At 71.9% G+C, this 57,671-nt stretch carries 51 protein-coding genes (2 of these 51 cut by a window edge); 30 read left to right on the top strand and 21 right to left on the bottom strand.

Annotated features, from left to right (window positions below; translation table 11 throughout):
* Both OG788_RS11125 and OG788_RS11120 read right to left on the bottom strand, forming a co-directional pair.
* A protein-coding gene (locus OG788_RS11125) for a siderophore-interacting protein (RefSeq protein ID WP_406370448.1) crosses the window boundary here: on the bottom strand, window positions 1-799 show its 5' portion. It extends 38 nt beyond the left edge of the window; 799 of the gene's 837 nt are visible here — the first part of the coding sequence; its start codon is at window positions 797-799; its stop codon lies off the left edge, out of view.
* A gap of 101 nt (window positions 800-900) precedes the next feature.
* A complete protein-coding gene (locus OG788_RS11120; RefSeq protein ID WP_351547153.1) occupies window positions 901-1,839 on the bottom strand; it encodes a 5'-3' exonuclease in 939 nt (312 codons plus the stop codon).
* Between the two features lie 171 nt (window positions 1,840-2,010).
* On the opposite strand from OG788_RS11120, the gene OG788_RS11115 reads away from it, so the two are divergent.
* From OG788_RS11115 to OG788_RS11100, 4 genes are all read left to right on the top strand, one after another.
* Complete coding sequence (locus tag OG788_RS11115; protein ID WP_351547014.1) at window positions 2,011-3,090, top strand: glycine betaine/L-proline ABC transporter ATP-binding protein; 1,080 nt, start codon at window positions 2,011-2,013, stop codon at window positions 3,088-3,090.
* Window positions 3,083-5,698, top strand: coding sequence for an ABC transporter permease/substrate binding protein (locus tag OG788_RS11110; RefSeq protein WP_406370446.1), 2,616 nt, complete (start codon window positions 3,083-3,085; stop codon window positions 5,696-5,698). Before OG788_RS11115 ends, OG788_RS11110 begins: the two co-directional genes overlap by 8 nt.
* 1,382 nt (window positions 5,699-7,080) lie before the next feature.
* Window positions 7,081-7,662 (top strand): helix-turn-helix domain-containing protein, encoded by a 582-nt coding sequence (locus OG788_RS11105; RefSeq protein WP_406370444.1) that lies wholly within the window; start codon window positions 7,081-7,083, stop codon window positions 7,660-7,662.
* Window positions 7,663-7,719: 57 nt separating this feature from the next.
* Window positions 7,720-8,439, top strand: coding sequence for a helical backbone metal receptor (locus tag OG788_RS11100; RefSeq protein WP_406370443.1), 720 nt, complete (start codon window positions 7,720-7,722; stop codon window positions 8,437-8,439).
* 140 nt (window positions 8,440-8,579) lie between these two features.
* Here OG788_RS11100 and OG788_RS11095 read toward each other — a convergent pair whose 3' ends face one another.
* The 4 genes from OG788_RS11095 to OG788_RS11080 form a co-directional block, all read right to left on the bottom strand.
* Window positions 8,580-10,385: a choline/carnitine O-acyltransferase gene (locus tag OG788_RS11095; protein WP_406370442.1), complete on the bottom strand. Its 1,806-nt coding sequence runs from the start codon at window positions 10,383-10,385 to the stop codon at window positions 8,580-8,582.
* 14 nt (window positions 10,386-10,399) lie between these two features.
* Window positions 10,400-11,245 carry a class I SAM-dependent methyltransferase gene (locus OG788_RS11090; protein ID WP_406370440.1) on the bottom strand — a complete coding sequence of 282 codons (846 nt, stop codon included), beginning with the start codon at window positions 11,243-11,245 and terminating at the stop codon, window positions 10,400-10,402.
* Between the two features lie 98 nt (window positions 11,246-11,343).
* Entirely contained in the window at window positions 11,344-12,213 is an 870-nt protein-coding gene (locus OG788_RS11085) for an arpA protein (RefSeq protein ID WP_406370438.1), read from the bottom strand.
* 394 nt (window positions 12,214-12,607) lie between these two features.
* Complete coding sequence (locus tag OG788_RS11080; protein WP_406370436.1) at window positions 12,608-13,765, bottom strand: TDT family transporter; 1,158 nt, start codon at window positions 13,763-13,765, stop codon at window positions 12,608-12,610.
* A 70-nt stretch (window positions 13,766-13,835) separates the two neighbouring features.
* On the opposite strand from OG788_RS11080, the gene OG788_RS11075 reads away from it, so the two are divergent.
* Window positions 13,836-14,765, top strand: coding sequence for a LysR family transcriptional regulator (locus tag OG788_RS11075; protein WP_351541715.1), 930 nt, complete (start codon window positions 13,836-13,838; stop codon window positions 14,763-14,765).
* A gap of 186 nt (window positions 14,766-14,951) precedes the next feature.
* Here OG788_RS11075 and OG788_RS11070 read toward each other — a convergent pair whose 3' ends face one another.
* Both OG788_RS11070 and OG788_RS11065 read right to left on the bottom strand, forming a co-directional pair.
* Entirely contained in the window at window positions 14,952-15,632 is a 681-nt protein-coding gene (locus OG788_RS11070; protein ID WP_351541714.1) for a gamma-glutamyl-gamma-aminobutyrate hydrolase family protein, read from the bottom strand.
* A gap of 114 nt (window positions 15,633-15,746) precedes the next feature.
* A complete protein-coding gene (locus tag OG788_RS11065) occupies window positions 15,747-16,484 on the bottom strand; it encodes a FadR/GntR family transcriptional regulator (RefSeq protein WP_406370434.1) in 738 nt (245 codons plus the stop codon).
* A 77-nt stretch (window positions 16,485-16,561) separates the two neighbouring features.
* On the opposite strand from OG788_RS11065, the gene OG788_RS11060 reads away from it, so the two are divergent.
* The 5 genes from OG788_RS11060 to OG788_RS11040 are packed head-to-tail and all read left to right on the top strand — an operon-like array spanning window position 16,562 to window position 22,383.
* Complete coding sequence (locus tag OG788_RS11060; protein ID WP_406370432.1) at window positions 16,562-17,932, top strand: glutamine synthetase family protein; 1,371 nt, start codon at window positions 16,562-16,564, stop codon at window positions 17,930-17,932.
* An 8-nt stretch (window positions 17,933-17,940) separates the two neighbouring features.
* On the top strand, window positions 17,941-19,341 hold the full coding sequence (locus OG788_RS11055; RefSeq protein WP_406370431.1) for an aldehyde dehydrogenase family protein: 1,401 nt from the start codon (window positions 17,941-17,943) through the stop codon (window positions 19,339-19,341).
* Window positions 19,338-20,129, top strand: coding sequence for a 3-oxoacyl-ACP reductase (locus tag OG788_RS11050; protein WP_351541710.1), 792 nt, complete (start codon window positions 19,338-19,340; stop codon window positions 20,127-20,129). Before OG788_RS11055 ends, OG788_RS11050 begins: the two co-directional genes overlap by 4 nt.
* 27 nt (window positions 20,130-20,156) lie before the next feature.
* Entirely contained in the window at window positions 20,157-21,434 is a 1,278-nt protein-coding gene (locus OG788_RS11045; protein WP_406370429.1) for a haloacid dehalogenase-like hydrolase, read from the top strand.
* 28 nt (window positions 21,435-21,462) lie between these two features.
* Complete coding sequence (locus OG788_RS11040) at window positions 21,463-22,383, top strand: DUF2510 domain-containing protein (RefSeq protein ID WP_406370428.1); 921 nt, start codon at window positions 21,463-21,465, stop codon at window positions 22,381-22,383.
* Between the two features lie 204 nt (window positions 22,384-22,587).
* Here the strand turns inward: OG788_RS11040 and OG788_RS11035 are convergent, their stop codons facing one another.
* Entirely contained in the window at window positions 22,588-23,790 is a 1,203-nt protein-coding gene (locus tag OG788_RS11035; RefSeq protein ID WP_356749047.1) for an amino acid deaminase/aldolase, read from the bottom strand.
* A 2,095-nt stretch (window positions 23,791-25,885) separates the two neighbouring features.
* Here OG788_RS11035 and OG788_RS11030 point away from each other — a divergent pair.
* Both OG788_RS11030 and mycP read left to right on the top strand, forming a co-directional pair.
* On the top strand, window positions 25,886-26,776 hold the full coding sequence (locus OG788_RS11030; protein WP_406370427.1) for a hypothetical protein: 891 nt from the start codon (window positions 25,886-25,888) through the stop codon (window positions 26,774-26,776).
* A gap of 95 nt (window positions 26,777-26,871) precedes the next feature.
* Window positions 26,872-28,092 (top strand): type VII secretion-associated serine protease mycosin, encoded by a 1,221-nt coding sequence (gene mycP / locus OG788_RS11025; RefSeq protein ID WP_406376725.1) that lies wholly within the window; start codon window positions 26,872-26,874, stop codon window positions 28,090-28,092.
* A 138-nt stretch (window positions 28,093-28,230) separates the two neighbouring features.
* Here the strand turns inward: mycP and OG788_RS11020 are convergent, their stop codons facing one another.
* Complete coding sequence (locus OG788_RS11020; protein WP_406370425.1) at window positions 28,231-29,199, bottom strand: serine hydrolase; 969 nt, start codon at window positions 29,197-29,199, stop codon at window positions 28,231-28,233.
* A gap of 149 nt (window positions 29,200-29,348) precedes the next feature.
* Between OG788_RS11020 and OG788_RS11015 the strand changes: the two genes are divergently transcribed.
* Complete coding sequence (locus tag OG788_RS11015) at window positions 29,349-30,080, top strand: SseB family protein (protein ID WP_406370424.1); 732 nt, start codon at window positions 29,349-29,351, stop codon at window positions 30,078-30,080.
* A gap of 30 nt (window positions 30,081-30,110) precedes the next feature.
* Here OG788_RS11015 and OG788_RS11010 read toward each other — a convergent pair whose 3' ends face one another.
* Entirely contained in the window at window positions 30,111-30,467 is a 357-nt protein-coding gene (locus OG788_RS11010; protein WP_356749057.1) for a DUF1844 domain-containing protein, read from the bottom strand.
* Window positions 30,468-30,857: 390 nt separating this feature from the next.
* Between OG788_RS11010 and infC the strand changes: the two genes are divergently transcribed.
* The 10 genes from infC (at window position 30,858) to OG788_RS10960 (ending at window position 42,536) form a co-directional block, all read left to right on the top strand.
* Window positions 30,858-31,574, top strand: a complete 717-nt coding sequence (gene infC, locus OG788_RS11005) for a translation initiation factor IF-3 (RefSeq protein WP_406376724.1) — start codon at window positions 30,858-30,860, stop codon at window positions 31,572-31,574.
* Between the two features lie 106 nt (window positions 31,575-31,680).
* On the top strand, window positions 31,681-31,875 hold the full coding sequence (gene rpmI, locus OG788_RS11000) for a 50S ribosomal protein L35 (RefSeq protein ID WP_006374321.1): 195 nt from the start codon (window positions 31,681-31,683) through the stop codon (window positions 31,873-31,875).
* Between the two features lie 95 nt (window positions 31,876-31,970).
* Entirely contained in the window at window positions 31,971-32,354 is a 384-nt protein-coding gene (gene rplT / locus OG788_RS10995; protein WP_003970214.1) for a 50S ribosomal protein L20, read from the top strand.
* Window positions 32,355-32,597: 243 nt separating this feature from the next.
* On the top strand, window positions 32,598-33,458 hold the full coding sequence (locus tag OG788_RS10990) for an RNA methyltransferase (protein WP_351541703.1): 861 nt from the start codon (window positions 32,598-32,600) through the stop codon (window positions 33,456-33,458).
* A gap of 53 nt (window positions 33,459-33,511) precedes the next feature.
* Window positions 33,512-34,693, top strand: a complete 1,182-nt coding sequence (locus tag OG788_RS10985; protein WP_356749061.1) for an ATP-binding protein — start codon at window positions 33,512-33,514, stop codon at window positions 34,691-34,693.
* Window positions 34,694-34,875: 182 nt separating this feature from the next.
* Window positions 34,876-36,003 (top strand): phenylalanine--tRNA ligase subunit alpha, encoded by a 1,128-nt coding sequence (gene pheS, locus OG788_RS10980; protein WP_406370423.1) that lies wholly within the window; start codon window positions 34,876-34,878, stop codon window positions 36,001-36,003.
* Complete coding sequence (pheT, locus tag OG788_RS10975; RefSeq protein ID WP_406370422.1) at window positions 36,003-38,507, top strand: phenylalanine--tRNA ligase subunit beta; 2,505 nt, start codon at window positions 36,003-36,005, stop codon at window positions 38,505-38,507. The genes pheS and pheT overlap by 1 nt, the downstream gene beginning before the upstream one ends.
* Window positions 38,508-39,068: 561 nt before the next feature.
* Window positions 39,069-40,022, top strand: a complete 954-nt coding sequence (locus OG788_RS10970; protein WP_406376723.1) for a PP2C family protein-serine/threonine phosphatase — start codon at window positions 39,069-39,071, stop codon at window positions 40,020-40,022.
* A 463-nt stretch (window positions 40,023-40,485) separates the two neighbouring features.
* Complete coding sequence (locus OG788_RS10965) at window positions 40,486-41,826, top strand: transcriptional regulator (RefSeq protein WP_351541699.1); 1,341 nt, start codon at window positions 40,486-40,488, stop codon at window positions 41,824-41,826.
* Between the two features lie 164 nt (window positions 41,827-41,990).
* Window positions 41,991-42,536 (top strand): NUDIX hydrolase, encoded by a 546-nt coding sequence (locus OG788_RS10960; RefSeq protein ID WP_351541698.1) that lies wholly within the window; start codon window positions 41,991-41,993, stop codon window positions 42,534-42,536.
* A 26-nt stretch (window positions 42,537-42,562) separates the two neighbouring features.
* On the opposite strand, the gene OG788_RS10955 is transcribed toward OG788_RS10960, so the two are convergent.
* Together OG788_RS10955 and OG788_RS10950 are read right to left on the bottom strand one after the other, a co-directional pair.
* Window positions 42,563-42,820 (bottom strand): hypothetical protein, encoded by a 258-nt coding sequence (locus tag OG788_RS10955; RefSeq protein WP_351541697.1) that lies wholly within the window; start codon window positions 42,818-42,820, stop codon window positions 42,563-42,565.
* A 203-nt stretch (window positions 42,821-43,023) separates the two neighbouring features.
* Entirely contained in the window at window positions 43,024-43,887 is an 864-nt protein-coding gene (locus tag OG788_RS10950) for a 3-hydroxybutyryl-CoA dehydrogenase (RefSeq protein ID WP_328556550.1), read from the bottom strand.
* A 168-nt stretch (window positions 43,888-44,055) separates the two neighbouring features.
* Between OG788_RS10950 and OG788_RS10945 the strand changes: the two genes are divergently transcribed.
* Window positions 44,056-45,303, top strand: coding sequence for a glycoside hydrolase family 10 protein (locus tag OG788_RS10945; protein WP_406370420.1), 1,248 nt, complete (start codon window positions 44,056-44,058; stop codon window positions 45,301-45,303).
* Window positions 45,304-45,339: 36 nt separating this feature from the next.
* Here OG788_RS10945 and OG788_RS10940 read toward each other — a convergent pair whose 3' ends face one another.
* Entirely contained in the window at window positions 45,340-45,534 is a 195-nt protein-coding gene (locus OG788_RS10940) for a DUF1918 domain-containing protein (RefSeq protein WP_266756699.1), read from the bottom strand.
* 92 nt (window positions 45,535-45,626) lie between these two features.
* On the bottom strand, window positions 45,627-46,682 hold the full coding sequence (locus OG788_RS10935) for a DMT family transporter (RefSeq protein WP_406370418.1): 1,056 nt from the start codon (window positions 46,680-46,682) through the stop codon (window positions 45,627-45,629).
* On the opposite strand from OG788_RS10935, the gene OG788_RS10930 reads away from it, so the two are divergent.
* Both OG788_RS10930 and OG788_RS10925 read left to right on the top strand, forming a co-directional pair.
* Complete coding sequence (locus OG788_RS10930) at window positions 46,681-48,117, top strand: PLP-dependent aminotransferase family protein (RefSeq protein ID WP_406370416.1); 1,437 nt, start codon at window positions 46,681-46,683, stop codon at window positions 48,115-48,117. The two genes, OG788_RS10935 and OG788_RS10930, sit on opposite strands and share 2 nt — an antisense overlap.
* A 232-nt stretch (window positions 48,118-48,349) precedes the next feature.
* Complete coding sequence (locus tag OG788_RS10925) at window positions 48,350-48,940, top strand: histidine phosphatase family protein (protein ID WP_351541693.1); 591 nt, start codon at window positions 48,350-48,352, stop codon at window positions 48,938-48,940.
* On the opposite strand, the gene OG788_RS10920 is transcribed toward OG788_RS10925, so the two are convergent.
* Window positions 48,922-49,365, bottom strand: coding sequence for a DUF6314 family protein (locus tag OG788_RS10920; protein ID WP_356749146.1), 444 nt, complete (start codon window positions 49,363-49,365; stop codon window positions 48,922-48,924). The two genes, OG788_RS10925 and OG788_RS10920, sit on opposite strands and share 19 nt — an antisense overlap.
* Window positions 49,366-49,505: 140 nt before the next feature.
* On the opposite strand from OG788_RS10920, the gene OG788_RS10915 reads away from it, so the two are divergent.
* Window positions 49,506-51,989: an alpha-L-arabinofuranosidase C-terminal domain-containing protein gene (locus OG788_RS10915; protein ID WP_406370414.1), complete on the top strand. Its 2,484-nt coding sequence runs from the start codon at window positions 49,506-49,508 to the stop codon at window positions 51,987-51,989.
* On the opposite strand, the gene OG788_RS10910 is transcribed toward OG788_RS10915, so the two are convergent.
* From OG788_RS10910 to OG788_RS10900, 3 genes are all read right to left on the bottom strand, one after another.
* On the bottom strand, window positions 51,976-52,428 hold the full coding sequence (locus OG788_RS10910) for a carboxymuconolactone decarboxylase family protein (RefSeq protein ID WP_406370413.1): 453 nt from the start codon (window positions 52,426-52,428) through the stop codon (window positions 51,976-51,978). The genes OG788_RS10915 and OG788_RS10910 overlap by 14 nt on opposite strands.
* Window positions 52,425-52,844, bottom strand: a complete 420-nt coding sequence (locus tag OG788_RS10905; RefSeq protein WP_406370411.1) for a MerR family transcriptional regulator — start codon at window positions 52,842-52,844, stop codon at window positions 52,425-52,427. Before OG788_RS10905 ends, OG788_RS10910 begins: the two co-directional genes overlap by 4 nt.
* A gap of 299 nt (window positions 52,845-53,143) precedes the next feature.
* On the bottom strand, window positions 53,144-53,947 hold the full coding sequence (locus OG788_RS10900; protein WP_406370410.1) for a LysR family transcriptional regulator substrate-binding protein: 804 nt from the start codon (window positions 53,945-53,947) through the stop codon (window positions 53,144-53,146).
* Window positions 53,948-54,028: 81 nt separating this feature from the next.
* Between OG788_RS10900 and OG788_RS10895 the strand changes: the two genes are divergently transcribed.
* The gene (locus tag OG788_RS10895) at window positions 54,029-54,421 is read left to right on the top strand and encodes a DUF5997 family protein (protein ID WP_266756684.1); all 393 of its coding nucleotides are present in this window, start codon (window positions 54,029-54,031) and stop codon (window positions 54,419-54,421) included.
* Between the two features lie 67 nt (window positions 54,422-54,488).
* Here the strand turns inward: OG788_RS10895 and OG788_RS10890 are convergent, their stop codons facing one another.
* Entirely contained in the window at window positions 54,489-54,815 is a 327-nt protein-coding gene (locus tag OG788_RS10890) for a hypothetical protein (RefSeq protein ID WP_406370408.1), read from the bottom strand.
* A gap of 76 nt (window positions 54,816-54,891) precedes the next feature.
* Window positions 54,892-55,953, bottom strand: a complete 1,062-nt coding sequence (locus OG788_RS10885) for a SecDF P1 head subdomain-containing protein (protein ID WP_406370406.1) — start codon at window positions 55,951-55,953, stop codon at window positions 54,892-54,894.
* 294 nt (window positions 55,954-56,247) lie between these two features.
* Here OG788_RS10885 and argC point away from each other — a divergent pair, with 294 nt between their 5' ends.
* Window positions 56,248-57,276, top strand: a complete 1,029-nt coding sequence (argC, locus tag OG788_RS10880) for an N-acetyl-gamma-glutamyl-phosphate reductase (protein WP_351541685.1) — start codon at window positions 56,248-56,250, stop codon at window positions 57,274-57,276.
* Window positions 57,273-57,671 carry the beginning of a bifunctional glutamate N-acetyltransferase/amino-acid acetyltransferase ArgJ gene (gene argJ / locus OG788_RS10875; protein WP_406370404.1) on the top strand. Its footprint extends 756 nt past the window's final position, so the window shows 399 of its 1,155 coding nt (coding positions 1-399); its start codon is at window positions 57,273-57,275; its stop codon lies off the right edge, out of view. The genes argC and argJ overlap by 4 nt, the downstream gene beginning before the upstream one ends.

Here is a 57,671-nt window from a genome sequence, read left to right as displayed (position 1 = left end):
TCCACGCGCGCTTCGACGCCTGCCAGCCGTCCTCGTTGTGGCCGAGGCGCCAGTACCCGGAGATGGACAGGTCCTCGCGGGCGATCTCCCGCTCGACCCTCAGCAGTTTGCGCAGCTCCTTCACGAAGGCCGCCTCGCCGTGCACGAACGCGTGCACCCGGCCCTCCGGGAACTCCAGTCCGCGTACGGCCTCCACCAGGGCCGCGCCCACGGGCCGGTCGCCGCGGTGCAGCCAGACGACCTCCGCGTCGGAGTCGATCTTCTGCTCCTCCTCGGGTCCGGAGACCTCGACGAAGGCGCGGACGACGGCGCCGCCGGGCAGCGACTCCAGGGAGGCGGCGATCGCGGGCAGCGCGCTCTCGTCACCGGCGAGCAGATGCCAGTCGGCGCTCGTGTCGGGCGCGTAGGCGCCACCGGGGCCCATGAACCGGACGACCTCGCCCGGCTGCACCCGCAGGGCCCACGGCCCGGCGAGACCCTCGTCGCCGTGCACCACGAAGTCCAGTGTCAGCTCGCGCACTTCGGGGTCCCAGGCGCGCACGGTGTACGTCCGTGTCACCGGCCACTGTTCGCGCGGGAACTCCTCGCGAATGCGCTCCATGTCGAAGGGCTCGGGATAGGTGACGCCCTCGGCGCCGAACAGCAGCTTCACATAGTGGTCGGTGCTGGTACCCGCGGCGAACTCCGCCAGGGTGTCGCCTCCCAGCACGACCCGTTGCATGTGGGGGGTCAGCCGCTCGGTCCGCACCACCTTCGCGGAGTGGGGTTTCCGGGGCTTGCGTTCCGGGCGCTCTGCCATGGCTGCCTCCTGATTCACATAGTTAGGCTTACCTAAGTTAGCACCTCTTCCTCTCTGGCACCTATGTGTGAACCGATACCAGTCATGTCAGAAGCGTTCAACTATGCCTGCAGAGTCGTGAGCAGGCGGTGCAGCGAACCGCCCAGACCCCAGCGCGCTGCCAGTTCGTCCAGCGCGGCCGGATCGCGCGGCGCGTGCGGCAGCGCCGTGTCCACCTCGGGCAGCGGCACGTCACCGGCGACCTTGACGACCGTCGGCGCCACGGCGACGTACGGCCGCGACTCGTCGAGACGCTTGCGCTGGGACGGGGTCAGCCTGGCCTTCGGGTCGTCGACCGCTGCCATGATCCCGGCCAGGTCACCGAACTCGGCGAGCAGTTTGGCCGCCGTCTTCTCCCCGATGCCGGGCACGCCGGGCAGACCGTCGCTCGGGTCGCCGCGCAGCAGCGCCAGATCCGCGTACCCCGGACCGTCCACGCCGTACTTCTCGCGGAGCCAGGCCTCGTCGGTGAGCTGGAGGGTGCCGACGCCCTTGAGGGGATACAGGACGCGCACGCCCCGCTTGTCGTCGACGAGTTGATACAGGTCGCGGTCGCCGGTGACGATGTCGACCGGGCCCGTGGCGCGTCCGGTGAACGTGCCGATCACGTCGTCCGCCTCGTACCCCTCCACCCCCACGCGCGCGATGCCCAGCGCGTCCAGGACGGCCTCGATCACGGGCACCTGCGGGGAGAGCGTGTCCGGCACCTCCTCCTCGTCCGGACCGACCTCGGTCTCCACCGCGACCCGGTGCGCCTTGTAGGAGGGGATCAGGTCGACCCGCCACTGAGGACGCCAGTCCGCGTCCATGCACGCCACCAGATCGTCGGGGCGGTGGTCCTTGACCAGGCGGTCGATGAATTCCAGCAGCCCGCGCACGGCGTTCACCGGTGTGCCGTCCGGGGCCCTCACGGATTCCGGCATGCCGAAATAGGCGCGGAAGTACAGCGAGGCGGTGTCGAGGAGCATGAGTCGTCGAGTCTGCTGAGTCACGTCCCGCATCATGCCGTACGCCACGGACGGTGACCTGGACCACTCCCGTGTTTGCTCCGCGTAAGCGGGGGCAGGCGCCGCCTCTGAGAGAACTCGGTTGTGCATTCAACCGTCACCAGTCGTCGGGAACACCGAAAGCGTTCGTTCAGCCCGTTCCCCACGTTCGAACGAGAGGCACACGTGTCATCCAGGCTTGAGGCCGACCATCTGTACAAGGTGTTCGGAAGACGATCGGAAGCGGCCGTGGAGCGGCTCCGTCAGGGGGCCGACCGTGAGGAACTGCGCGCCGACGGCACCACCGCCGCCGTGATCGACGCGTCCTTCACGGTGGAGCCCGGGCAGATCTTCGTCGTCATGGGCCTGTCCGGATCCGGCAAGTCCACGTTGCTGCGCATGCTCAACGGACTGCTGGAGCCCACCGCCGGGCACGTGCGCTTCGACGGCCAGGACCTCACCGCGCTCAGCGCGCGTGAGCTGCGCGAGGTCCGCTCCCGGAAGATCAGCATGGTCTTCCAGCACTTCGCGCTGTTCCCGCACCGCAGCGTGCTGGAGAACGCCGCCTACGGCCTGGAGGTCCAGGGCGTACCGGCCGCCGAGCGCAAGATACGCGCGACCACGGCCCTCGAACTGGCCGGACTCGCCGGCTGGGAGAAGTCCTGGCCCGACGAGCTGTCCGGCGGCATGCAGCAGCGCGTGGGGCTCGCCCGGGCCCTCGCCACGGACGCCGATCTGCTGCTCATGGACGAGTCGTTCAGCGCGCTCGACCCGCTGATCCGCCGGGACATGCAGGACCAGCTGATCGAGCTCCAGAAGAAGCTCAAGAAGACCATCGTCTTCATCACGCACGACCTCAACGAGGCGATGCGCCTCGGCGACCGGATCGCCGTCATGCGCGACGGTCGCATCGTCCAGATCGGCACCGCCGAGGACATCCTCGTCCGGCCCGCCGACGACTACGTCGCCTCCTTCACCCAGGACGTCGACCGCTCGCGGGTGCTGACCGCGGGCGCCGTCATGGACACCGGGATACGCGGCGACGAGGCCGACTGCTCGTGCGAGACCGCCACGCCGGACACCTCCTTCGTGGACCTCTGCGCGATCAGCGCCCGTCTCTCCCACCCGGTCGCGGTCGTCGACAAGGAGCACACCCTCGTCGGGGTCGTCCCCCGGCAGCGGCTCGTCGGCTTCCTCGGTGACGAGCAGGGCACGCCCGAGCGGTGTCCCAGCCCGCGGAACGAGGAGGTGAAGGCCGGTGCCTAGGATCCCCTTCGGCGACTGGGTCAACGACGCGGTCGACTGGCTGCTGAACCACATGGCGTGGCTCTTCGACTTCCTCAAGACCGTCTTCTCGGGCACCTACGACGGCATCAACGCCGTCCTCCAGGCGCCCCAGCCGCTGCTCCTCGCCGGCATCTTCGCCGTCATCGCCTTCTGGCTGCGCGGCACCTCCGCCGGTGTCCTCACCTTCGTGGGCTTCGCCTTCATCGACTCCCTCGAACTGTGGGAGGACGCGATGGTGACCCTGTCCCTGGTCCTCGTCGCGACCCTCATCGCGCTTGTCGTCTCCGTGCCGGTCGGCATCTGGGCGGCCCGCTCCGACCGGGTCAGCGGCATCGTCCGGCCGGTCCTCGACTTCATGCAGACGCTGCCCGCGATGATCTACCTCATCCCGGCGATCCTGTTCTTCGGCACCGGTGCCCCCGCCGGCATCGTCGCCACCCTGATCTTCGCGCTGGCCCCCGGTGTCCGCATGACCGAGCTGGGCATCCGCCAGGTCGACAAGGACCTGGTCGAGGCCGCCGACGCGTTCGGCACCACCCCGCGCGACACCCTGCTGCGCATCCAGCTGCCGCTGGCGCTGCCCACCGTCATGGCGGGCGTCAACCAGGTGATCATGCTGGGCCTGTCCATGGCCGCCATCGCGGGCATGGTCGGCACCGGAGGTCTCGGGGGCGACGTCAACGAGGCCATCGGTCAGCTGAACGTCGGCCTCGGTTCCGAGGCGGGCGTCGCCATCGTCATCCTCGCCATCTACCTCGACCGCATGACCGGCGCGCTGGGCACCCAGGTCTCCCCGCTCGGCCGCCGCGCCGCCGCCAAGGCGCGCGCCGCCCAGGGCCTGAAGATCTGGTCGTACCGCCCCCGTCCCGTCGTGGCCATGGTGGGCGTCGTCGTCCTCGCCCTGGTCGCGGGCGGCATGGGCGTCTTCGGCGGTGCCGGATCGACGTCCACCGCGGCCGACGGCGAGAACGTCGGCCAGGGCAAGAAGGTCACCATCGGCTACATCCCCTGGGACGAGGGCGTCGCCTCCACCTTCCTCTGGCAGGAGATCCTGGAGCAGCGCGGCTTCCAGGTGGAGACCAAGCAGTTCGACGCAGGTCCGCTGTACACGTCGCTGGCCCAGGGCGACATCGACTTCGAGACCGACTCCTGGCTGCCGACCACGCACGAGCAGTACTGGAAGAAGTACGGGAAGCGGCTCGACGACCTGGGCTCCTGGTACGGCCCGACGTCCCTGGAACTGTCCGTGCCCGCCTACATGAAGGGCATCGACTCCCTGGAGGACCTCAAGGGGCAGGCCGGGAAGTTCGGCGGCAAGATCACCGGTATCGAGTCCAGCGCCGGAATGATGGGGCTGCTCAAGAGCAAGGTGCTCAAGGAGTACGGGCTCGACAAGGAGTACAAGGTCGTCGACAGCTCGACGCCCGCGATGCTGGCCGAGCTGAAGCGCGCGTACGCCAAGAAGGCGCCGATCGTCGCCACTCTCTGGTCGCCGCACTGGGCCTACAGCGACTACAAGCTGAAGAAGCTCAAGGACCCGAAGGGCGCCTGGGGCAAGGGCGACGGGGTACACACCCTCTCCCGCAAGGGCTTCGCCCGGGACAACCCGGTCGTCGGCAAGTGGCTGAAGAACTTCCGGATGACAGAGAAGCAGCTGACCGGTCTCGAAGCGGAGATCAACAAGGCCGGCAAGGGCAAGCAGCAGGACGCGGTGCGCGCCTGGTTGAAGACGAATCCCGGCGTCGTCGACAAGCTGGCCCCGGTCGAGGGCTCCGCGTCCGCCACCCCGGCCGAGGCGAAGCGCCCGCTGGATGTCGCCTGGTTCCCCTGGGACGAGGACGTCGCCGTCACCTACCTCTGGAAGAACGTGCTGGCCCGGCGCGGCTACACCCTCAACCTCAAGCAGATGGACGTGGGCCCGGTCTACACCGGTCTCGCCTCCGGTGACCTCGACCTCAACTTCGACGCCTGGCTGCCGTACGCCCAGTCCAACTACTGGGAGCAGCACAAGAACGACCTGAAGGACCTGGGTACTTGGTACGAGCCGACCTCACTGGAGATCGCCGTCCCCTCGTACGTGAAGGACGTCAAGTCCCTCGCCGACCTCAAGGGCAAGGGCAAGACCTTCGACGGGAAGATCATCGGTATCGAGCCGGGGACCGGTGAGATGAACCTCCTCAAGAAGAAGGTGCTTCCGGGCTACGGCCTCGACAAGGAGTACAAGGTCGTCGACGGCTCGACGCCCGCGATGCTGGCCGAGCTGAAGCGCGCGTACGCGAAGAAGGAGCCGGTCGCGGTCGTCCTGTGGTCGCCGCACTGGGCGTACAGCGAGTACAAGCTCACCAAGCTCGCCGACGACAGGAAGCTCTTCGGCGAGGGCAACACGATCCGGACGATCTCCAGCGAGAAGTTCCCCGGCCAGTACCCGAAGCTCACCGAGTGGATCAAGAACTTCAGGATGAGCGAGGCCGAACTCGGCAGCCTGGAGAGCGAGATCAAGCAGCGCGGGCAGGGGCACGAGGAGGACGCCGTCGCCGCGTGGCTCAAGGAGTACCCGGACATGGTGCGGCGGATGACTCCGCAGTAGGACGCGCGGACCGTTCACCCCGAGGGGTGGTGAGCGGTCCATGCCGAGGCGCCGTCGGCGGTTCACTCCGAGGGGTGGTCCTCGTCGCGCGGGTTCTTTGACCCGCGGGGCGAGGACCACCCCTCGCGGCGTCGGCGGGGCCTCCGGCTCCGACCCTTGCGTGGTGCGTGGTGCGTGGTGCGTGGTGCGTGGTGCCCGGAGCTGGGTGCCGGAGCCCGGAGTCCGGACGCCCGGAGCCGGGTGCCCGAAGCCGGAGCCCGGAGCCGGAGCCCGGAGCCGGGTGCAGGGGGTCCGGAGCCGGAGCCTTGAGCCCGGAAGCCCGGAAGCCCGGAAGCCCGGAAGCCCGGAGTCCGGATGCCCGGAAGCCCTGAGCCCGGAAGCCCGGAGTCCGGATGCCCGGAGCCGGGTGCCGGGGGTCCGGAGCCGGAGCTCGGACGCCCGGAGCCCGAGGTGAGCGGGTGGACGTGCGCGGGGGGCTGTGGGGCGACGCCGTGCGCGGTGGCCGTGGGGCGACAGCCGCTGCGTCGCCCCCCAAGGCCTCCGCCTCCGTTCGTTCCGGAGGGGCCCGTGCGGCAGGCTCCGGCCGGTGCCGCTCCTCGTGGGTGGGCGGTCCGTACGCACGGCCGATCGCATCCGCGGCCACGTACTGGCGTACGAGAGAGATCCGGACAACCGCGTCGCGGTACGCGGTCACCCCGGTCCGGCGCCCGCCGTACCGACGGCCGCGACCGCGCGTTCCGCACGCCGCCCCTCCTCGCGCGCCGCTCCGGGTCCGCGGCGGCCACCGCCGCGCCGTACGGCACCCCCGCCCGACGCCCCGGCCGTCACCGGACGAGACACCCGCGGGCCGCCAACCTCCGCTCGCGCGCGCCGACTTCGGGACCCCGGCACACCGAGCCCGACCAGCGGCTGGACCACGCCCCGCGGCCCCGGGGGCCGACGGTGACGCGGCAGGCCGCGCGAGCTCCCCGAACTCAAGGGTGAGCGGCCGGTGTTGGTCGCTGCACGGCGCGGGCGCGGGGACTTCGGGAGCCGGCGGACGCATGCCTGCGATCCGGCGCTCGGGCCACTCGCCCGGCGCACGCACGGAAGCGGCCGGAGTCCGGCCCGTGCCTCTGTGATGCCGCCGGCCCCGCGGACGGGCATCCCGCCCTGGTGGTCGGCCCTTTCGTCCCGTGGGAGCCGGCCGCGCCCGCAGGGGCGGGCGGGCTCACTCGGTGGCGCGAACTGTAACCCTCACACTCCCTCGATGTGACAGCGATGTGACGGGTGCATGAAACGGTTTGCCGAACATGCGTAGGGTGCAAACAACTCATCAGAAGGAGCGGGCCGGAAATCCGGACGGTTCGCGGACCGACGACGCGAGGGAGGGAGCCGGAGCCATGGGCGACCACAAAGAACAGCCCCTTCGGGTGGGTGCGGCCGTACGGCGACGGCGTCGGGCACTACGGCTCACCCTCGCCGTGGTGGCCGAGCGCAGCGGCCTGTCGGTGCCCTTTCTCAGCCAGGTGGAGAACGAGCGGGCGCGGCCCAGCAAAAGCTCCCTGGAGAGAGTCGCCGACGCCCTCGGCACCACCGCCGTGGAACTGCTGGCCGCCGCCGACCCGGCGTGCAGTGTCGACGTCGTGCGCGCCGACGCGGGCGCCGAGTTCACGCCCGAGGCCCATATGCGCCCCCTGGTGCGCGGCCACCACCAGATGCACGCCACCGAGTTCACCGGCGACCACGAAGAGGGACGTGAACTCCAGCACCGCAACGACAAGTTGATGTACGTGGCCGACGGTGCCGTCGAGGTCGAGGCGGAGGGGCGCGCCCATCGCCTCGGCCGAGGTGACACGCTCTATCTGACCGGCGGCGTGCGGCACCGCTGGCGTGCCACCGTGCCGGACACCCGGGTGGTCGTGGTCGAGGTCGCCGACCACATCGACGCGGTGGAGGACCGGCACAACGCCGGCAAGCGCTGAGCGGTGCGGGCGGGCGGGACACGGCGGGCGATGACGGCGAGGGAGAGGCGGACGGGCATGCGGGTGGTGTCCCTCGTGCCCTCGCTCACGGAGGCCGTGGCCGTGACGGTCCCCGGCGCCCTGGTCGGCGCGACCGACTGGTGCAGTCACCCCGCGGACCTCGACGTCGTACGGATCGGGGGCACCAAGAACCCCGACGTCGACGCCGTCGTTCGGCTCGCGCCCGACCTCGTCGTCGCCAACGAGGAGGAGAACCGGGAGCCCGATCTGACGGCGCTGCGGGAGGCCGGCATCGAGGTGCTGGTCACCGAGGTGCGGGACGTGCCGGGGGCCCTGCGGGAACTGGACCGGGTGCTCCGCGCGTGCGGTGCGCTCGCCCGTCCGCGCTGGCTGGACGAGGCGGAGGCCGCGTGGGAGGGCACGCCCGCCCCGGCACGCCGTACGACCGCGATCGTGCCGGTCTGGCGGCGGCCCTGGATGGTGCTGGGCCGTGACACCTTCGCCGGAGACGTCCTGGCCCGGCTGGGCGTCGACAACCTCTACGCGCGCCACGAGGATCGCTATCCCCGTATCCCGCTCGCCGAGCTGACCGCGGCGGCCCCCGAACTCGTGGTGCTGCCCGACGAGCCGTACCGCTTCACCGCCGACGACGGACCGGAATCCTTCGCGGGGGTGCCCTGCGCGCTGGTCGACGGCCGCCTGCTGACCTGGTACGGACCGTCACTGGCCGCAGCGCCGGCGCGGCTCGGCGAGGCACTGCGGGCAGCGCGGTCATGACCATCACACCGAGGCGCCGCAAGGCCTGAACTTCCGTTCTGGCTGGGCGGAACCAGCACCCCAGGCTCAGCCATCGAATCCGGCCGGGCCGCCGGACCGTGGTCTCCGAGCGGGAGTTCCGGTCCGGCGGCGGGCTCCGTTCAGTCCTCGGGCCGCTCGGGCGCCAGCAGCTCCCGGAGTTCGTCCATCGCCTCCCGGAGCCGGTCGGCGAACGTCCGCATCTGCGCGGCGACCGCCAACGGTGTGCTCAGGTAGAGGTTGAACCGATCGGGAAGCAGCACGTAGGCGACACCGATGCACTGGCTGCTGGTCGACCCGAAGCCGAAGTACTGGATATTGACGGACGGCGCGGAGCTCGTGCTCAGGTAGTCGTCCCGCATGGTCGACCAGCCCGGCGTCCGGTACAGGGCGGGCTGCTCGGTCACCCCGAGCTCGGCCCCCCGCCGGCGCTGGATCAGCTCCAGCTCCCACAGGTGCTGCTCCGGCACCTGCCCGGCCTGGCACGCCTTCGCGCGTGCCACATGGGCCTCCGTCGCTGCCCGGAACGCGGCGCGCCGGGCGTCCGCGTCCGCTGCCGGGTCCTCCATCGCCGCCACGAAAGCCACCATCTCGGTGGTGACGACGCGCATCGCCTCGGTCCGCCCGTGCCGGTACTGCCGGGTGGCGATCGACTCGTACGTGGCGCCCAGGTGCCCCTTGGCCCGCTGGTGGGCGAGCTGGTAGGCGGCCTGGACGAACGCGTCCGGCGAGACCCCCAGCGCCTTGGCCGCGCGGCTGCCGAAGTCCGTGAACGACACCGTGCTGGTCGCGGTGTTCTCCCCGTACGCCGCGAACGCGTCGGCGGCGGAGCGCGCCTGGTCCCGCAGCGCGTCGTCCAGTTCGAACACGATCGGCTCCAGCGCCGGCAGCCCCTGGGAGCGGGCTCCGGACTGCCGGGACTGCTCCTCTGCCGGGGTGTCGAGCAGGGCGTCGGTGAAGGTGAGGATCGTGGTCCCGTCCAGCTCGCAGTGCTCGACGTTGATGCCCGCCCGTCCGTCGGCGAAGACGACGAAGGACACGGCCTTGTCGAACCAGCGGTTGCCGCGGTCGCCGTACAGCAGCTGGTCGCAGGCGTCCTGGACGTCCGCGGGGGCGAAGTCCTCCAGAGCGACGCAGAACAGCGCTGTCTCGACATCGTCCAGGGCTTCGGCGTTGCGGGGGTGACAGGCGAGCAGGGACTCCCGGGCGGCCGCCCACTCCGCGCGGGCCATGGTGGTGAGGTGGCCCACCGAGGTGTCCGCGCCGGCCCGGTCCGCCTTCATCACGGCGCGCAGCCCCGCCTCGATGTCATCCAGGCTGTGCGGGACACCGTCCGGACCCAGCACGTCCAGCCGGAACATGCCGCCCCGGAAGAACACCACGACGTGCCGGGCCTCGGACGGGCCCGGCCACTCCTCGGTGTTGGGGGCGCGGACGGTGTCCTGCTGCACGCCGGGGATACGCGTGCTGGAGAACAGGAACTTGTTCTGCACCATCGACTGTGGTGCACCACGCTGCACCACCGGTGGAATCAGCCCCTGATCGAGCTGCTGCTTGTAGTTGAGGGCCCCGGCGACGAGCCCCGCCGCCCGTTCCACCTGCGCCTGGCCGGAGTCCTTGAACAGGAAGAAGAAGTTGGCGTTGAGGGCGATCCGGTCCCGGCGGCCCAGGTACCGGTACGGCCAGAAGGTGTCGAGCCAGCTGTGCACGCCCTCCGTGGCGTCGTACTCCTCCAGCGCGGCATGCAGCACCCGGCCGGGTCCACCGGGCCGGAGAAAGGCGGCCACCTCCGCCTCGGTCGCCGACCGCTCGTCGGCGGTCAGCAGCGGAGTGCACCAGGCGAGAAACCTCTCGCAGCTCGCGTCCAGCGTGGGCAGCGGTACGCGCGGGAGGCTGTCCTCCAGGGCGAAGGTCGCGTTGCCTGACACATCCTGACTGGTCTTCAACTCTGTTCTCGATTCGGATCGTCGGTACCTGCGATGTCGTACGGCCGGGAAAGGTAGAGGTGTGCGTACAGCCAGCCTTCCGCCTCCAGGCCCCGTGGATCCACCCCCGCGGCCGACATGCTGTCGAGCACGAGCGCCTGCTCCTGCGGGGAGGCGAACCGCCGCTGTCTGAACACCTCGTCGACGCGGACCGTCCGGTAGCCCAGACTCGCCAACGCGCGCTCGACGGGGTCGAACGGGAACATCCGCAGCACGAAGTGAGCCATCCAGGGCCGGCGGACGCCCTGCGCCCGGACGACTCGCGTGAGCGTCCGCTCGGTGACGTAGCCGACGCAGCCCGTCGAGATCACCAGGTCCGTACCCGAGAGCTGGGCGCGCTGTTCCGGTGTGGGCTCGTGCTCCTCCAGATCGGCGTGCACCACGTCGTCGAGGAACCCGGCCTCGAGAGCGTAGGACAGCGCGCTGCCGGAGGTGTCGAGGCCGACGAAGCTGATCGCTCGCGGGGGTTGGCGTGACCGGGCCAGCTCCCGGTCGCGGGCCAGCAGAGCCTCACGGCTCTCACCCGCACGCTGCTCGTCGGCGTAGCGCGCGTACAGCTCGTCCATGGTCGCGTCGTACTTCAGCAGGGCGGCGTTGATCCCGTACGAGCAGCCGATGTCCAGCACCTTCGGCACCGCGACGTGACGGCACTCCCGGTACTCCGTGATGATCTTGGCGAAGTAGGGCTTGGCCTGCTGCGGAACGCCGTAGTCGAGCGGGCGCAGCGCCGTGAAGTAGGTTCGCGGATCGGGCTGGTCGTAGATGTGGTCGAGTGAGACTTTTCCGGTCGCGTCGAAACGCACAGGGCTTACTCCTCCGTGGATCGCGCAGGGGGGACGCAGGGGGAAGCAGGGGAAGCAGGGGGAAACGGCCTACGGTGACTACGGGTTCTCGTCGCCCGCTAGTCCAGGAGGCGGTCGCCGCGGACCGCCCGGCCCTCGGCCGCCAGATGCTCGGGCAGCACCCGGCCGAAGAGCTGCCGGGTCCGTTCCACGCTTCCGATGACGCCGGGGCGCTCGCTGTAGGCGAAGATCGCGGAGTGGCGCGCGACCTCGCCGCGCACCGGGCTCACTCGGTGCAGCGAGTAGCGCCCTTTGAACAACTGCAGGTCACCCGGTTGGAGGGGGAGGTGCCGGGTCAGCCGCTCGCCTCGGCCGGCCACCACGTCCCGGACGTCGTCGAAATGCTCGTCCTGCGCGGTCCGGATGTTCGGGCAGTACTCGAAGACGCCGCCGGCCTGCGCCTGCTGGGTGAGCATGCTCACGGTGAACTCGTTGGTGTCGAAGTGCCAGGGGTGCTCCATGCCCGGCGCGACGACGTTGAGAACCAGCCCGGAGAGCGGGTCCGCCAGCTCGTGCAGCTCCGGCAGTTCGAAGCAGCGGGCGACGAAGTGCCGGAACACCGTGTCGGAGTACAGCCGGCTGATGAGGGAGTCCGCGGGGATGCGGTCCCGCGCGACGAACGCGTTTCCCCGCTCGAAGGTCTTCCGGCCCGGATGGTCCTCCGGCAGTGCCGAGTCCACGGCGATGTTGTAGACGTTCACCGTCTCGACGTCGTGGTGCGCCCGGGGGGCGATGGCCGAGCACTCCTGCCGCAGCACATCGCGCAGTGACGGGCGGATGAAGTCCGACAGCACGGTGCAGCCGAGAGTCGACAGGTCGCGTCGGGCACGGGAGATCACGGCATGTCCCCGGGCGCTCGCGAGTTCCGACAGCGGGTAGCGGGACGTGTCGACCACCTGATCAAGCGTCAGGGCTTCCAAAGAGCGCATTCGATCCTCTCCACATGCGGGCCGCCCCTCTCGTCGGTTCCCCCGCCGGCCCGCGGTTCCGCCTCTCCTACCCATGCGCGGGACGAGCGACGCAATCCGCGCGCCCGGCCGGGCCTCACGCTCGGCTTTTCAGTAACTCGGCTGGCAGGAAGGGCACTTGAAGTTCCCACAGCGGCGCGGTGTTGTCTGTGACGCGTCGCACTGCCCAACTGTGAGCAGGTTCTGGCCACCGACGTATTCGTTCCACCCGGTCCGGCGTGGTACGGCGCGACGGCATCCGCCCGGAACGCGGACGAGTACGTCGATGGCCCCAACGGGAAACCCCGTCCTTCGGATCCTCGCGATCCGAAGGACGGGGTGTCAGCCAGAGGCAGGGCAAGGCGGCCGCAGGAGGCTACTTTCGCGAAGGCGCCGCGAGCAGCCTGCCGCTGACCAGGCCGTGGGCCGTGCGGACGGCGGCCACCGACCACGCGGCGAGCAGCAGGACGTACAGGGCGACCGCGAGCGCGTCGAAGGCGGCCAGGCCGGTGTGACGGGCCAGGCCCTCCGCGCCGGTCACGCAGGTCCCCACGGGGAAGGTGAACGCCCACCAGGTCATCGCGAAGCCCATGCCCTGACGGCGGGCCCGTACGACCATCGCGACGGCCAGCGCGAGCCACAGCAGCGCGAATCCCAGCACGGGGACGCCGTAGAGCACGGCGAGGAGCGCGAAACCCTGGTCGAACGGGGCGGGCACCACCCCGGGTGCCGCGTCCGCGAACTTGCCGACCGCGGTCGTCGACTGGCCCAGCGGGCCGAGCACCAGGAAGAGGGTCGGGGTGAGCGCGAGCGGCAGCGGGCCCGAGGTGACCAGCCGGGCGAAGATCACCGGCAGCATCACGAAGGTGCCCAGCAGGCTGAGGCCGAACATCGCGACACAGGCGAGCAGCAGCGTTTCCCGGGGCTGCCCGGACGGCAGGTGCGGAACGAGCAGGGGGCCGAGGGCGGCCGACACCATCGGGGCGACGATCGGCAGCAGCCACACCGGGGACGCCTGGCCGGGCTCTATGCGATGCCGTACGACCATGAGGTACGGCACGGTCACGGCCGCGGCGAGTCCGACCACCGTCCCGGCGGTGAACAGGACGGCGTCCACGGCGACCGCCGCCGGTGTCCCGATCCAGTCCCGGCCGACGAGCAGGGTGCCGCCGCCCACGGCGAGCAGGGCCATCGACAGGCAGCCGTAGAAGGGGGCCACGGCCGGGTCGAGGAGGTGGGCGCGGGCCTGGTCGCTGTGGTGCCTCCAGTGCAGGGCGCGGGCGGCGAGCAGCGCCACCAGCAGGGTGAGCGAGAGGGCCCACACGACGGCGCAGGCGGTGCGCAGGCCCGGCAGGTGCCCGGGCAGTCCCGCTCCCGCCGTGGCCACGATCGCGGTGCCCATCACGGAGGCGTACCAGTTCGGGCCGAGATGCCGGACCGCGGCGATGGTGCGGTTCCGCGACGCACGGGGGGTCTTCGTGTCGCGGAGGGTTCCCGCCTCGTGGGCGGTGAAGGGCTGGGCTGCGGTGACCATGGTTCCACGGTCGCGGGCCCGTCGGCTCCCCACCAGGGAGTGCGCGCCTATGACGACATAAGCTGGGTTTATGAGTAGCAGTAGTGCTGAGGATCGGCCCGGCGCCGGGATCGCGCACCGGGTACCCGATCTCGGCGCGCTCGAACTGCTGCTGGCGGTGGCGCGCCTCGGGAGTCTCGGGCGCGCCGCACGTGAGCTGGGGATCACCCAGCCGGCGGCCAGCAGCCGCATCCGTTCCATGGAGCGGCAGCTCGGGGTGGCGCTCGTCGACCGCTCGCCGCGCGGGTCGAGGCTCACCCGTGAGGGAGCGCTCGTCACCGACTGGGCGCGGCGGGTGGTGGACGCCGCCGAGGCGTTCGACGCGGGGGCGCAGGCGCTGCGGGACCGGCGCGACTCGCGGCTGCGGGTGGCCGCGAGCATGACCATCGCCGAGTATCTGCTGCCCGGCTGGCTGATCGCGCTGCGCGCGCAGCGCCCCGACACCGCCGTGTCGCTGCTCGCCGGGAACTCGGCCGCCGTCGCCGAGCGGCTGCTGTCCGGCGAGGCGGACCTCGGCTTCGTCGAGGGGCTCTCGGTGCCATCGGGCCTCGACGCGACGGTGATCGCGCACGACCGCCTGATCGTGGTGACGGCGCCCGGACATCCCTGGGCGCGCCGTCGCGCGCCGCTCGGAGCGGCGGAACTGGCCGCCACGCCGCTCATCCTCCGGGAGGAGGGCTCGGGCACGCGTCAGGTCCTCGACACCGCGCTCGGCGGGCTCGCCCGTCCGCTGATCGAGCTGTCCTCGACGACGGCGGTCAAGGCCTCCGCCGTCAGCGGCGCGGGACCCGCCGTCCTCAGTGAACTCGCCCTCGGCGAGGAGCTCTCCGCCCACCGGCTGGTGAGCATCCCGCTCGCCGACGTCCGGCTCGCCCGCGCCCTGCGGGCCGTCTGGCCCACGGGCCACCGTCCCACCGGGCCGGCCCGCGACCTGCTCTCCCTGACGCGAGGCGTGGCGTAGCCGCACACGCGTTTCCTCGCCCCTCCGCCCCTGCCCGTCCCGAACCTGGGGGCTGCCGCCCCCACGCCCCCGCTCCGGCCTGAACGGCCTTGTCCTCAAACGCCGGACGGGCTGAAATTCAGCCCCTGGGGGTGGGACGGGGCAGGGGTGGAGGGGGCGAATCCAATCGGCGCGGGTCCGGTCAGCTCAGGACGCCGCCGCGACCAGGCCTCTCATCACGCGCAGGTCGTCGTCCATCTCCGGGTGCCACTGGACACCCAACGCCCAGGCAGGAGCGGGGAGTTCGATCGCCTCGACGGTGCCGTCCGCCGCGTGCGCGGAGACCAGGAGACCGTCACCGAGGCGGTCCACCGCCTGATGGTGGTGGGTCGGCACGCCGCACGGCTCCGGTACGAGACCGGCGTACAGCGTCCCCGGTACGGGCGTCACCTCGTGGTGCCCGAAGACTCCGGCGTCCTTCACGTGCCCGTCGAGGTGCTGGACGAGTGTGCCGCCCAGCGCCACGTTCAGGAGCTGCTGGCCCCGGCAGATGCCCAGCAGTGGGGTGCCCGAGTCCAACGCGGCCCGGATCAGGGCGAGTTCCCAGGCGTCGCGCTCGGGAGCGGGCGGGCCCGTACGCGGGGAGCGCTCGGCTCCGTAGCGGGCGGGGTCGACATCGGGGCCGCCCGCGACGACGACCCCGTCGAGCCGGGCGACGGTCGCGGGCGCCAGCGCGGGATCGTCCGGCGGCAGCATCGCGGCGAGACCGCCGGCCCGCTGCACGAGCCGCGGATAGCCGGCCGGCAGCAGTGCCGCAGGCAGCTCCCAGACACCCCAGCGCACCCGGGACTCCAGATACGTACTCACACCGATCAGCGGCCTGCCCACGCTGTTCTCCCTCGGATCCGGTCGCCACGACGCCCACGCGATCTCAATGGAAAGGTCTCATACCTTTGCGGGGCGAGGGAGGGAAACGCAACGGGCTCCTCGCGCCCCGTCCGCTCAGGCCAGGAACCCCCGCAGCAGCGCCGCCGTGCCCGCGCAGTGCTCGCGCATCATCTCCCGCGCCCCGTCCGCGTCCCCGTCGAGGACCGCCTCGACGAGGGCGGTGTGCTGGCGCTGAGAGTGCTCCAGGTTGCGGACGAGGAGCGGGATGCAGTCCAGGAGATCGTTGACCGAGGCGCGGACCGCCGCGTACCGCGCGGTGAGCGAGGGGGAGCCGCACAGTTCCGCGAGGGTGAGGTGGAGCATGGTGTCCAGCCGCCGGTAGTCGGTCAGCGGGGCGTCGTTCGTCCGGGCCAGCGCCTCGCGCAGCCGGCCGGCCTGCTCCGCGTCGAGCCCGTGCGTCGCGCACAGCCCGGCCGCGCCCACCTCCAGGACCTCGCGGAAACGCAGGACGTCCTCGATGTCGACCGCGGCGACCCGGCGGCGCAGCTCGTGCTCGCCGGGTGTGTCCGTCCGGGCCAGCACGAAGGTGCCGCCGTAGCGCCCGCGCCGCGACTCGACCAGACCCTGGTCCTGGAGCACTTTCAGGACCTCGCGCAGCGTCACCCGGCTGATCCCGAGCCGCTCCGCCAGCTCCCGCTCCGCGGGCAGCCGTTCACCGCCCGGCACCAGGCCGAGCCGGACGATCTGGAGGATCTGCTCCAGCGCCTCCTCGAAACCGTTGCCCGCCCGCACCGGCCGCAGCACCGGCGTCAGCCGGTCGTCCGTCCCGCCGTCGGGTTCCGCCTGCGTCATCCGGTCGCGCCCCCTTCCCAAGCAATGGTTCTCCGCAATACCTTATGGCTCTCGGCTGACCCAAGGAGGCTTTTCCGGTGGCAGACCGCACACCCCCGCTCTCCGTCGAAGAACTGCGCCGTCTCGTCGAGGCCGGTGACATCGACACGGTCGTCCTGGCCTTCCCCGACATGCAGGGGCGGCTCCAGGGCAAGCGGTTCGCCGCGGCCTTCTTCCTCGACGAGGTCCTGGAGCACGGCACGGAAGGCTGCAACTACCTCCTCGCCGTCGACACCGACATGAACACCGTCGACGGATACGCCATGTCCTCCTGGGACCGCGGCTACGGCGACTTCGCCATGCACCCCGATCTCGCCACCCTGCGGCGCGTCCCGTGGAACGAGGGCACGGCCCTGCTCATCGCCGACCTCGCCTGGAACGACGGCTCCCCGGTGGTGGCCGCGCCCCGCCAGATCCTGCGCCGCCAGCTCGACCGCCTCGCCGAACTCGGCTACACCGCGCAGGTCGGCACCGAGCTGGAGTTCATCGTCTTCAAGGACACCTACGAACAGGCCTGGGACACCGGCTACCGCGGGCTCACCCCGGCCAACCAGTACAACATCGACTACTCGGTCCTCGGGACCGGCCGCATCGAGCCCCTGCTGCGCCGCATCCGCAACGAGATGCAGGCCGCGGGCCTCACCGTCGAGTCCGCCAAGGGCGAGTGCAACCCCGGCCAGCACGAGATCGCCTTCAAGTACGACGAGGCCCTCGTCACCTGCGACCAGCACGCCGTCTACAAGACCGGCGCCAAGGAGATCGCCTCCCAGGAAGGCGTCTCGCTGACCTTCATGGCGAAGTACAACGAGCGCGAGGGCAACTCCTGCCACATCCACCTCTCGCTCGCCGACGCGGACGGCAAGAACGTGATGGCCGGCTCCGCCAAGGACCCCGGCGGCATGTCCGAGGTCATGCGCCACTTCCTCGCCGGACAACTGGCCGCCCTGCGCGACTTCTCGCTCCTGTACGCGCCCAACATCAACTCGTACAAGCGTTTCCAGCCCGGCTCCTTCGCGCCGACCGCCGTCGCCTGGGGGTACGACAACCGCACCTGCTCGCTCCGCGTCGTCGGCCACGGCCGCTCGATGCGCTTCGAGAACCGGCTGCCCGGCGGCGACGTCAACCCGCACCTGGCCGTCGCCGGACTCGTCGCGGCCGGCCTGTACGGCATCGAGCAGAAGCTGGAGCTGCCCGAGGCGTGCGCCGGCAACGCCTACACCTCCGCGTACGCGCACGTCCCCACGACCCTGCGCGAGGCCGCCGAACTCTGGGAGAACAGCACCGTCGCCCGGGCCGCCTTCGGAGACGAGGTGGTCGCGCACTACCGCAACATGGCGCGGGTCGAGCTGGAAGCCTTCGACGCCGCGGTGACCGACTGGGAGCTGCGCCGCTCCTTCGAACGCATGTGAGGCCCCCCTTGTCGTACCCGTACACCTCGCCCCCGTACGGCCACGAGCTCCAGGTGCTCAACCCCGCCACCGAAGAGGTCGTCGCCACCGTCCCGGCCGCCTCCGCCCAGGACGTCGCCGTCGCCGTCGAGCGGGCGGCGAAGGCCCAGGTCCGCTGGGCCGCCCTCGCTCCGGCCGACCGCGCCCGGCTGCTGCGCCGCTTCGCGGCCGTCGTCGACGGCCACATCGAGGAACTGGCCCGCCTGGAGGTCCGCGAGGCCGGCCACACCCTCGGCAACGCCCGCTGGGAGGCGGGCAACGTCCGTGATCTGCTCGACTACGCGGCCGGGGGAGTGGAGCGCCTGACCGGCCGCCAGATCCCCGTCCCGGGCGGCCTCGACATCACCCTCCTCGAACCGCTCGGTGTCGTCGGGGTCATCGCGCCCTGGAACTTCCCCCTGCCCATCGCCGCCTGGGGCACCGCGCCGGCCCTCGCAGCCGGCAACGCCGTCATCCTCAAACCCGCCGAGACGACCCCGCTGACGGCGCTGCGGCTGGCCGAACTCGCCCTGGAGGCGGGCCTGCCGGAACACCTCTTCCAGGTGCTGCCGGGCACGGGCCCGGTCGCGGGCGACGCGCTCGTCGGGCACCCCGGCGTCGCGAAGATCGTCTTCACCGGCTCGACGGCCGTCGGCAAGCAGGTGCTGGCGAAAGGCTCCGCCCTCCTCAAGCGCGTCACCCTCGAACTCGGCGGCAAGAGCCCCAACATCGTCTTCGCCGACGCCGACATCGAGGCCGCCGCGGCAGCCGCCCCCATGTCGTTCCTCGACAACTCCGGCCAGGACTGCTGCGCCCGGACCCGCATCCTCGTCCAGCGCTCCGTCCACGACCGCTTCCTCGAACTCCTCGCCCCGGCCGTCGAATCCGTCGTCGTCGGCGACCCCGCGGACGAGGGGACCCAGATGGGTCCGCTGATCTCCAGGACCCAACTGGAGCGCGTACGGTCCTACGTCGACGCCGACGCGCCCGGTATCCGGGGCAAGGCGCCCGAGGGCCCCGGCTTCTGGTTCGCGCCCACCGTCCTCACCGGCGTCGCGTCCGACGCGCGCGTGGCCGTCGAGGAGGTCTTCGGACCCGTCGCCGTCGTGCTGCCCTTCGAGGACGAGGCCGACGCCGTCCGGCTCGCCAACGCCACCGACTACGGCCTGTCCGGCTCCATCTGGACCCGCGACGTGGGCCGCGCCCTACGTGTCTCCCAGGCCGTCCGCGCCGGCAACCTGTCCGTCAACTCCCACTCCAGCGTCCGCTATTGGACCCCCTTCGGCGGCTTCAAGCAGTCGGGAATCGGCCGCGAACTCGGCCCGGACGCCCTCACCGCCTTCACCGAGACCAAGAACGTCTTCATCAGCACGGAGGGCCCCGCACAGTGACCGCAGACACCCCAGAGACCATCTGCCGCCGCCTGGTCGGCCGTACCGCCGTCATCACCGGCGCCGCCAGCGGCATCGGCCTCGCCACCGCACGCCGGCTCGCCTCCGAGGGCGCGCACGTCGTCTGCGGCGACGTCGACGAGCGGGGCGGCAAGGCCGTGGCCGAGGAAGTCGGCGGGACCTTCGTCCAGGTCGACGTGACCGACCCCGAGCAGGTCGAGACGCTCTTCAGGACGGCGTACGACACCTACGGCTCCGTCGACATCGCCTTCAACAACGCGGGCATCTCGCCGCCGGACGACGACTCCATCCTGGACACGGGCCTGGAGGCCTGGAAGCGCGTCCAGGAGGTCAATCTCACCTCCGTCTACCTGTGCTGCAAGGCGGCCATCCCCTACATGCGCCGCCAGGGCAGGGGCTCCATCATCAACACGGCGTCCTTCGTGGCCCGGATGGGCGCCGCGACCTCGCAGATCTCGTACACGGCCTCCAAGGGCGGGGTGCTGGCCATGTCCCGCGAGCTGGGCGTCCAGTTCGCCCGCGAGGGCATCCGGGTGAACGCCCTGTGCCCCGGACCCGTCAACACCCCCCTGCTCCAGGAGCTGTTCGCCAAGGACCCCGAGCGGGCCGCGCGACGGCTGGTGCACATCCCGGTCGGCCGGTTCGCCGAGGCGGACGAGATCGCGGCGGCCGTCGCGTTCCTCGCCAGCGACGACTCCTCCTTCGTGAACGCCACCGACTTCCTGGTGGACGGAGGCATCTCGGGCGCGTACGTCACGCCTCTGTAGGCCGTCTGCCGGTACGGTCCACAGGTCATGCGACACCGACGATTCCGACCGTACCGGCACATTTTCGCGTGGACCCTGGCCGCGGCCGCCGCCCTGGCGGCCGCGCCGCCCACCGCTCCCGCCCCGCGCCCGAACTGCCCCCGCCTGTCCGCCGGTTGGTACGGCGACAACCGAGCCCGCCTGCAAGAGGTCATCGACGCCCGCGGTACCTGCGCCGCGGACGGCAACGGGAACGGCGGCCGGCCGGTCGCCGCCTTCGACTGGGACAACACGGTCACCAAGAACGACGTCACCGACGCCACCGTCTCCTGGGCTCTGCGCCACGACAGGATCCTGCGCCCGGCGAGCTGGAAGGCCACCAGCGCGTGGCTCACCGACGCGGCGGACACCGCCCTCACCGCCGCCTGCGGCACCCGCGTGCCGGTGGGCACGCCCCTGCCGACGGCCACCAACACCCGCTGCACGGACGAGATCTTCGAGATCCGCGAGGCCGGCCGGACCATGAGCGGCGCCGCCGCCTTCGCCGGTCACTGGAACCACCGGCGCACGGTCCCGCAGTACGCCTGGGTTCCCCAGCTGTTCGCCGGACACACCGTCACCGAACTGTCGGCGTACGCCCGCCGCGCCCGCGCCGAAGCCCTCGCGGCGCCCGTGGGCGCGACCCGTACGCTCGGCACCCACACCGTCCCGGCGTACGTCCGCTACTACGACCGGCAGCGCGATCTCGTCCGTACGCTCCGACGCGCCGGATTCGACGTGTACATCGTCTCGGCCGGCTCCGAGCCCGTCACCGAGGTCTGGTCCCGCGGCCTCGGCATCGACGCGGCGCACACCATCGCCATCCGCTCCGTCCTCGACCGGCACGGCCGGATCACCACCCGGAACGAGGGCTGCGGCGACGTCCCCGCGAGCCGCGGCGAGGCCATCCCGTACATCGACGGGAAACGCTGCTGGATCAACCAGGAGGTCTACGGAGTGCGCGGCGCCGCCGCCTGGCAGCGGCAGGACGCCCGCCACCGGACCGCGATCGCGGCCGGAGACGCCGACACCGACGTCACCTTCGTCGGCGACGCCACCGGCGCCCATCTCGTCCTCAACCGCAACAAGGGCGAACTCATGTGCCGGGCCTACGACGACGCCGACGGCCGCTGGGTGATCAACCCGATGTTCCTCGAGCCCCTGCCCCGCAGACGCGGGCTCTACCCGTGCTCCACGAGCGCGTACACCGCACCGGACGGCACCCCCGGGCCGGTACGCAGGCCGGACGGCTCGGTCGTGCCCGACCTGGCGGACACCGTGTATTGATCTTCGCGGCACGTCCTAGAGTGCTGGGATGAGCATGACGCCTCCGCCCGGCTGGTACCGCGACCCGTCGTACCCGCTCGTCGAGCGCTGGTGGGACGGGACCACCTGGACCGACCACCGGCGCCAGCCCGAGGTCCCCCAACAGCCCCTGACGCAGCCGGAGTCGCCCGGAGCCGGCGGCTCCGGGCGGGCCAGGGCCGTGGCGCTCGTGACCGCCGCCGCCGTTCTCGTCGCCGCGATCGTCACGGGCGCCGTGCTGCTGCGCGACGACGGCGGCGGCGAAGAGGCCGCGGCACAGACCACACCGGCCGTCGCGTCTCCCACGGACGCCGGCAGCCCGTCGCCCTCGCCCTCGGGCTCCTCGCCCTCGGCCGGCGACCCGTCCGTCGTCGTGGACGAACTCAACGGCATCACCTTCCCGCTGCTCGACGGCTGGGAACGACCGAAGTACGTCGCCGACCACGACACGGTGATGACGACCCCGGGCACCTACGACTGCCCGGGCGACCCCGGTCTGTGCCGGCACGGCCGGGTCGTCTCGCGCACCGCCACGGCCACCGACGAGACGTCTCCGAAGGCCCTCGCCGAGGGGGACATCGAGGACGCCGCCGACAGCGCGTACGAACACGACCTCGTCGACAGCCGTCCCTTCCGGGGCATCACGTCCCACCGGCTGGTGAAGGCCGGCTCGGTCGCCGTCGCCGGGCGCGCCGGCTACTTCGTGCGCTGGAAGGTCAAGACCGGTGTGGGGCCCGGGGGTTACGTCGAGTCGCTGGCCTTCCCGTCCAGTGTGGGCTCGGAGTCCCTGGTCATCGTCCGGTTCGCCTTCGACGCCGGTGCCGACGGGCCCCCGCTCTCCGACATGGACCGGATCACCAAGGGGATCCGGTCGGTCGGCGACGAGGACGGCGACAGCGGTGTGGGCAGCAGCATCGGCCCGTCGAAGTGAACCGTGACGGTGCTGCCGGCCGGCCACCGCCCCGGACACGGGGGTACGCGGAGCGGGCCGCTCTCAGATGATCAGCGGAGGGCGGCCCGCACGGGATCGGCGGAGGGAGCGGCCCTCACCGGGGCAGGGGAGAGGTGCGGCCCTCACCGGAGCAGGGGGAGGTGCGGCCTCCACCGGCCAGAGGAAGATGCGGCCTCCACCGGGTCAGAGGAAGGTGTGGCCCTCACCGCGATACGTCGGGACGGTGGCCGTGACCGAGTCGCCCTCGACCAGGTGGAGGGTGTCGAACCGCTCGCACAGCTCACCGGCCTTGGCGTGCCGGAACCACACCTTGTCGCCGATGAGCAGATCGTCCGCCGGGGCGCCGAGCAGCGGGGTCTGCACCTCGCCGGGACCTTCCTGGGGGTCGTACGCCAGCCCCTCCGGCAGATACGGGACGGGCAGCCGGTCCGGGCCCGGGGCGCCCGACGCCGGGTATCCGCCGCCCAGCACGGTCACCACACCCACGCCCGGCCGACGCACGACCGGCTGGGCGAACAGCGCGGCCGGACGTCCGCTGAACGACGTGTAGTTGTCGAAGAGCCTCGGCACATAGAGCCCCGAACCGGCCGCGATCTCGGTCACCGCGTCCTCGGCCGCCGTGTGCTGGACACTGCCGGTGCCGCCGCCGTTGACGAACTCGAGGTCCGGCTCGATCGCCCGTACCGCCCGGACGACCTCAGCGCGCCGCTGGACGAGCTCCTTGCGGGCCGTGGCCTGCATCAGCCGCACGGCGCGCGAGCGCAGCGGCCGCCCCGCGATCGCGTCGCCGACGCCCGCGATGTGGCCCTCGTACGCCATGATCCCCACCAGCTTGAAGCCCGGCGCGCGCTTGACGGCCCGCGCCATCTCCGCCACCTGGGCGGGGGAGTGAAGCGGCGAACGCAGCGCGCCGACCCGGACCCGGCCGCCGAACAGTTTGAGCGAGGTGTCCAGCTCCAGGCAGACCCGCACGACTTCGGTGCCACCCTGGCGCGCCTCGTCGATGAGACGCAGTTGCGCCGGGTCGTCGACCATGACGGTGACCGCGGCGGCGAGCTTGGGGTCGCCGGTCAGCTCGGCGTAGCCCTTGCGGTCGGCCGACGGATAGGCGAGCAGGACGTCGTCGAAACCCGACCTGGCCAGCCACAGCGACTCGGCCAGCGTGAAGGACATGATCCCCGCGAAGCCGTCCCGGTCCAGGACGCGTTCCAGGAGGGTGCGGCAGCGGACGGACTTGCTGGCGACCCGGATCGGCTTGCCGCCGGCCCTGCGGACGAGGTCGTCGGCGTTCGCGTCGAAAGCCTCCAGGTCCACGATCGCGACGGGGGCGTCGAGGTGAGCGGTGGCCCGGTCGTAGCGGGCCCTGTCGGCGGCACGGGCAGTCATGACCGAAGCCTGCCAGACTCGATTACCGCAGGGTAGGGGGACGTTCCGGGCAGATGCCCCCGGGCTCCGGACTGGTTCCCGCCGGACGCGCGTCAACCCGTAGAGTGACGCGGACGCAGGGAGGAACGACCTTGCCCCGGCGGGCCCTGCCCGGGGTGGCGGTCCACCGGTGCGGGTATGCGTGCCCGTGGCGGGTCCCTTCCGCGCACGAAACGGTTCGCCGAGTTCCGCGGCTGCCGACAGCCCGGTACGAGGAAACGGGGGGTGCATGGGTACGGAAGCGCGGCGCGCCTCGATTCCCCCGCGCCCCGGCACCCCACCGGCCGAGACCCCGCCGACGTTGCAGACCCCGCCCCCTCCGGCGAACCCGCCGCATCCCGCGAGCCCGCCGACCCCGTCGATGCCACCGGCTCCCACGAACCCGCCCGCCGGGACGACTCCGCTCGCCGGGACGGCTCGGTCGATACCGGCCCGGTCGCCCGAGCCGCGGCTGTCGGCGGGGGAGGACTGGTCCGCCGAACCGCCCTTCGAGTCCTCGTTCGAGCCCCTCTCGTCTCCCGGACAGGCGGCTTCGTCCCGGTCCGGGCGCCCCGCGCCCCACCGCGCTCCGCTGGTCCCGCCGCGCCCCGCGAGCCCGCCCCGTGCGGAGGCTCCGTCGGTGCCGCCCCAGCCCGTCGGGCCCCCGTCGGCGCGGGAGTGGCCCGGTTCGGCGAGCGGACGGTCCGCGGGCGGACGCGGGTCGCGATCATCCGACGGCGGTTCCGCACAGGCTTCCGCCGCCGCGCCGACCTCTCCTCCGGGTTCCGCGTCGGGAACCGTGCGGGCCTCGCGGGTGCCGTCGCCGCCGCCTTCCTTCGACTTCTTCGACACCTCGGCGGAAACGGACGAGGCATCCGGCACGGCCGCCACTCCGACGTCCGCTCCGCCCACCCCGCCCGGCACCTCCGCGCCTGCCTCGTTCGGCCCGCCCACGTCGGACCCTTCCGGCGCACCCGCGTCCGCCGCGCCCGGTCGGCTCACGTCTGCCTCACCGGGCAGACCGACGTCCGCCTCGACCGGCACGCCGAGTTCCGGGTCCTCCGGTGTACCGGGCTCCACCTCGTCCGGAGTGCCGGGTTCCGTCTCTTCTGGATTGCCGAGGTCTGCTTCGGCCGGTGCGCCGAGGTCTGCTTCGGCCGGTGCGCCGAGGTCGGCTTCGGCCGGTGCGCCGCCGTCTGGTTCGCCCGGCAGGCCGGGGTCCGCCTCGTCCGGCGTCCCGGGTTCCGCCGCGCCCGGTACACCGGGGTCTGCCTCGGCCGGCGCCGCGCCGTCCGCCGCGCAGCGCCCGACGGCACCGGTCACCGCGCGGCACCCCACGTCGGAAGCCGTCCGCCAGGACTCCGCGACGGCACCCCCTTCGGGGCGCCCGGTCTCGCCGTCGGCGGCCTCGGAGCGCCCCGCGTCGGACACCGCTCCGCAGGCTCCGGCGTCGGCGTCCCGGCCGGAGACCCGACGCTTCCCCCGGCTCCGTCCCGAGGGACGGCCGGGGTCGACGGCTCCGCCGCCCCCCGCGGCCTCCGCACGCTTCCCGGACGCGCCGCCCGCTTCCGCTTCCGCCGAGCCGGCGCGTCCCGGTGGTGCACCGCACGCCGGGTCGTCGCAGCCGGGCGGGACGCCCCGCCCCGGGCAGCGCCCTGCCCGGTTGCCGCACCCCGCTGCGCCGGAGCGCGAGTCGAGTCCCGCACGCGGCCCCGGCCCAGGGCATCCGTCCGGCCCCTCGCATCCCTCCGGCCCCCCGCGCCCGTCCGAGCGCCAGCGTTCCTCCGAGCCTCCGCATCCCTTGGGAACCCCGCTGGAAACCCCGCGCCCTTCAGAGCCCCTGCGCCCGTCCGAGCCCCCGCGCCCTTCAGAGCCCCTGCGTCCGTCCGGGCCTCCGCTTCCGTCCGAGCGCCTGCGTTCCCCTGAACCCCTGCGCCCTTCCGAACCCCCGCACCCGTCCGAGCCCCCGCGCACTGTGGCGTCGGCGTCCGGAGCGGCCGGGCATGCCCCCGTTTCCGGGGAGCGGCTCACGGAGACGACGCGGGGGCTGCGGACCGGCCGGGGCGAGGAGCCCCCGGTGTCTTCCGGGGCCACGCCCCCGTTCGCTCCGGCCCCCCGGGACGGTGTTTCGGGCGTCGAGCGCCCCTTCGTGTCGTTCGCGGAGCCCGAGACGTACCGCGAGGACACCGCGCGCGTGCGTCCGTTCCGGGGCCGGGCCCGGCCCCGCGCCCTGACCGCCGCGGCCTGTGTCGTGCTCGGGCTCGGGCTCATCGGCGGTGCGGTGACCGGGAGTTGGCTCACCGGGGACGACACGGACGAACCCGGTTCGCGCGGCGCCTTCGCGGCGGCGGGAGAACTCTGGCACAACGTGCCCGTGGACCGGCTCTTCCCGCCGACCGTGCGGGGCGACGGGGCGGGCCCCGGCGGCTCCGACCGCACCTGGACGCGGATCGCCGTCGCCCCGGACACCGGCTGCAAGAACGCCTTCGACCCGCTGCTGCGCCAGGCCCTCGCCCCCGTCGGCTGCCTGCGGCTGCTGCGCGCCACCTACGTGGACGCGACCCGGAGCCATGTCACCACCGTCGGCCTGCTGTTCACCAAGGCGGACAAGGCGGCCATGACCTCGCTGAAGGCCCGCTTCCGCAAGGAGGGCCTGGACCGGCGCACCGACCTGATGCCCCGCCCGTACGCGGCGAAGGGCACCGCCGCCGAGGACTTCGGCAAGGCTCAGCGCGCCTCCTGGACCGAGTCGGTCCTCACGGACGCCCCCGTCGTCGTGTACGCCGTCTCCGGGTTCGCGGACGGGCGCACGGTCGCCACCCCGCAGCCCGCCGCCGAGGCCATGAAAGCGGACTCGACCGCGGCCGTGGCCCAGGCGGGCCTCGGCCATGAGGCGCGGGGACTCGCCGACCGGGTGGAGCGAAGCCTCCGCAAGACCGTCACCTCGGCCACGGAGAAGCCGTCATGACCCGCACGGACGGCCCCGTCGGCCGCATTCGTCAGACCGGCACGACCGGCGGGACCGGGACGACCGGCGGGACCGCCGCGGCCGGCCGGCGCGCGATGCCGGGGAAGCGCGTCCGCGCGGCCCTGGCGGTCCGTCGGCCCCGCCTCTCCCGCAGATCCGGCGTCCTCGGCGCCGTCCTCGCCGCCTCCCTCGCCCTGGTGCCCTCGACCGCCGCGCACGCCGACGGCATCCGCGCGCAGCAGTGGGGCCTCGACGCGATGCACACGCAGCAGGCGTGGCGGACGACCAAGGGCAAGGGCATCACCGTCGCCGTCCTGGACACCGGCGTCGACGCCCGGCACCCGGACCTCGCGGGCAACGTGCTCGCCGGGAAGGACATGGTCGGTTTCGGCGCGAGCCGTGGCGACCGGGCCTGGGCCCGGCACGGCACCGCCATGGCCGGCATCATCGCCGGGCACGGCCACGGAACGGGTGACGCCGACGGCGTCATGGGCATCGCCCCGGAGGCGAAGGTCCTGCCCGTCCGCGTCATCCTCGAGGACGGCGACTCGGCCCGCTCGAAGGCCCGCAACACCCGGGGCAACGCGCTGGCCGAGGGCATCCGCTGGGCCACCGACCACGGCGCCGACGTCATCAACCTCTCGCTCGGCGACGACTCCAAGTCCGCCCACCCCGAGCCCGCCGAGGACGAAGCCGTCCAGTACGCGCTGAAGAAGGGCGCCGTCGTCGTCGCCTCGGCCGGCAACGGCGGGGAGAAGGGCGACCACATCTCCTACCCGGCCGCCTACCCCGGCGTGATCGCGGCGACCGCCGTCGACCGCTACGGAACCCGCGCCTCCTTCTCCACCCGCCGCTGGTACGCCACCGTCAGCGCGCCGGGCGTCGATGTCGTCATCGCCGACCCGGACGACCGGTACTACGAAGGCTGGGGCACCAGCGCGGCGTCCGCGTTCGTCTCCGGCGCGGTCGCGCTCGTCAAGGCGGCCCACCCGGGCCTGTCCCCGGCCCAGATCAAGCAGCTCCTCGAGGACACCGCCCGCAACGTTCCCTCCGGGGGGCGTGACGACTCCCGCGGCTTCGGCTTCGTCGACCCCGCCGCCGCCATCGAGGCGGGCGGGCGGCTCAAGCCGGAAGGCCTCAAGTCGGCGGCGTACGGCCAGAAGTACTTCGGCCCAGGCCCCGACGCCCCCGACGACGGCGGCAGTTCAGCCGACTGGGCCGGCCCCCTCGCGGGCGCCCTGGGCCTGGCCCTGCTGGGCACCTCGGTGGTCCTGTGGCGCGGTCGCAGAGTCCCGCGCCTGTTCGGCCGTTCCTAGGCGCCGCACTCCGCGCGCCGATCACAGCCGGGCAGCCGGAAGTCCACCGACCCGGGGCCTTGTCTCCATCGGGCCTGGACCCGCGTCATCGCCCCGGCCGACGTACACGTCCAGTCGGTCCGGACGGTCCCGTCCGTGTCAGTCCTCGGCTGTGTCCTGGAAGGCGGACAGCGCGGCCTTCGACACCGCTTCCACCAGCGAAATGCCTTTCGCCTGTGTGGAGTTGCCGTTCGACAGCGCCGCCACCAGATAGGCGTGGCCGTCGGCCGAGACCCGCCCGATGCTGTTGATGTCCCACAACCCGGTCGTGCTGCGCGCCAACCACCCGTTCTTCAGAGCCCATTGAGAACCGTCCGCCGCGGCAGACACTCCCCAGTGCTGGCCGGTCGCGATCTCACCCATCAGCCTCTGGAGATAGGACCGGGAGCTCTCGCTGAGTTCCGAGTCCTCGTCACCGAACACCTGGCGCAGCAGGATCAGTTGGTCGCTCGCCGTGGTCTGGGTCAGCCCCCACAGCTCACCGTCGCCGCCCTCCGTGTCCGTCAGACCGAAGCGCTTGTTCGCGGTGCCCAGGCCGTCGGCCCGGCCGATCGCCTTCCAGAGCGCGGTCGCCGACGCGTTGTCGCTGTTCTCGATCATCGCGGTGGCGTACGTCTTCTCCTGCGCGGTGAGGTGCCGGTCCGCGTCCTGCGCCTGGAGCAGCAGCGCGGCCAGGATGTTCACCTTCACGATGCTCGCGGTGTCGAAGGCGGCGTCGCCGTACGCGGCGCTCGCACCGGAGTCGAGGTCGAGGACGGCGACCGAGGCCTTCGCTCCGGCCGCCACCGTCACCGCCTTCATCGCCTTCGCGAGCAGTGCGTCCCGGTCCACGGCGGGCTCCGCCACAGGTTCCACCGAAGCCTCCTCGGTCACGGTCGGCGACGAAGACGGCGATGCCGACGCCGCCGCCGACGATACGGCGCCCGGGCCGTCGTGCGCCTGGGCCTTCACGTACACGGCCCCGGTCGCGGTGGCGCCGACGAGGACGGCGGAGGCAACGGCGGTGTAGAGGAGTGGCTTGCGTCGGGAGGGCCGGGCGCGGCGCCCGCGTGCTCTGTGACGGTCCATCCCGCGATGCTGGACCTCCGGGCTGTGCCCGCGGTTAGACGCGTGTTAGAGGTGTGTCAGGGAAGACTGAGAAACTGATGAATCCCGTCAACGCCGGGTTTCAGGGGCCGCACAAGCGCAGCAGCATCCCCCCGATAGGGTCGGGGACCGTGGCGAACAAGAACATTCCCGACTCCGGCTTCTCCGACGACGACGGTTCCGCCGACCCCGGGCTGAGCGCCGCGCTCGCCGCGTGGTCCGCGGACCGCACCGCCGTGCCGCCGGTATTGGAGGCACTCCGGGGCGCCCGGCTGCTCGTGCCGGTCGTGGCCATCCTCGGCGAGGTCGAGGAGGACGAGAACGGGCTGCGCCGCGAGAAGAGCAGCGACATGGCGGTGCCCACGCTCAAGGCCGGGAACCGCACGGCCCTGCCCGCCTTCACGTCCACCGACGCGCTGGCCCGCTGGGACCCCGAGGCCCGCCCCGTCGCCGTACGCCTGATCCAGGTCCTGGAGGCCGCGGCGCACGAGAGGGCCGACACGATCGTGCTGGACCTGGCCGGTCCCGTGTCCTACGAGCTGACGGGCTCCGCCCTGCTGGCGCTCGCCGAGGGGCGTACGACCGCCGACCCGCTGGCCGATCCCGCCGTGGTCGAGGCGGTACGGGCCGCGGTCGCCGCCGAGCCCCTGGTGGTCCGCGCCCATCTCGGCCCCGGCCGGGCGGACGGCACCCTCGCCCTCGTGCTCGACCCGTCGGCCGCTCCCGCCGAGGCCGCTCGCGCGGTGGCCGAGCGTCTCGCGGCCGACGAAACACTGAGGGCCCGCCTGGTGCGCGGCCTCGACCTGGCACTGCTGCCGGCCGAGGCGACGCCACCGGGCGAGCCCCTGTACGTACGCGGGTAGGTCCGCGTCCCTGCGAGGTGCGGACGCGGGTCAGCCGTAGATGGGGCCCGTGTACTTCTCGCCCGGGCCCTGGCCCGGCTCGTCGGGGACGAGGGACGCCTCGCGGAAGGCCAGCTGGAGCGACTTCAGGCCGTCGCGCAGCGGCGCCGCGTGGAAGGAGCTGATCTCGGTCGTGCTCGCGTCGAGCAGCCCGGCCAGCGCGGTGACCAGCTTGCGCGCCTCGTCCAGGTCCTTGTGCTCGTCGCCCTCCTCGGTGAGACCGAGCTTCACGGCGGCGGCGCTCATCAGGTTGACGGCGACCGTCACGATGACCTCGACCGCGGGGACCTCGGCGATGTCGCGGGTCATGGTGTCGTAGTCGGGGTTCTGGGGAGGGGTGTCACTCATGCCTCCCACGATAGGCCCCGGCGCGCGCGCCCCCGTCCGCGGGAGCCTCCCGCCGGGTGGGAGACGGCGGGAAGGCCGCCGGTTAGCGCGTACCCGGCGGAACTGCTAACCTTGTGTAACGACCGGCCGGACACGTATGTGCTCGGCCCACAAGTGGAGGCTCCGATCTCCCACCCGACTGTCCTCCGGGACGGCGGGTCATCCGGTCAGGTGGCCACCACCGTTCCGTACGGACGGTGGAGTCGCCCGAATGTGCGCCCCGCGGTTGACTGCGGCGGTGCTCCGGTTAGCCATGGAGCCCCGCCTGTGTCCCGTCCGGGGCATTTTTCATGTGCCACGGTGGTTGGTCCACTGTCATCAGAGACATACGCGGCGGTCCGCCAGACCGTCGTGTGGTGCTACCGAGGAGGATCCATCAGCACCGAGCCCCGCATCAACGACCGGATTCGCGTTCCCGAAGTGCGACTTGTCGGTCCCAGCGGCGAGCAGGTCGGGATTGTTCCGCTTGCCAAGGCCCTGGAGCTTGCTCAGGAGTACGACCTCGACCTGGTCGAGGTGGCCGCGAGCGCACGCCCGCCGGTCTGCAAGCTCATGGACTACGGCAAGTTCAAGTACGAGTCGGCCATGAAGGCCCGTGAGGCGCGCAAGAACCAGGCGCACACGGTCATCAAGGAAATGAAGCTCCGGCCGAAGATCGACCCGCACGACTACGACACCAAAAAGGGTCACGTCGTCCGGTTCCTCAAGCAGGGCGACAAGGTCAAGATCACGATCATGTTCCGTGGTCGCGAGCAGTCCCGGCCGGAGCTCGGCTACCGACTGCTGCAGCGTCTTGCCACGGACGTCGAGGACCTCGGGTTCATCGAGTCGAACCCGAAGCAGGACGGCCGAAACATGATCATGGTTCTCGGTCCGCACAAGAAGAAGACCGAGGCGATGGCCGAAGCCCGTGAGGCTCAGGCGGCTCGCAAGGCAGAAGCGAAGGCCAACCCCGGTCGTTCGCAGAACGCCGCCGATGACGACATCGCCGAGGGCGACGTCGTCGAGGGCGAGACCGCCGAGGCCGAGTCCGCCGAGGCCCCGGCCGAGGCATCCGCCGAGGCCTGATCCCAGGGCGCATGCCCCGGGATGTCAATCCATACATATGACGTTCCACCGTGCCCGGTCCAGCGACCGGGCACCGGAACGCCACTGACGAGGAGAGAACGGCGCTATGCCGAAGAACAAGTCGCACAGCGGTGCCAGCAAGCGCTTCAAGATCACCGGCTCCGGCAAGGTGCTCCGTGAGCGCGCCGGCAAGCGCCACCTGCTCGAGCACAAGTCGTCCCGCGTGACCCGTCGTCTCACCGGCACCGCCGAGATGGCCCCGGGCGACGCCGCGAAGATCAAGAAGCTTCTCGGCAAGTGACGTACCGGCGCCTCGGCGCCGCACGTCTGAACCGGGACCCCATCGATTTCGGGTCGTGTGAGTCCAACCACGGCCCCGCTACAAGGAGTTAAAAAGTGGCACGCGTCAAGCGGGCAGTCAACGCCCACAAGAAGCGCCGGGCGATCCTCGAGGCGGCCTCCGGCTACCGCGGTCAGCGTTCGCGCCTGTACCGCAAGGCCAAGGAGCAGGTCACCCACTCTCTGGTCTACAACTACAACGACCGCAAGAAGCGCAAGGGCGACTTCCGTCAGCTGTGGATCCAGCGCATCAACGCTGCGGCCCGCCAGAACGGCATGACGTACAACCGCCTCATCCAGGGTCTGAAGGCCGCCAACATCGAGGTGGACCGCAAGATCCTCGCGGAGCTGGCCGTCAACGACGCCAACGCGTTCGCCGCGCTCGTCGAGGTCGCGCAGAAGGCGCTGCCGTCGGACGTCAACGCGCCGAAGGCCGCGTGACGCTGCGCTGGCTCTAGCCGACGTGACTGAAGGACCCGCAGGTTTCGCCTGCGGGTCCTTTGCTGCTGACGCCCCCTGAGGCTGTCCGTTCGGGTGCCCGCCGTCGGGGGCTGATCGCTCCCCCGAGTTCTCGGCTCCGCTCGAACAGGGGGGACCCCCATCGCGGCGGAGCCGCAGATCGACACGGGCCCGCGGCCCCCAGTGGGTCGCAGTCGTCCCCAGCTATCGAAGGTGAACCAGAACATGCCCCCCGCCAGCCCCGAGCTGATCTCGCCCCGTTCCCCCCGTGTCGCCGCCGCCCGGCGGCTCGCCCGGCGGAACTTCCGGGGCAAGGAGCGGTTGTTCCTCGCCGAGGGGCCGCAGGCCGTCCGGGAGGCCGCGGCGCACCGCGCCCACGGCTCCGCCACACTCGTGGAACTGTTCGCCACCGTCGAGGCCGCCGAGCGGTACGCCGACATCGTCGGCGACGCCCGAGACGCCGGCGCCCGCGTGCACCTCGCCGAAGAGCAGGTCATCGCCGACATCTCCACCACCGTCACCCCACAGGGCCTCGTAGGGATCTGCCGCTTCCTCGACACCCCCTTCGAGGACATCCTCAAGGCCCGGCCCAAGCTCGTCGCCGTGCTCGCGCACGTCCGCGACCCCGGGAACGCCGGGACCGTGCTGCGCTGCGCGGACGCCGCGGGCGCCGAGGCCGTCGTGCTCACCGACGCCTCCGTGGACCTCTACAACCCCAAGGCCGTACGTGCCTCCGTCGGGTCCCTGTTCCATCTGCCGGTCGCCGTCGGTGTGCCCGTCGAGCAGGCCGTGGCCGGACTCAAGGACGCGGGCGTCCGCATCCTCGCCGCCGACGGCGCGGGCGAGGACGATCTCGACGACGAACTCGACAAGGGGACCATGGGCGGACCCACCGCCTGGGTGTTCGGCAACGAGGCCTGGGGGCTTCCGGAGGAAACCCGTGCGCTGGCCGATGCCGTCGTGCGCGTTCCCATCCACGGAAAGGCCGAGAGCCTGAACCTCGCCACGGCCGCGGCCGTATGTCTCTACGCGTCAGCCCGTGCACAGCGCGCCTCCACAGGGTGCCGCTCCGTCACCGGCAGCTAGTAGGGTGACGGGCTCGGGGGCCCTCTGCGTCAGACGAGAGGTGGGGTACGGGGATGAGTGTCGGCACGGGCGGGGCGCAGAGCGCGCTACGAGCACGAGACGTGCGCGGCACATCCGCGTCCCGGCACGATGACACCGACGGAGACGGCCCCGGAGCCGGGCTCGGCATCGACCCCGACGACCTGCCCGACGGAATCGTCGTCGCCGACGAACACGGCCGGGTGATCTGCTTCAACGCCGCCGCCGCCCGGATCACGGCGGTCCCCGCGGCCGAGGCTCTCGGCCGCCGGCTCGAATCGGCGCTCCCCCTGGAGGACCTGGAGGGCCGCCGGTGGTGGCAGCTGACCGACCCGTACGGCGGTCTCGCCATCCGCAACAGCCAGCCCGAGCGCAATCTGCTGCTCCCTGGCGGCCGCGAGGTGCTCGTCTCCGCGCGCTATGTGCGGACCCGGCCCACCGGACCGGTCCGCCGGGTCGTCGTCTCCCTGCGGGACACCGAGGCCCGCCGCCGCACCGAGCGGAGCCACGCCGAGCTGATCGCCACGGTCGCGCATGAGCTCCGCTCCCCGCTCACCTCCGTCAAAGGCTTCACGGCGACCCTGCTCGCCAAGTGGGAACGCTTCACCGACGACCAGAAGAAGCTGATGCTGGAGACCGTCGACGCCGACGCGAACCGTGTCACGCGGCTCATCGCCGAGCTCCTCGACATCTCCCGCATCGACTCCGGGCGCCTCGAACTGCGCCGCCAGCCCGTCGACATAGGAGCCGCCGTCGGCCGGCACATCCAGGCGTACGTCGCCTCGGGCCAGCCCGCCGACCGCTTCCTGCTGCGCATCGAGCAGCCCCTGCCCGCTCTCTGGGCCGACCCCGACAAGATCGACCAGGTGCTCAGCAACCTGATCGAAAATGCGGTGCGGCACGGCGAGGGAACCGTCACCATTGACGTGGCACCCTCGGTCTCCCCGCGTGAGCGGCCGGACGACGAGGGCACGGCGAACGCCGTCACGTCGGTCACCGTGAGCGACGAGGGCACCGGAATCCCGGAGGAGTCCATGAACCGCGTCTTCACCCGCTTCTGGCGGGGCAGCAAGCGCGGCGGCACCGGCCTCGGGCTCTACATCGTCAAGGGCATCGTCGAAGCCCACGGCGGCACCATCACGGTCGGCCGTGCCCCCGGCGGGGGCGCGGAGTTCCGATTTACGTTGCCCGTGGGCACCCCGGCGTACCTTCTGTAACGCCGCAGCGGCCCCCACGGGCGCATCCGCACGGGAGCACCGCGAGGACGCCCAGTCCTGGGCAGGCCCCCACCCCCGTTAGACTCGGCCTTTGGCACCTTTGCGTCCTCTCATCTGCGGACGATTCGTCTCCGAGTCGATGACGGGGACCCTCAGCCAGCCAACCGGAAGCACGGGAAGAGATGTCGGCACCTAATAAGTCGTACGACCCTGTAGAGGTCGAGGCCTTGAAACCGGAAGAGATCGAGCGCATGCGGGACGAGGCGCTCGCCGCCTTCGCGGCCGCCGGCGACCTCGACGCGCTCCAGGAGGCCAAGGTCGCCCACACCGGCGGCACCTCGCCGCTGGCCCTCGCCAACCGCGAGATCGGCGCACTGCCCCCGCAGGCCAAGGCAGCGGCCGGCAAGCTCGTCGGCCAGGCCCGCGGAGCCGTGAACAAGGCCCTCGCCGCCCGCCAGACCGAGCTGGAGGCCGAGCGCGACGCCCGCGTACTCGTCGAGGAGGCGGTGGACGTCACCCTGCCGTACGACCGCGTACCGGCCGGCGCCCGGCACCCGCTGACCACCATGATGGAGCGGGTCGCGGACGTCTTCGTGTCCATGGGATACGAGGTCGCCGAGGGACCCGAGGTCGAGGCGGAGTGGTTCAACTTCGACGCCCTGAACTTCGGCCCGGACCACCCGGCCCGGCAGATGCAGGACACCTTCTTCGTCCAGGGCCCCCAGGGCACCGAAGGCGACGAGTCCGGTGTCGTGCTGCGCACCCACACCTCGCCGGTGCAGGCCCGCGCCCTGCTCGACCGGGAGCCGCCCGTCTACGTCGTGTGCCCCGGCCGCGTCTACCGCACGGACGAACTCGACGCCACGCACACCCCGGTCTTCCACCAGATCGAGCTGCTGGCCGTCGACGAGGGCCTGACCATGGCCGACCTCAAGGGCACTCTGGACCACATGGTCCAGTCGCTCTTCGGCTCGGACATGAAGACCCGGCTGCGCCCGAACTACTTCCCCTTCACCGAGCCGTCCGCCGAGATGGACATGCTCTGCTACGTCTGCAAGGGCGAGTCCGTCGGCAACCCCGACCGCCCCTGCCGGACCTGCTCCTCCGAGGGCTGGATCGAGCTCGGCGGCTGCGGCATGGTCAACCCGCGGGTGCTGGTCGCCTGTGGCGTGGACCCGGAGAAGTACAGCGGCTTCGCCTTCGGGTTCGGCATCGAGCGGATGCTGATGTTCCGTCACAACGTAGAAGACATGCGAGACATGGTCGAGGGTGACGTCCGGTTCACCCGGCCGTTCGGGATGGAGATCTGATGCGGGTCCCGCTTTCTTGGCTGCGGGAGTACGTCGACCTGCCGGCGACGGAGACCGGGCGCGACGTCCAGGCCAAGCTCATTTCCGCCGGACTCGAGGTCGAGACCGTCGAGCCGCTCGGCGCCGACCTCAAGGGTCCCCTGGTCGTCGGCCAGGTGCTCACCATCGAGGAACTGACGGAGTTCAAGAAGCCCATCCGCTTCTGCACCGTCGACGTCGGCACCGCCAACGGCACCGGTGAGCCCCAGGAGATCGTCTGCGGCGCCCGCAACTTCGCCGTCGGCGACAAGGTCGTCGTGGTGCTGCCCGGCGCCGTCCTGCCCGGCAACTTCGCGATCGCCGCGCGCAAGACGTACGGCAAGACCTCGCACGGCATGATCTGCTCCGGCGACGAGCTCGGCATGGGCGACGACGGCAGCGGCGGCATCATCGTGCTGCCGCCCGAGATCGAGGTCGGTACCGACGCGATCGAGCTGCTCCAGCTCGTCGACGAGGTCCTCGACATCGCCGTCACGCCCGACCGCGGCTACGCCCTGTCGCTGCGCGGCGTGGCCCGCGAGGCCGCCATCGCGTACGGCCTGCCGTTGCGCGACCCCGCGCTGCTCGACGTGCCGGCCCCGAACGCGTTCGGCTACCCGGTGCAGGTCTCCGACCCGATGGGCTGCGACCGCTTCACCGCCCGTACGGTGACCGGTCTCGACCCCGACGCCCACTCCCCGATCTGGCTGCGGCGCCGGCTGCAGAAGGCCGGGATGCGTCCGATCTCGCTCGCCGTCGACGTCACCAACTACGTGATGCTCGAGCTCGGCCAGCCCCTGCACGCCTACGACCGCACCCGGGTCCAGGGCACGATCGGTGTGCGCCGGGCCGAGCAGGGCGAGAAGATCACCACCCTCGACGGCGTCAAGCGCACGCTGGACGCCGGGGACCTGGTGATCACCGACGACCGCGGCCCCATCGGCCTCGCGGGAGTCATGGGCGGCGCCCACACCGAGATCGACGACACCGAGGGCACCACGACCGAGGTCGTCATCGAGGCCGCGCACTTCGACGCGATCTCGATCGCGCGCACGGCCCGCCGTCACAAGCTGGCCTCCGAGGCGTCCAAGCGCTTCGAGCGCGGCGTCGACCCGCAGGCCGCGTCCGCCGCGGCCCAGCGGACCGTCGACCTGCTCGTGCTCCTCGCGGGCGGCACCGCCGACGCCGGGGTCACCGAGGTGATCGCGCCGTCCGCGCCGCACACCATCACCATCCCGGCGAACCACCCGGACAAGGTGGCCGGTGTCGACTACGGCCGCGAGATCGTCGTCCGCCGCCTCCAGCAGGTCGGCTGCGACGTCTACGGGCAGGACGAGCTGATCGTCACCGTGCCGTCCTGGCGGCCCGACCTGACGGACCCGAACGACCTCGCGGAAGAGGTCATCCGGCTCGAGGGCTACGAGAACCTGCCCTCCACGCTGCCCAAGCCCCCGGCGGGCCTCGGCCTCACCGACCGGCAGCGGCTGCACCGCCGGATCGGCCGCGCGCTGGCCGGTGCCGGATACGTGGAGGCGCTGAACTACCCGTTCATCGGCGAGCACGTCTTCGACCAGCTCGGCCTGGCCGACGACGACCCGAAGCGCAAGGTCGTCAAGCTGGTCAACCCGCTCTCCGACGAGGAGCCCGCGCTCCGTACGACGCTGCTGCCGGGTCTGCTCCAGAGCCTGCGCCGCAACGACGGCCGCGGCAGCCACGACCTGGCGCTCTTCGAGACGGGCCTGGTCTTCCACCCGCAGGAGGAACTGCGCGTCGCCGGGCGGCTGCCCGTCGACCGCCGTCCCACCGACGAGGAGGTCGCGTCCCTGACCGCCGCGCTTCCCGTCCAGCCCCGGCACGCCGCCGTCGTCCTCGCGGGCGCACGCGAGCAGGCCGGCTGGTGGGGCAAGGGCCGTCCGGCCGACTGGGCCGACGCGATCGAGGCCGCGCGCACCCTGGCCCGCGAGTCGGGGACCGAACTCCTCGTCCGCTCCGGCCAGTACGGGCCGTGGCACCCGGGCCGCTGTGCCGAGCTCGCGGTTCTCGTGGACGGCGCCGAGCAGGTCATCGGGTACGCCGGTGAGTTGCACCCCGGTGTACTGAAGACGCTGGGTCTGCCCGCGCGCACCTGCGCGATGGAGCTGGACCTGGACGTGCTGGAGCGGGCGAGCTCGGGCCACCCCAAGGGCCCGAAGATCTCGACCTTCCCGGTCGCCACGCAGGACGTCGCGCTGGTCGTCGACAGGACCGTCCCGCACACGGACGTCGAAGCCGCGCTGCGCGACGGCGCGGGTGAACTCCTCGAGTCCATCCGGCTGTTCGACGAGTACGAGAGCGAGCAGCTCGGCGAGGACAAGAAGTCCCTCGCCTACGCGCTGCGGTTCCGTGCCGCCGACCGCACGCTGACGGTCGACGAGGCGTCCGCGGCTCGCGACGCGGCGGTGGCCCTGGCCGCCGAGCGCACGGGAGCCGTGCTGCGCGGAGCCTAGGGGCTCCACCGGTTGTGCCGGGGAGCTGTGCGCCGTCAGGTGGCCGCGGATGTCCGTGGCCGGGCGCACAGCTCCCCGCTCCCGTTTCCAGGCCTTCCATGGCTCCTGCCTGCATAAATGCGCGCGTCCGAAGACACCTCACTCATTCGGGTGACATGTCCGGGCGATCCGGCCCGGCCGGGCCGGGCGGTCGACAGAATCGGACCGGTCTCTCCGAGGCCGTCCGCACTCTCAGTGCTGTCAGTGCCTATTGGGGGGCCAATCGGCATGATCCGTTTCAAGGCTGGGGCTCCCCGCAGGGCGACGCTCCGGACGCATTCGCGGGACCCGGCCAGGGCGGTGCTCGGGCGGCCGCGCCGGGGCGACCGGCTGAGAGCCGGGTTCGCCCGCGCGGTGCGCGGCGGCAGGCCTCGGATCGGGGTCGGCCGCGGGGACTGCGCACCCGGCCGACGCCGCGGCCTCGGCCGTCGGGTCCACCGCTCCGCCGACCGGCCGCCGCTGCGCCGGGCACTGAGCCTCGGGCTGCCCGCGGTCTGGGGCGCGCTGGCGATCTCGTACACGATGGCCTGTCCGCTCGCGCGAGAGAACGGCGTCGGTGCCCGCATCGTCACCAGCGCCGTCTTCTTCGCGGTCGGTGCCGGTCTGATACTCCACGTCAGAAGGGCGCTGCTGCGCGAGCTCCGGCAGATAAGCAAGGTCGCGGGGGCCGCGCAGGACGTCCTGCTGCGCCCGCTGCCGCCGTCCATCGACGGGCTGAACATCGCCGCGGCACAGCTCTCCGCTGACCGCGGCGCGGGCGTCGGTGGCGATCTGTACGAGGCGATCGCCACCGAGCACGGAGTGCGGGTCGTGATGGGCGATGTCCGCGGTCACGGACTCGGTGCCATCGGGACCGTCGCCGCCGTCCTCGGCAGCTTCCGCGAGGCCGCGCACGACGAACCCGAACTCGGGGGTGTTCTCCGAAGACTCGAGCGGGCGCTGGCCCGGCATCTGCGCCAGGGGGACCGGGCCGATCACCCCTCGACCGGGTTCGACCCCGACAGCCCGGCAGCCGAGGAGTTCGTCACCGTCCTGCTGCTGGAGATCCGCCGCGACGGCGAGGTGCACGCCCTCAACTGCGGCCATCCCTGGCCCTATCTGCTCGGCAGGGGACGTGTGCTGCCACTCGTGCGAGCGGAACCGCTGCCGCCGCTCGGGCCGTTCCCGCTCCCGGCCGCCCTCGTGGCCGAGACCTGCGGCCGACTCCTGCCCGGCGACGGACTCTTCCTGCACACGGACGGTGTCGAGGACGCCCGGGACACCCAGGGGCGGTTCTTCCCGCTGCTCCCGGCGCTCGCGGAGGCCGTCCGTGACCGGCCCGTCGTGCCGCAGGCCGTGCTGCGCACGGTCTTCGCCGGAGTGCTGCGCCACACCGGCGGGCGGCCCGCCGACGACGTGGCCCTCCTGGTGCTGCGCAACGACCGCCGACGCGTTCCGTCGACACAGAGCCGCGTGTCCCATCACGTGCCTCGTTAGGGGCTGTTGTCCGGATGCGGGTCGCAGAGGTGTGCGCCGGTCCCCGCGTCGCGGCGTGCTCCGGACGACCGCGTCTAGGGGCGGCGGCATGCGGTTCCGCCGCCCCGGACGCGACCGGCCACGGGATCCGCCCGGACGACCGGAGTCCCGCGGTCACCCCGGCCGATCCGGCATCGGCCGTCCGCCCCGCCACGGAGTGTCGGGCAGGCAGCCGGGCGGACGGCGCGAGACGGGCCGCCGCACTGTACGAGGGGGAGCCGGCGGCCCGGCCGGCCTCTTGCGAGGCATTTCAGTCAACCGGTCCGGAACTCTCTGCGACAGTGCGCGTACAGCGCGGATACGGGCATTCACTTCACACCCCGTGTGAAGTGGGACACACTACTGTGACGGGCACGGTCTGGTGCGGTCCGGCGCCTTCGGGCACGATCGGCGCCGTCGGCAACGAGCCACTCGGGGGGCCTCCATGCAGCCCAACACTCTGCTCGACGCGATCCTCGACGAGGCCGGTATCTCGCACGCGGGACTCGCCGCCCACGTCAACCAGGCCGGGCGGGCGCGCGGTCTCGCGCTCCGCTACGAACACACCGCCGTGGCGCGGTGGTTGAAGGGCCAGCGGCCGCGTGGCCAGGTCCCCGACCTGATCTGCGAGGTGCTCGCGGGGCGGCTCCACCGGCCCGTCACGCTCGACGACATCGGCCTCGGGGTCCCCGGCGAACCGTCCACCCCGCACGCGGGGTCGCTCTCCGGCTTCGTCGAGCGGGCCACCGCCCTGTGGCGCTCCGACGAGCAGCAGCGCCCCCACATCCTCGGCGCCCCGGCCGTCACCGGGACGCCCGCGGTGATGCCCGTGTGGGAGTGGGAGAACCCGCCCGAGGACGTGGACGTCTCCCGCGGGGGCCGCCACCACGTCAGCATGGCCGACATCGAGATGCTCCGCGCCGCCCGTGCCCACTACGAGCAGATGTACCGCAAGGCCGGCGGCATCGCGACCCGCACCCGGATCGTCGGCTTCCTCAACTCCGAGACCGCGCCCCTGCTGCGCGGCGGCTACACCGACGCCACCGGCCGCCAACTCCACCGGGCGACAGGGGGGTTGGTGGCCATCGCGGGTATCTGCGCCTACGACTCCGACGCGCACGGACTCGCCCAGCGCTACTTCCACCAGGCGCTGCGCCTGGCGAAAGCCAGTGGGGACAGGGGACTCGGCGCCTACGTCATAGCTCTGCTCGTCAACCAGGCGCTGTTCATGCGTGAGTACCGGCAGGCGGTCGCGTTCGCCGAGGCGGCGCTGCGCGCGGCGGGTCGCCACATCACGCCGGCGCTCGCCTCCGACCTGTACGCGATGCAGGCCAAGGCGTACGCACACCTCGGCGACGGCAGCAGCGCGCTGTCCTGCATACGGCGTGCCGAGCAGGCCGCCGAGCGTATCCGGCGCGGTTACGAGCCGGACGAGACCGGCTATGTCCAGCCGGGACTCGTCAACGTACAGGTGGCGGAGGCGTTGCTCAGCCTCGGCGACCTGGTGGCCGCCGCGGAGCACGCCGCGGCCGCCGTCGACACTCCGGCGCACGACCGGGGGCGCGTTCACCGGCTGGCGATGCTCAGTCAGATCGAGCTGCGGCAGGGCAACGCCGACAAGGCGGTGGAGACCGCCGTGCAAATGGCGGAACAGGCACGGGGAATGGAGTCGCAGCGGCTGCGTGACAGACTTCGCGCGGTACGCGAGTACCTGGTGCGCAGCGGCTGTGCGGGCACGACCGAGGCCGCGGAACTCATCGACGGCGCACTGCGCGTACCGCTGTAGAGAACACCCCGGAAAGCCACTTCACGACCCCCCACCGGAACGCCGGCCACCGCTTGGGCCCATCGTGTTCACCGCCACTGCGCCGTGCCCCGATCGCTGCGAGTCTGCTGTCGGGACGCTGCTGCTGCGATATTGCCATCTACTCGGCGGAAGGTGGCAGAACCGTGCAGTGGACGAAACAGAACGAACAAACTGTGTATGAAAACCGCTGGTTCAGCGTCAAGCTCGCAGATGTGGAGCTGCCGGACGGGCGGCACCTCGATCACTTCCTGATACGGCTGCGGCCCGTCGCCGTGGCCACGGTGGTGAACGAGGCCAACGAGGTACTGCTCCTGTGGCGGCACCGCTTCATCACCGACAGCTGGGGATGGGAGCTCGCGGCGGGCGTCGTGGAGGACGGCGAGGACATCGCCGTCGCGGCGGCCCGCGAACTGGAGGAGGAGACCGGGTGGCGGCCGGGACCCCTGCGGCACCTGATGAGTGTCGAGCCCTCCAACGGGCTCACCGACGCCCGGCATCACATCTACTGGGCCGACGAGGGCGCGTACATCGGGCACCCCGTGGACGACTTCGAGTCCGACCGTCGGGAATGGGTTCCCCTGAAGCTTGTTCCCGACATGGTCGCCCGCGGTGAGGTCCCGGCCGCCAACATGGCTGCCGCACTGCTCCTTCTGCACCAACTCAGGCTCGGGCAGGACGCGTTGCCCTGATCAGTCCCCCCTCGGCGTCCTGGGGCCTAGTGGCCCAGAGCCTGCCAGACCGCCACGGCCAGCGCGCCCACGGCCGAGACGACGGCGACGGTGGGCAGTGGCCAGCGGGTGTGTTCGAGCGCGACGATCCGTGTACTGAGATCGTCGAGATCCTTGGCGGTCTGGTCGTCGCGCTGCGTGAGCAGTGCCAGCCCTCCCTCGATGCGGGTCAGTCCCACTTCGAGGGACCGGCGTAACTCCGCGAGTTCCTTGGGGGCCACGGGATGCTCGGGGTCGGCGGTCACGGGTCCGCTCCTTTCCGTAGTCGGCACATCCCTTGTGTGCGCACGGAAAGTCAACTCGCCTGGTGGACAGGTGGGGAGCGTGTGCGCCGGGCATATGCGGGCTTGGCGCGCACACGGCGTGTGAACGACGCGGGCCCGGCACCGCGAAGGGTGCCGGGCCCGCGCCCGTCCGAGCTCTACGGAACGTAGTCAGCGCTCCGCTGTCACTGGCCGTAGGTGTAGAACCCCGAGCCCGACTTCCGGCCGAGGCGTCCCGCGTCCACCATGCGCTGGAGCAGCGGGGGAGCGGCGTACAGCGGCTCCTTGTACTCCTCGTACATCGAGTACGCGACCGAGGCCACCGTGTCGAGACCGATCAGGTCGGACAGCTTGAGCGGGCCCATCGGGTGGGCGCAGCCCATCTCCATGCCGTTGTCGATGTCCTCGCGGCTCGCGATACCCGACTCGAACATCCGGATCGCGGAGAGGAGATAGGGGATCAGCAGGGCGTTGACGACGAAGCCCGAGCGGTCCTGGGCGCGGATCGCGTGCTTGCCGAGCGCCTTCTCGGCGAACAGCTGGGCACGGCCGATGGTGCCCTCGGAGGTGGTCAGCGCCGGGATCAGCTCCACGAGCTGCTGCACCGGGGCCGGGTTGAAGAAGTGGATGCCGATGACCTGGTCGGGACGCGAGGTCGCGACGGCCAGTTTCACCAGCGGGATCGAGGAGGTGTTGGAGGCGAGGATCGCGTCCGGCCTGGTCACCACCTGATCGAGTACCTGGAAGATCTCGGTCTTGACCTGCTCGTTCTCGACGACGGCCTCGATCACGAGGTCGCGGTCGGCGAACTCGCCGAGGTCCGTGGTGAAGCTCAGCCGGTCCTGGGTGGCCTTGAGCTCGTCCTCGGAGATCTTTCCGCGCCCGGCCGCCTTGGAGAGGGAGGTGAACAGCCGGGTCCGGCCGATCTCCAGGGCTTCGCCGGTGGTCTCGGCGACCTTGACGTCGAGGCCGGCGCGGGCGCACACCTCGGCAATGCCCGCTCCCATCTGGCCGCAGCCCACCACTCCGACGCGTTCGATGTCGGTCACATCGTCCCCTTCGCTGATCCGCACGGCCTGGCAGGTCCTCCGTTGTTCGGTGCCTGCTCCGAACGTGCACGTTACTCCCAAGTATCGATGATCGATCGTCGGGGTGGGGCATGCTGGGATTCGAGACGATCCGTGACCGGACGGATCCGTTGCGTAGGGGGTACGGAGATGGGGCGACTGCCACGCCGGGCGTTCGCGGCGGCCGCGCTCGCGACGCTGTCGGGACTCGGCACGGCGGGGGACGCCGCGGCGGCCCGGGGCCCCGCCTCGCCGCACCGGCCGAGGGCCCAGCGCGCCGTCCGTGGCATGTGGCTCGCGACCGCCTCGCACCGCGACTGGCCCTCCCGCACCGGACTGAGCGCGGCGCGTCAGCGCGCCGAGCTCCTGGCCCACCTCGACACGGCGGTGCGCCTGCGCCTCAACACCGTGTTCTTCCAGGTCCGTCCCGCCGCCGACGCGTTGTGGCCCTCGCCGTACGAGCCGTGGTCCCAGTACCTGACCGGCGTCCAGGGCAAGGACCCCGGCTGGGACCCGCTGGGCACCGCGGTGCGGGAGGCCCACGCGCGCGGCCTGGAACTGCACGCCTGGTTCAACCCGTACCGCGTCTCGGGACAGCCGGACCCCGCCAGGCTCGCCCCCTCGCACCCCGCCCGCGTCCACCCGGACTGGGTCGTGAGGTACGGCGGGAAGCTCTACTACAACCCCGGGCTGCCGCCGGTGCGGACGTTCGTCCGGACCGCGATGCTCGACGCGGTGCGCCGGTACGCGGTCGACGGCGTGCACTGGGACGACTACTTCTACCCGTACCCGGTGGCGGGCGAGGCCTTCGACGACGACGCGGCGTACGCCGAACACGGCGCGGGCTTCGCGGGCCGGGCGGCCTGGCGGCGCCACAACATCGACCGGCTGGTGCTGGAGATGGCGGCGGGCATCAAGAAGGTCCGCCCCGGGACCCGATTCGGGATCAGCCCCTTCGGGGTCTGGCGCAACGCGTCGAGCGACCCGCTCGGCTCGGCGACCCGGGCAGGTGTCGAGACGTACGACGATCTGTACGCCGACACCAGGAAGTGGGTCAGAGAGCACTGGATCGACTACATCTGTCCTCAGCTCTACTGGAACATCGGCTTCGCCGCCGCCGACTACGCGAAGCTGCTGCCCTGGTGGGCCGAGGTCGCGCGGGGGACGGGTGTGCACCTGTACGCGGGAGAGGCGCTCTACAAGGCGGGCGCCCCGGGGCAACCCGCGGCCTGGCAGGACCCCGCCGAGCTGTCCCGGCACCTCACGTTCGCCCGCGGCCACGCGGAGGTGCGGGGCCATGTCTTCTTCTCGGCGGCGGAGGTCGGCGCCGACCGCGTCGGCGCCATGGCACGGGTCGTCGCCGACCACTACCAGCAGTCGGCGAAACCCCCGCGCTGAGGGAGCGCCCGCCTCCCGGCGGCCGTCCCGGTCGTTCTACTGCGGCATGTCCTTGTGGCGGATCTCGGAGTCCGGGCCCGGCGAGCACACGGCCTCGTGACCGTCCTCGAACCGCACGCGGTAGGGGGGAGCGCCTTCCGCTCCCATGACCTCGGTGATCTCCGCGACCTTGTCGTGCTGGCCGACAACCCTGCCGTGCTGCACCAGTTGGTCGCCTTTGGTTGCGTGCATCTGAACGGTCTCCTCGTCCTGTACGGGAGTAACGGTTCGTGGCCTCAAGTCTACGGCCGGCGGCGCAGGTTGGCCCGGCCCGCGCACGGAGGTCAGCCCCGCGCCCGCTGGGTGAGGGCGATGCAGACGAGCACGGCGGCCGCCGTCAGGGGTGCCGCCGGTGTGAGCCGCTCGCCGAGGAGCAGTACCGACCACACCAGTGTGAGCAGCGGCTGCGCCAGCTGCAACTGGCTCGCCTTCGGGATTCCGATCGACGCCATCCCCCGGTACCAGACGACCAGACCGAGGAACTGCGAACCGACCGCGACCCACAGCAGCCCGGTCACGCTGTGCGCCGTCAAGTGCACCGGCTCGTACGACAGCGCCACCAGCGCGCCCGGCACGCTGAGCGGCAGACACAGGACGAGCGCCCAGCCGATCACCTGCCAGCCCGGCATCACACGGGCGAGCCGGCCGCCCTCGGTGTAGCCCGCCGCGCAGATCAGCAACGCCCCGAACAGATAGGCGTCCGCTCCGGTCAGCGCGCCGCCGCTCTGCTGCACGGTGAACGCGATCACGGCGGCCGCACCCGCGCAGGCCGCCAGCCAGAACATCCGCGACGGGCGGGCGCCGGTGCGCAGCGCCGAGAACAGCGCCGTCGTCAGCGGCAGCAGCCCGACGACCACGGCGGCGTGGGCGGTGGTCGAGGTCTGAAGAGCGAGTGTCGTCAGCAGGGGGAAGCCGAAGACGACTCCGGCGGCGACGACGCCGAGCCCGGTCAGATGCCGCCGGGCCGGAACGGGCACGCGCAGGGCGAGGAGGCAGCCGCCCGCCACGACCGCGGCGAGCACGCAGCGCACGGCCACCAGGGACCAGGGGCCGAAGCCCTCCAGGCCCCAGGCCGTCGCGGGGAAGGTGAGGGAGAAGGCGGTGACGCCCAGGGCCGCCTGAAGGGTGCCGGAACGGCGGTCCGTCGGCGAGGGGTTCCGGCGCCCGGTGCCGGCCGTGGAACCGGGGGGTCGGTGGCGTGGTCCGGCCGGGGTCCCGTCGCTCACGGCGCGCGCATCGGCAGTGGACCGGCCGGTCCCCGCGTGCGCGGCGGAAGCGCGGTCGGTGTCGCTGCTGACCGCTATCCCGGTCCCGTCGATAGCGCTACTCTCTACTCTCATGCAAGAGCGTAGCAGTGTGGGGGATCTGGCGAATCAGCTGCGACAGGAGCTGAACCGCTACTCACCCGGAGGAAAGCTGCCGTCGAGCCGGGCGCTCGTCGAGCGGTTCCACGTGAGTCCCGTGACCGTGTCGCGGGCGCTGGCGCAGCTCGCCGCCGAGGGGCTCGTGGTCACCAGGCCCGGTGCCGGCGCCTTCCGGGCAGAGCCCCGGGCCGCCGTCACGTCCACCGGGGACACGTCCTGGCAGGAGGTCGCGCTCAGCGCGGACGCCGCGGCCGAACTCGTCCCGCGCACCGTGGACGCCTCCGGTGTCCTCGCCTCGCTCGCCGCGCCACCGCCCGGTGTCGTCGAGTTCAACGGCGGCTATCTGCACCCCTCGCTCCAGCCGGAGCGGGCGATGGGCGCGGCCCTCTCCCGGGCGGGCCGCCGCCCCGGAGCGTGGTCCCGGCCGCCCATGGAAGGCCTGCCGGAACTGCGCGAGTGGTTCGCGCGGGGCATCGGCGGCGCGATCGGCGCCGCCGAAGTGCTGGTCACGGCGGGCGGCCAGTCCGCCCTGACCACCGCCCTGCGCGCGCTCGCGCCGCCCGGCGCCCCCGTCCTGGTCGAGTCACCCACCTATCCGGGCATGCTGGCCATCGCCCGGGCCGCGGGGCTGCGCCCCGTTCCGGTACCGGTGGATCCCGACGGGGTGAAGCCCGCGCTCCTCGCGGACGCCTTCCGGGCGACCGGCGCCCGGGTCTTCGTCTGCCAGCCGCTGTTCCAGAATCCGACCGGTGCGGTGCTCGCGCCCGAGCGGCGGGACGAGGTGCTGCGCATCGCGCGCGAAGCCGGAGCCTTCGTCGTCGAGGACGATTTCGTACGCCGCCTCGTGCACGAGGACGCGGGCCCGCTCCCGCGTCCCCTGGCCGCCGAGGACCCGGACGGGGTCGTGGTGCACGTCGGTTCCCTGACCAAGGCGACATCGCCGAGCTTCCGGGTGAGCGCACTGGCCGCACGCGGTCCGGTGCTCGAACGGCTGCGCGCCATCCAGGTCGTCGACACCTTCTTCGTGCCGCGCCCGCTCCAGGAGGCCGCGCTGGAACTCGTCGGCTCCCCGGCCTGGCCGCGTCATCTGCGCACGGTGTCCGCCGAGTTGAAGATCCGGCGCGACACCATGACCGCCGCACTGCGGCTGCGGCTTCCCGAACTCGCCCTGCCCCACATCCCGTTCGGCGGCTATCACCTGTGGGTGCGGCTGCCGGACGGCACCGACGAGTCCGCGCTCGTCGCCGCCGCCCTGCGCGCGGGAGTGGCCGTCACGCCCGGCCGCCCCTACTTCAGCGCCGAACCCCCGGCCGCCCAGCTCCGGTTGAGCTTCGCCGCGGTGGCCGGGACGGAGGAGATCACGGAAGGCGTACGGCGGCTGACGGCGGCGTACGACGAGGTGCGGCCCTGACCCGCCCGGAGCCGAACCCGCGAGGGCGCCAGTCCTGACCTCGGGTCTCTCCCGTCGCCCCGCGTCCCGCGGGTCGCGCTCGCCGTGCCGGCGCCCGCCGTCCGGGCCAGGGGATCGGGGCCCGGACGCTCGCTCAGCCGGAGGGACGGCCGGAGCCGATGCGCCCGTGAAGATTTGGATACCCTGCGTAACCCCCCTTGACCTGCGGAGTCCCGCGCTCCACGATCTGCGCATGCATCGGGTCACGTTCGTCGCCGCCGCGCGCAGCTCCTCGCTGCTCGCGGAGCGCTTCGAGGACGACCGGCCGCTGGACCAGGCGGGCTGGGAAGAAGTGCAGCGCGCCGCCGCCGGCCTGGTGCCGTTGGCGGCGGCCGAGCTGCGCTACTGCTCGCCGACGCCCCGCAGCCGGGCCACCGGCGACGCCCTCGGCTACGCCCCGCTGGTCCAGCTCGCCCTGCGCGACTGCGACATGGGCCGCTGGCGCGGCTTCACCCTGGGCGAGGCCATGGCCCGCGAGCCCGAGGCCGTGGACGCCTGGCTGGCCGACCCGCGCTCCACACCGCACGGTGGCGAGTGTCTGCTGTCCTTCATCGCCCGCGTCGGTTCCTGGCTCGACACCCGGCCCGCGGACGAGGGCGGCACCATCGTCGCGGTGGCCGAGCCCTCGGTGGTCCGGGCCGCGCTGGTCTACGCCCTGAAGGCGCCGCCGTCGACCTACTGGAACATCGATGTCCGCCCCCTGTCGGCGATCACCGTGACGGGCCGGGCGGGCCGCTGGAATCTGCGCTTCGACGGGATGTTCTCTCAGCCCACGCGCGCGTAGCCGGTGGTGAGCACCAGATCCTTCGCGGGCCCCCGCACGCGCCAGACGGACCGCCAGTGCTCCTCGTCCCGGACGGTGAACTCGCCCCGGTAGAGGTCCGCCGCGCACGGATGGTCGGCGACATGGCGCCCGCTCGTCAGGTCCAGGTCGTGGAACGGGCGGCCGTCGGAGAACCGTACGAGAGCGGTCCCGGGGCGCGGCCCCGGCAGGAAGCGCAGCGTGCGCTCCGCGGGCCGCGGGACGCCCTGCCACACGAACGTGCCGGACTCCTGGTGCAGCAGCCCCGCGTCCTCGAGCGGTCCGAAAACCGTCGTGCCGGTGAAGCGCCCCTCCGCGTCGCTCGCCAGGTCCCGCACGGTGCGCTCCACCCGCCAGTTCCCGGTCAGGTACGTCAGCACGTCCCGCACCGGCCAGAACTCGCCCATACCGTCCCGCTCTCCGTCCCGTCCGGTGGCGCGCGACCCGTTGACGCGCTTCTGCCCCCTCCCTATCTTGCCGTTCGATGTACTGATCGGCGTCTGATATCCCGAACAACTCACATCAACTACAGAGCCGCGGAGTATCCATGTCACGTACCCGCACCCGCTGGAGATTCGGACTCACGGCCGCCGCCCTTCTGGTGGCCTCGACCGTCGTGCCCGGAACGACCGTTCCGGCGAGCGCCGCCGACGTCACCGACTACGCGATCACCGTCGACCCCAAGCGCTCGGGCCCGGCGATCGGTGACACCCTGTACGGCGTCTTCTTCGAGGACATCAACCGCGCCGCGGACGGCGGCCTGTACGCGGAGCTCGTCCAGAACCGGTCCTTCGAGTACGGCACCGCCGACAACGCCTCCTACACGCCGCTGACCTCCTGGACCGTCTCCGGCGGGGCGCGGACCCCGGACGACGACGGGCGGCTCGACGCCCGCAACCGCACCTATCTCTCCCTGGACGGCGGCTCGTCCGTCACCAACTCCGGCTACAACACCGGCATCAGGGTGGAGAGCGGGAAGACCTACGACTTCTCGGCCTGGGTCCGCGCGGACGCGAAGGCGCCCCTCACCGTGACCCTGCACGACGCCGACGGCACGCTCGCCGAGGCCCGGCAGGTCACCGCACACGGCGGCTGGGCCCGGTACCGGGCGCGGTTCACCGCGACCCGCGGCAGCACCACCGGGCGCCTCACCGTCGCCGCCGACGGCCCCGTCGCACTCGACATGGTCTCGCTGATGCCCCGGGACACGTACAAGGGCCACGGCCTGCGCAAGGACCTCGCCGAGAAGATCGCCGCCCTGCACCCGGGATTCGTGCGCTTCCCCGGCGGCTGCCTGGTCAACACCGGCAGCATGCAGGGCTACGACGAGGCGTCCGGCTTCCAGCGCAAGCGCGCGTACCAGTGGAAGGACACCGTCGGCCCCGTCGAACGCCGGGCGACCAACTCCAACTTCTGGGGCTACAACCAGAGTTACGGACTCGGCTACTTCGAGTACTTCCAGTTCGCCGAGGACATCGGCGCGATGCCGCTGCCCGTCGTCCCCGCGCTCGTCACCGGCTGCGGCCAGAACAGGGCCACCGACGATGCGGCGCTGCTCCGGCGGCACATCCAGGACACCCTCGACCTCATCGAGTTCGCCAACGGGCCGGTGACCAGCGAGTGGGGTGCCAGACGGGCGGCGATGGGACACCCGAAGCCGTTCCACCTCACGCACCTCGAAGTCGGCAACGAGGAGAACCTCCCGGACGAGTTCTTCGCCCGCTTCACGCAGTTCCGTTCCGCGATCGCCGCCGCGTACCCGGACGTCACGGTGATCTCGAACTCCGGCCCGGACGACTCCGGGACCACCTTCGACACCGCCTGGAAGCTCAACCGGGACGCCGGCGTCGGCATGGTGGACGAGCATTACTACAACAGCCCGCAGTGGTTCCTGCAGAACAACGACCGCTACGACACCTACGACAGGAACGGCCCCAAGGTCTTCCTCGGCGAGTACGCCTCCGGAGGCAACACCTTCCGGAACGCCCTCGCCGAAGCCGCGTACATGACCGGCCTGGAACGCAACGCGGACGTCGTCGAACTCGCCTCCTACGCCCCGCTGCTCGCCAACGAGGACTACGTCCAGTGGCGCCCCGACATGATCTGGTTCAACAACCACGCCTCCTGGGGGTCGGCCGACTACGAGGTGCAGAAGCTGTTCATGAACAACGTCGGTGACCGGGTGGTGCCCTCCACGGCCACCGGCACCCCCGCGGTGAGCGGCCCCATCGCGGGCGCCGTCGGCCTCTCGACCTGGGCGACCACCGCCGCCTACGACGATGTGCGGGTGACCGGCGCGGACGGGACCCCGCTGCTCGACGAGGACTTCGGCGGAGACGCCACGCGGTGGAACCACACCGGCGGCGGGAGCTGGAGCGTCGAGGACGGTCAGTACGTGCAGAGCGACGTGAGCGCCGAGAACACCATGGTGTCGGCGGGTGACCCCGCCTGGCACGACTACGACCTGCACGTGAAGGCCACCAAGCGATCCGGCAAGGAGGGCTTCCTCGTCGCCTTCGGAGTCAAGGACACCGGCACCTACTACTGGTGGAACCTGGGCGGCTGGAACAACACCACCTCCGCCGTCGAACAGGCCGTGGACGGTGGCAAGTCGACACTGATCTCCAGGCCCGGATCGATCGAGACGGGCTGGGCCTACGACATCGGCATCAAGGTGCGCGGGCGGCAGGTCACCCTTCTCCTGGACGGCCAGGAGTGGGGGAGCTTCACCGACGACAAGCCCGCGGAACCCTTCCGCCAGGTCGTGACGCGGGACGCCCGGACCGGAGACCTGATCCTCAAGGTCGTCAACGCCCAGTCCACGGACGCCCGTACGGCCGTCGATCTCGGCGGGGCGAAGGTGGCCCGCAAGGCGGCGGTCACCACGCTCAGCGCTGCGCCCGAGGCCGTGAACACGGAGACGGCCACGGCGGTCGCCCCGGTCAGGTCCACGTTCGACGGGGCCGCCGGCCGGTTCACGTACACCTTCCCGGCGAACTCCGTGACGTTCCTGAGGATCAGGCAGCGTTAGGGCCGGCCGTGGGCTGCTGCCCGACCGGCAGCAGCCCACGCTCGCCGAACACCTTCTTCGCGACCAGGGTCGCGTTCATCGCCTTCGGGATGCCGCAGTAGACGGCGGAGTGCAGCAGTGCCTCGACGATCTGTTCCGAGGAGAGTCCCACGTTCAGCGCCGCGTTGACATGCACCTCCAGCTGGGTCTCGCAGCCGCCGAGCGCGGTGAGCATGCCGAGGGTCACCAACTGGCGGTCGCGCGGGGCGAGTCCGGGCCGGTCGTAGATGTCACCGAAGGCCCAGGCGACGATCTGGTGGCCCAGCTCCGGGTTGATGTCGCCGAGCGCGTCGACCACCCGCCGGCCTGCCTCGCCGTCCACGCGCTCGAGGATCTTCAGGCCGTGTTCGAAACGCTCCTCGCGGGTGGTGGACTCGCTGTTCTGCAGGGTGTCGCTCATGTCGGTCCGTCCGATCCCGGCTGGTCCAGCAGCCGTTCGTAGTGGTCGATCTTGCCGTCGAGGGCCACGGCGTTCCGGCGCAGTGCGCGAATCCGGTCCTCGAGTCCGGCGCGGTGTTCGCGGAGCATCGCCAGCCGGTCGGCGACCGTGGCGTCACCCCGGGAGCGCAGCTCCGCGAACCGCTGCATGTCCGCGATGGACATGCCCGTCTCGCGCAGCCTGATCAGGAACTGCAGCCAGGCCAGGTCCGCCGCCGCGTAGCGCCGCTGGTTCCCGGTGGTCCGGCCCACCCGTTCGATCAGGCCGGCTTTCTCGTAGTACCGCAGCGTGTCGTGCGAGAGTCCGGTGCGCTCGACGACCTGGGCGATCGTGAGCGTCGGTTCCGCGGCACGCGGGAGGGGCTGTCCGCCGGTCATGAGAAAACCGTAGAACCTGGAGCGCGCTCCAGGTCAAGGGCTGTCAGAGGGCGCCTTCCGTGGGCCGGTTCGAGGTGACCGCGATCAGGGAGCGAGGTACACCCGAGCTGCGCGAACGCCGCCCTGGACGTGACACTCGCGCCGCCCCGGCCGGAGCCGGGTCACGGGGCCCGGATCAGAGGTGCCCGGTCAGAGGTGCCGGGTCAGGGGTGCCGGGTCGGGGGACCCAGATCAGGGCGCCGGTTCAGGGGACCCGGTCAGAGGTGCCGGGTCAGAGGACCCGGATCAGAGGTGCCGGGTCAGGAGCGGCGGCGGGGCTTGCCGCGCTTCGCGCCGCTCTTCGGGCCGCCGGAACCGCTGCTCCGGGGGTTCTTGCCTGTCGCCTTGCCGCCCGACTTGCCCGCCGCGGGCTTGCGTCGCGCGCCGCCCGCGTCCGACTTCCGGGGCTTGGCCGTGCCCGGGGCCTTCTGCTGCGCCGCGGCCGGGTGCTGGGAGCGCCCTCGCGTGCTGTTGACCGTCCGGCCGCGCACGATGCCGATGAGATCCTCGACCAGGTCGGTGGTCCGGTCCTCGGGCCAGGCCAGGGCGACACGCGACTCGGGTGCGTCCGTGACCGTCCGGTAGGTGAGGTCCTTGCGGTGGTGGAGGCGGGCCAGGGACTGCGGAACCACCACGACCCCGATGCCGGCCGCGACGAGCTCGACGGCGTCCTCCGTGCCGGCGGGCCGCTCCAGCGCGGGCTTCCCCGGCAGGCGCTCCCAGTCCAGCGGGTCGTCGAGAGGGTGCAGCACGATGTCGTCGGCGAGGTCCTCGCCGGAGACCTGCTCGACCGCCGCCACGATGTGATCCTTCGGGACCACGACGACCGTCGTCTCGGTGTAGAGAGGGATCGCGCTGAGGTCGGCCCCGTCGACCGGCAGCCGGACGAAGCCCGCGTCCGCTTCGCCGCTCCGCAGCTTGCCGTACACCTCGGCGGCGGACACCGGGACGAGGGTCAGCGGTACGCCGGGCAGCCGCTCGTTCCAGATCCGCACCCATTTCGAGGGGGTCACCCCCGGAACGTAGGCGAGCCTGAACGAGGGGGATGCTTCGGAGCCGGTCACCACGTCAGATTACCCGGCGTGGCCGGGGGTGCCGTACCGGCGATGGTCGGCGGGAGCTCGCGCGCTCGATACCCTTGACCCATGAGTTCGCACCAGACCGCCCAGACGATGAAGCCCGCCACAGCGGCCAAGAAGCTGGGTGTGTACCTCGAGGCCACCCCCGCCGAGTTCCAGGAGGGTGTCGTCTCCCGTGCCGAGCTGAACGCGTTGCAGACCGACCCGCCGGAGTGGCTCCAGGAGCTCCGCCGCAACGGCCCGCACCCGCGGCCGGTCGTCGCGGCCAAGCTCGGTGTCTCCATCGCGGGCCTCGCCCGCGGCGGCGTCAGCGAGGCCCTCACCACCGAGCAGATCGAGGCGCTGAAGACGGAGGACCCCGGGTGGCTGCGGCGTGAGCGCGCCACTCAGGCGGAGGTCCGCAAGGAAGCGGTACGCATCAAGGAGAAGAACGCGGAGCAGGCCGCCAAGCGTTCCTGACCCGGGCCGCACGCCGGGAGGGGCGCCGGCCGGGGCCCCTCCCGGGATCTCGGCCGGCTCCGGGATCTCAGCCGTCGGTCCCGGGGGAACGGCGGCCGTCCGGGTGGGTGGTGCCGGGCGGGGCGCTCGGGCCGCTCGTGCGGCCGTACGCCTTGACGAGCAGGTAGATCACCGCGCCCGGCGGGATGAGGAAGATGACGACGGGGAAGCTGAAGGTGCCCGTGGTCTGGTGGGCGACGTACCACCCGTAACAGACGAAGAAGATCCCGCCCAGGACGGCCCAGGCGCGGTCCTTGACCGACATGCCGGGCACGAAGGCCGCTCCGATCAGGATGATTCCCGACAGGACGGCGAAGATCTCGTATGCGCTCCAGTGAGCGGACGACGATGACAAGGGTCGGTCCTCCAGGGGTCTTCGGGGATGCGGTCCGGCACCGCCACGGGCGACAGTTCACGTCGCACGTCACGGCCTAGGTGTGGGGCAGCCGGGTCACCCCGGTGACGGCCAGGGGGTTCGGGAGCGCCCCCGAGTCGAGGGTGACCGCGAGCTGTTCGGCCGACTCCCGGGTGAAACCTCCGGAGATCTCCGCCTCGCCGTCGCCGAGGGTCTGGCTGACGGACGGGGCGGAGATCACGGCGCCGTCCAGGACGATGGCGAACTGGTTCTGGGGCGCCTGTTGCGCGGACAGGTCCGCGGTCACGGCCGCGAACTGCTCGGTGCCGATGGAGTCGAAGTCCAGGCGCACGGTCCAGCCGCTGCCCTGTCGGCCGTACGCCGCCTCGGCCGAGGCGACGTGAGCCCCGTCCACGGCCGTCGGACCCAGCAGGTACTTGACGGGCGGGGAGTCGGCGCCGCCGCCGGCTCCGCAGGCGACGACGGAGTCCCGCGCGCTGCCGTCCGCCTCCGTCGGCTTCCGCCGCTGTGAGCAGTCCAGCACCGCGAAGCGCCGCTGGAGCGCCGCGTCGGCCGCGCTCCCCTCTGCCGGGCCGGGTGCGGCACCGGCGGACGCCGACCCCGTGGCACGAGGACGCAGCCCCTCGGTGACGGCCCGCCCTCGCGCCGGGTCGGGACTGGGAGACGGAGACGGCTGCGGCGTGAGCGAGGGGCTGAGCGTCTCCGCCGCCAGGACGGGCCGGAAGCCGAGCCGGCCGGACGCGCCCAGCTCCGTCAGGCGCTTCTCGTCGGCGGTGGGCCCCGTGACGGTGATCGTGCCCCCGCGTGCCTCCACCCGTACATCGGTGAGTCCCAGCGCCTCGGCGCGCGCCCGCATCCGGTCCGCGTCGTGGCGCAGGGCCGCGGAACCCAGGGGCGACGACCCGGCGAAGGTCACCACGGACCGTCGGCCGTCCGCGGGGGCAGAGGGAGCCGAGGGAGCCGCGACGCCGGTACGGGCGGACCCCGCCGAGCGCGACGTGTGGCCGTCGGAGCCGGAGCCGGAGCCGGAACCGGAGCCGGAACCGGAGCAGGCGGCGAGCGTCGCCGCGGCGACGCAGATGAGGAGAGCCGTGCGCGGGGCCCGGGGGAGACGCATGCCGGGGATGGTTCCAAGCCGGTGGTGTCCGGTGAGGCCGATGCCAGGGTTTGATCGCAATTCATGCGACGGGCCCGTGCTTTTCCTTCGGGTCCGATCATCTGATGTCCGGGTGCAGGGGGTTGCGCCGACGTGAGGGCGGGGATCGGATCATCGTGCGGACACCCGCCCGGGCAGGTGTCCGGCTCCCGGAGGCCGGCGGGGTGCCCCGCGGGTGCCGAGGTCGAGCCGCGAGACAAGATTGCATAAACGTGCAGCGATACGTATAGTCATGCCATCCAAGAGGAGGGTTCCATGGCGGTACGTGCGGCAGTGGCGGGAGCGAGCGGGTACGCGGGCGGGGAACTGCTGCGTCTGCTCCTGGCCCACCCCGAGATCGAGATCGGCGCCCTGACCGGCAACTCCAACGCGGGCCAGCGGCTCGGTGCGCTCCAGCCGCATCTGCTGCCCCTCGCCGACCGCGTCCTCGCGGAGACCACCCCCGAGGTGCTGGCCGGACACGACGTGGTGTTCCTCGCGCTGCCCCACGGGCAGTCCGCGGCGGTCGCCGAGCGGCTCGGCCCCGATGTCCTCGTCGTCGACATGGGCGCCGACTTCCGGCTGAAGAACCCCGCCGACTGGGAGCTGTTCTACGCCTCCGCGCACGCCGGGACCTGGCCGTACGGCCTTCCTGAACTGCCGGGCGCCCGCGCCGCGCTGGAGGGGTCCAAGCGCATCGCGGTGCCCGGTTGCTACCCGACGGCCGCCTCGCTCGCCCTCTTCCCGGCGTACGCGGCCGGGCTCGCCGAGAACGAGGCCGTCATCGTCGCCGCCTCCGGCACCTCGGGTGCCGGCAAGGCACCCAAGGCGCACCTGCTCGGCAGCGAGGTCATGGGGTCGATGACGCCGTACGGCGTCGGCGGCGTCCACCGGCACACCCCCGAGATGATCCAGAACCTCACCGCGGCCGCCGGAGAGCCCGTCACCGTCTCCTTCACACCCACCCTCGCGCCCATGCCCCGCGGCATCCTCGCCACGTGCAGTGCCAAGGCGAAGCCCGGGGTCACCGCAGAGTCGGTCCGGGCCGCCTACGAGAAGGCCTTCGCCGACGAGCCCTTCGTCCACCTCCTTCCCGAGGGGCAGTGGCCCGCCACGGCGTCCGTCTACGGTTCCAACGCCGTTCAGGTCCAGGTCGCGTACGACGCCGCCGCGCACCGCATCATCGCGATCAGCGCCATCGACAACCTGACCAAGGGCACCGCGGGCGGTGCCGTCCAGAGCATGAACCTTGCCCTCGGTCTCCCCGAGGAGCTGGGACTTTCCACGATCGGAGTCGCACCGTGAGCGTCACGGCAGCACAGGGATTCACCGCGGCCGGAGTCGCCGCGGGGATCAAGCAGAACGGCAACCCGGACCTGGCCCTCGTGGTCAACAACGGGCCCCGCCGCGCCGCCGCGGGCGTCTTCACCTCCAACCGCGTGAAGGCCGCGCCGGTCCTCTGGTCAGAACAGGTCATCAAGAGCGGCGAGTTGACCGCGGTCGTCCTCAACTCCGGTGGAGCCAACGCCTGTACGGGACCCAAGGGCTTCCAGGACACCCACGCCACCGCCGAGAAGGTCGCCGAGGCGCTCGGTGACCTGGGCGCGGGCAGCGTCGCCGTGTGCTCGACCGGCCTCATCGGCGTACTGCTGCCGATGGACAAGCTGCTCTCCGGCATCGACCTGGCCGTCGCCGAACTC

This window comes from Streptomyces sp. NBC_00647, from assembly GCF_045207245.1.
In the GTDB taxonomy this organism is placed as follows: Bacteria; Actinomycetota; Actinomycetes; order Streptomycetales; family Streptomycetaceae; genus Streptomyces.
This window is presented reverse-complemented; position numbering and strand designations above follow the sequence as displayed.

Coding starts and splice junctions, on each gene's coding strand:
- OG788_RS11120 (WP_351547153.1), bottom strand. CDS start 1,839: ATGCGGGACGTGACTCAGCAGACTCGACGACTCATGCTCCTCGACACC.
- OG788_RS11105 (WP_406370444.1), top strand. CDS start 7,081: ATGGGCGACCACAAAGAACAGCCCCTTCGGGTGGGTGCGGCCGTACGG.
- OG788_RS11100 (WP_406370443.1), top strand. CDS start 7,720: ATGCGGGTGGTGTCCCTCGTGCCCTCGCTCACGGAGGCCGTGGCCGTG.
- OG788_RS11085 (WP_406370438.1), bottom strand. CDS start 12,213: ATGCGCTCTTTGGAAGCCCTGACGCTTGATCAGGTGGTCGACACGTCC.
- OG788_RS11080 (WP_406370436.1), bottom strand. CDS start 13,765: ATGGTCACCGCAGCCCAGCCCTTCACCGCCCACGAGGCGGGAACCCTC.
- OG788_RS11075 (WP_351541715.1), top strand. CDS start 13,836: ATGAGTAGCAGTAGTGCTGAGGATCGGCCCGGCGCCGGGATCGCGCAC.
- OG788_RS11065 (WP_406370434.1), bottom strand. CDS start 16,484: ATGACGCAGGCGGAACCCGACGGCGGGACGGACGACCGGCTGACGCCG.
- OG788_RS11045 (WP_406370429.1), top strand. CDS start 20,157: ATGCGACACCGACGATTCCGACCGTACCGGCACATTTTCGCGTGGACC.
- OG788_RS11040 (WP_406370428.1), top strand. CDS start 21,463: ATGAGCATGACGCCTCCGCCCGGCTGGTACCGCGACCCGTCGTACCCG.
- OG788_RS11035 (WP_356749047.1), bottom strand. CDS start 23,790: ATGACTGCCCGTGCCGCCGACAGGGCCCGCTACGACCGGGCCACCGCT.
- mycP (WP_406376725.1), top strand. CDS start 26,872: ATGCCGGGGAAGCGCGTCCGCGCGGCCCTGGCGGTCCGTCGGCCCCGC.
- OG788_RS11020 (WP_406370425.1), bottom strand. CDS start 29,199: ATGGACCGTCACAGAGCACGCGGGCGCCGCGCCCGGCCCTCCCGACGC.
- OG788_RS11010 (WP_356749057.1), bottom strand. CDS start 30,467: ATGAGTGACACCCCTCCCCAGAACCCCGACTACGACACCATGACCCGC.
- rpmI (WP_006374321.1), top strand. CDS start 31,681: ATGCCGAAGAACAAGTCGCACAGCGGTGCCAGCAAGCGCTTCAAGATC.
- OG788_RS10990 (WP_351541703.1), top strand. CDS start 32,598: ATGCCCCCCGCCAGCCCCGAGCTGATCTCGCCCCGTTCCCCCCGTGTC.
- OG788_RS10985 (WP_356749061.1), top strand. CDS start 33,512: ATGAGTGTCGGCACGGGCGGGGCGCAGAGCGCGCTACGAGCACGAGAC.
- pheS (WP_406370423.1), top strand. CDS start 34,876: ATGTCGGCACCTAATAAGTCGTACGACCCTGTAGAGGTCGAGGCCTTG.
- pheT (WP_406370422.1), top strand. CDS start 36,003: ATGCGGGTCCCGCTTTCTTGGCTGCGGGAGTACGTCGACCTGCCGGCG.
- OG788_RS10970 (WP_406376723.1), top strand. CDS start 39,069: ATGGCCTGTCCGCTCGCGCGAGAGAACGGCGTCGGTGCCCGCATCGTC.
- OG788_RS10965 (WP_351541699.1), top strand. CDS start 40,486: ATGCAGCCCAACACTCTGCTCGACGCGATCCTCGACGAGGCCGGTATC.
- OG788_RS10945 (WP_406370420.1), top strand. CDS start 44,056: ATGGGGCGACTGCCACGCCGGGCGTTCGCGGCGGCCGCGCTCGCGACG.
- OG788_RS10940 (WP_266756699.1), bottom strand. CDS start 45,534: ATGCACGCAACCAAAGGCGACCAACTGGTGCAGCACGGCAGGGTTGTC.
- OG788_RS10930 (WP_406370416.1), top strand. CDS start 46,681: ATGCAAGAGCGTAGCAGTGTGGGGGATCTGGCGAATCAGCTGCGACAG.
- OG788_RS10935 (WP_406370418.1), bottom strand. CDS start 46,682: ATGAGAGTAGAGAGTAGCGCTATCGACGGGACCGGGATAGCGGTCAGC.
- OG788_RS10925 (WP_351541693.1), top strand. CDS start 48,350: ATGCATCGGGTCACGTTCGTCGCCGCCGCGCGCAGCTCCTCGCTGCTC.
- OG788_RS10920 (WP_356749146.1), bottom strand. CDS start 49,365: ATGGGCGAGTTCTGGCCGGTGCGGGACGTGCTGACGTACCTGACCGGG.
- OG788_RS10915 (WP_406370414.1), top strand. CDS start 49,506: ATGTCACGTACCCGCACCCGCTGGAGATTCGGACTCACGGCCGCCGCC.
- OG788_RS10910 (WP_406370413.1), bottom strand. CDS start 52,428: ATGAGCGACACCCTGCAGAACAGCGAGTCCACCACCCGCGAGGAGCGT.
- OG788_RS10905 (WP_406370411.1), bottom strand. CDS start 52,844: ATGACCGGCGGACAGCCCCTCCCGCGTGCCGCGGAACCGACGCTCACG.
- OG788_RS10895 (WP_266756684.1), top strand. CDS start 54,029: ATGAGTTCGCACCAGACCGCCCAGACGATGAAGCCCGCCACAGCGGCC.
- OG788_RS10885 (WP_406370406.1), bottom strand. CDS start 55,953: ATGCGTCTCCCCCGGGCCCCGCGCACGGCTCTCCTCATCTGCGTCGCC.
- argC (WP_351541685.1), top strand. CDS start 56,248: ATGGCGGTACGTGCGGCAGTGGCGGGAGCGAGCGGGTACGCGGGCGGG.